Genomic DNA, 56,768 nt, shown 5'->3' on the forward strand with positions numbered 1-56,768 from the left:
GCCTTTCCTGTGGGGGACGGTGCACAGACATCATCGGAGGAAGGAAAGGCACCTAAAGGGGCGAATTAATGGATCATTTGTTGAAATGGGCGCGAATGGCATGTTCGGGCCGACCTGGCCGTTGGGTGCCATGCCTTGGCCCGACTGACGTCATCGTCCTCCTGGCTGGACATTGCCGTAACACACAGGAGTGATCGGTACGCCAGGTGGTTGACGCGGCGTGGAGTCGATCCGGTGACGGGTCCCAGGCGGCGTGAACGCCGTGAGTCACAGGCCGAGCTGCTCGGCGGCCGTACGGGTTCCCCTGACGTGTGCTTCGGTCTTGGTGAAGGCGATCTCGCGGGAGGTGGGGCGTCGTCGGCGTACGGCGAGTACCTGGCGGCGTCGCAGGTACCGAGTCGCTCGACAGGAAGCTGAGGACCTCAGGTGAACCTTCCCGGTCAGAGCACTGGCCGGACACGCGGCCGGTCGAGATGGTCGCACTGAACAAGTGCGGCGAGCTTCGGCGCTACACCGGACGCGGGAGAACGGCCGTCGAGTTCTTCTTCGGCCTGGCCGGCCGGGAGGGTCGGTCCGCGGGGCCCGGCGCTGCTGGGATTCGACCACTGTCGTCCGGGCGCCGGGGCGCCAACTGCCAGCCACACCCGGGGAGATGGTGATACAAGAGACGGGTGATCAGGTCGGTGGCCGCGGGAGCACGGTGGAGTGGCCTGCCCAGATGGACTTGGGGGAATTCGTGACGTTCGAGCAGGAATGGGCCGAACTGCGCGCGGCGGCGGCCGAGCGGACTGCCATGCGGATCAACAGCATCCCGGCCGAAGGCGGCGGAGGCGGTGGTGGGAGGGACCTGGTGGTCAACCGGGACGACCTCGGCGCTATCGGCAATGACGCGTACGACCTGCTGGGTCGGCTGGGGAAGGAGGGCGACATCGCCCGTGCCTCCACGTTCGACGCGGCGACGGCGCTGACCAACGGGAACTTCGTGAGCGGTTCGGCCGTGCTGAAGGTGCACGACTTCTGGCAGACCCATCTGAAGACGCTGCTGGACGCCTGCGCGCAGATTTCGAATCACCTCGATTACAGCAAGGCCCGGCACGCCAAGGACGAGGCGAAGGTCGAGGGAGATCTGACCCGGATCTCCGTGCTCACGGAATACATGAAATAGGGCTCGGGGGAGCGCGCAGCATGCTGACGTACGAGGACATCATCGACGCCCCGGTGGCGAAGCTGAAGGCCGCCGCCGACGACTGGTCGAAAATGGCGGGGAAGCTGGACGAGCTCGCCACCGACGCCGCCGACGGGATGAAGGCCAAGGCGGGCAAGGCGGCCTGGGAGGGCGTCAACGCAGGGGTCACCAAGGCGTTCGTCGGTAAGACGGTCAAGGAGTTCACGGACGCCGCGGCCGAGGCCGAGGGTGTGAAGCGGATCCTGGAAGAGGGCTACGCGGCCATCAAGAAGGCCAAGGACGACCTGGTCAACATCCGGGACCACGAGGGGCCCGCGGCCGGCATCCGCGTGGACGGCAAGGGCAAGGTCTCGGCGCGGAAGCCGTTGTCGGAGATCCCCGCGGCGCGGCACGACCCCGATTACAGCGACCTCCTCCAGGAGGAGAAGAAGAACATCGAGTCGTGGCAGAAGAGGATCGACCTCATCGTCGACAACTGCAACGACACCGACGTCGCCCTCAAGAACACCCTTGAGGCCAACGTCACCGACCGCAAGGACTTCGGCGCTCCCACGTACACGAAGCTGGACCAGGAGGAGGCCGCCCGTGCCGCCGCCCTGGCGGCCAGGGGCGGGGACCTCACGCACAAGGAACTTCAGCAGCTCAACGAACTGCTGAAGGACAACGGTTCGTCAAAGGAGTTCGCCAAGAACTTCTACGAGAAGCTCGGCCCCGAGAAGTCGCTCGCGTTCTTCGGCCAGCTCGCCATGGACACGCAGGAGTACGGCAAGGTCGACTCCGAGCGCCTCAAGGACGTCCAGGAGCTTCAGAAGAACCTCGGCCTCAACCTGGCCACCGCCTCCCACGACAAGGAGTTCACCGACAAGTGGGGCCCAGAGCTCCGCAAGTTGGGTGCGGAGCACATTGCGCTGTCCAAGCACGATGCCGGCGGGCCGTTCGGATACCAGCTGCTCGGCGGGATCATGCGGTACGGGAACTACGACGCGAAGTTCCTCAACCCGATCGCCGAACACGTGGCGCAACTGCACCAGAAGGACCCAGGCCTGTTCGCCGAGACCAAGATGGTGAACAGTTGGCTCAAGAACCCCTACAACCCCTCGGGAGTGAACGGCGCCGGGTACGACCCGGCCACCGCCATGCTGGAGGCGCTCGGCAACAGTCCGGAAGCGGCGAAGAAGTTCTTCGCCGACCCCCCGACCGCGTACAACGAGGACGGTACGGTCAACCACGACGCCACGGCCGACCTCGGCAAGGACAAGGGCGGCGAGGTGATCGACAACTACCTCGACTTCTTCACCCACGAGAAGTGGGAGTCCTTCGCCGACGTCAACTCGCTCGACCCGAAGGAGCTCGAGGCGTCGCTCGACCACATGCCCGATGCCCTCGGCCACGCCCTGGAGGCCGCGACCCTCGGTTATCCGGCGGGGCACCCGGACGCCGGCGTGGTGCGGGACGAGGACAACGCCGCGGTCATGCAGAAGGTCATGGAGAAGTACGCCGATGACCCGGGTCTCCTCAAGGAGCGCCACGAGGCGATGGCCGACAGCCTGGGCGTCATGGGCGCCGGCTACATCGACGACATCAACTGGGCGCTGGCCAAGAACGATCCGAACAGCGTGTTCGCGCCGGGCAGGAACCCGGACGGGCACCTCGACTTCGCGGACACGGTGGACGGGAACGGGCGGAGCGTCGTCCGGGGCTTCCTCAGCACCCTCGGCCAGCACCCGGACGCCTACGCGACGGTCTCGACCGCGGAACAGGTCTACACCCGCAGCGCGCTGGAAGGGGCAGTGGGCCCGGACGGCAGGATCACCGAGGAGGTCGAGGCCAGGGCCAGGGCGACCGTGCGCGTAGGCGCCGAGGTGCAGGGCATGCTCGACCAGTCCCGGGCCGACCAGGTGGAGGCGACGAACCTGAAGACCCACGAGGACTACGAGAAGGCGGTCGCCGAGCGGGCGGGCTGGGTCGAGTTCGGGGCCGCGGCTGGCATCGCGGCGGGCGTCGCCTTCCTGCCCGCGACCGCGGCCGTGGGCGCGGCCGCGGTGCTCGTCCCGCTGGCGACCGATACCGCCGGTGGTGCCGCGGAGCAGTTCATCGGCCAGATGGTCGGCGACATCTCCGGCCAATCGGTGGACGAGCACAAGGAGAAGGTGGAGGAGCTCTCCGACGAGGAGAGACTGGCGGTCTTCTCCGCCGGTGAGGTCCTGGCCGAGGCACCGATGGAGGAGTTTCTGCAGCGGCACGTCCCGGATCCCCGGAACAGTACGTTCGCGCAGGACCTTCGCGAATCGATGTTGATCGGCTACGGGGTCGGCAACGACCGGGAGAACCAGCAGGGCAACCGCCCGGAGACCGGCTGAGGCCGGCGGCCGAGGACACGTAAGGATGCGGATAGTGATCAATCGTAGGCCGGTGCGCGTTGGGCTCCTCGCCACGACGGTGGCCGGGGTGTTGTGTCTCGGGGCCACCGGTTGTGGTGGGGACGGAGACGAGGAGGCGGCCGACAAGGCTGTGGTGGGGACGCAACTGTGCGGTGGCGACGCCGTGTCCGCCCAGGCGTCCAAGGCGTTGAAGGTGATCACAGGGACGTCGCGGTTCGGGACGACGGCGGAGAAGTCCACCGTCGCGCGGGCCGCGACGGACCTCGTCGAGGCGTTTCCGGCCCCCACCGGGGGGCGCGACGACGTCTGCCGCATCTACACGGCCGACGGTACGCCGGATTTCGCGGTCCGAGTCACCTGGGGGCTGGATGACGGCGACACGACGGGAACTCCGGCCTCGGCTTTCACCGTGCTGCCGATGGGGGAGGAGACTCTGGCGGCGGCGAACAGGGCGTCGGTCCTGTTCGCGTGCCGGAGCGACAGGTTTCCCAACTCGACGAACGCGGCTCACGTCGCCATCGGCGTGGAGCGCTGGGGTATGCCGGCGGAGCCCGAGGGCGACGTTGAGGCGTTGAAGGACGCCTACGCGACCGTGGCCCACTCCTTCTCCCTGGCCATGGCCAAGGAACTGCGCTGCGAGAAGAACGGCGGGCTCCCCGCGAGGCCCGTGCTGGATCCCGCGTAGTCCCACACGCATTGCCACGTGACGTGATGCCCAGGGTCTCGGGGGCCCTGTGGGTTTCGTCAACCCATGGGGGCGAGGTGGGCGGCTGCGTCCGTGCCGGGGACGACTACGGTCTGCTCGTCGATCGCGGTGAAGATGTCCTCGACCAGCCGCTCGGCCGTCAGCCGAGCCTTCGGGCGTATCAGGCTGATCAGCCGGCGGCGTCCGGCCTTGCGGATCAGGGCCGGCGAGCCGGATGTCGCGCAGCGCTCGTGGAGCGGCTTGGCATGCCTTCTCGCCCGCCGAACCGGCGAAGGCGCCCCCTGAGGAGGAGGCGCCTTCGGGCTGCGCGTCGGCCTTGTGGTGGGGGCCGGTGGGCGCGCGGGAATCGGGTCCGGGTGGGTCAGTCGGCCGGGCCGTCACCGGCGGCGGCAACGCGCAGCAGCCGGGCCGTGCGCTCCTCCACCCCGGCCGCGGAGGACGCGAACTCGGGGGTGTCGAAGACCTCGCCCTCGATCGGATCACCGGGCATCGCCGTCTCGTCCCATTCGACGGCACCCGTGGCGGTGTCCACGGTGGTGGCGTAGGCGGGGACGTCCAGGACGGTGAGGACACGGACCGGACGGTCGGGGGAGGCGTCGACGGCGGCCGGCGCGGCGGGAGGGGCGAAGGCCCCCGCGGACTGGTCCAGGACGGCCGTGGGCGTCGGGGCCGGCGATGGTGTCCCGTCCGGGGCGGCGACGGGCCGTCGCCGGGTGGCCGCTCCTTCCGACCCACCGGTTCGTCCCGCTCCTCCGGTCTCTCCCGCTGTTCCCGCTCCTTCGCCGTCGTGCCAGGCACGCAGCAGCGCGCGCAGGTCACGCTCCAGGTCCTCCTCGCCAGGGGAGTCCTCGCTTCGAGTGTCCTCGCTTCGGGCGTCCTCGCCCCGGACCTTCTCGCGGGCGGCCGAGACGAGCGCTGTGGGGCTGGCCTTTGGGTGGACGCGGACGAAGCGCGGCATGATCGCGATCTCGTGGCGGAACATCCGGACCATCGAGACGACGGCGAGGGCGTAGACGACCGAGAGGGGAGCGGCGCTGGCGATGGAGCTGACCTGGAGCACGGTCAGGGCCGCTTCGCCGCCCGCGAGGAGCAGCAGCGCGCCGGCGACACCGATCATCACGGCCCAGAACACACGTGTCGTTCGCGGGGTCTCGGTGCTGCCGCCGTGTGAGAGGACGTCGATGACCAGCGCGCACGAGTCGGAGGAGGTGACGAAGAAGAGGGTGATCACCAGGAGTGCGACCACGGAGAGGACGACGGCCATGCCGGACCCGCCGGTCAGCTGCTCGAACAGGGTGAAGAGAGTGGTGTTGGTGTCGACCGAGCCGCCCTCGCCGACCATCGAGCCGTTCTTGAGCTGTTCCAGGATGCCGGTGCTGCCGAAGACCGTGAACCAGACGACGGCGATCAGGGTGGGGGCCAGCATGACCCCGAAGATGAACTCGCGGATGGTGCGGCCGCGCGAGATGCGGGCGATGAACATGCCGACGAACGGTGCCCAGCTCAGGAACCACGCCTGATTGAACAGGGTCCAGCCGAGGGTCCAGCCGTCGTCCGCGCCCGCGCCGGTGACCAGGGCGAGCTTCGGCAGGGTCTGCAGGTATTCGCCGGAGTTCTGTACGAAGGACTGGAAGAGGAAGGCCGTCGGGCCGATCAGCAGGACGGCGATAGCCAGCAGGGCGGCGAGGCTCATGTTGGCGTTGGACAGCCGGCGCACGCCCTTGTCGAGACCGGTGACGACGGAGATGGTGCCGGCCACGGTGACGATCACGACGAGGACCAGCAGCAGTCCCTTGGAGGGCTGGAACCAGCCCAGGTGGGCGAGGCCGGCCTGCATCTGCAGCACGCCCTGGCCGAGCGAGGTGGCGACGCCGAAGACGGTGCCGACGATGGCGAAGACGTCGATGGCGTGGCCGACCCAGGACTCGATCAGCTTGCGGCCGAAGACCGGCTCCAGCAGCCAGCGGATCGACAGCGGGCGACCACGACGGAAGGACATGTAGGCGAGGCCCAGGCCGACGACGGCGTAGATGGCCCAGGCGTGCAGGCCCCAGTGGAACAGGGCGGCGCCGATCGCGAAACGGCCGGCCTCGGCGGAGCCCGGTTCCACACCGGCGATCTCCGGCGGCGACATCATGTGGGTCAGCGGCTCGGCCACCCCCCAGAAGACGAGCCCGATGCCCATGCCCGCCGAGAACAGCATGGCGAACCAGGCGAACCGGGAGAACACGGGGCGCTCGTCGTCCCGGCCGAGGCGGATGGCGCCCGCCCGTGAGCACGCCACCCAGAAGGCGAACACCACGAACACGGTGACCAGTAGGACGTACCACCAGCCGATGGTCCGGCCGATACCGTCCCGCAGCTCGGTGAAGGCGCTCTGCGCGTCCGCTCCGTATGCGGACCCGTACCACGTGGCGAAGGCCAGCGCGGCGACGATGATCGCCAGAGCCGGCAGGAACACCGGCTTGCTCAGGCTTCGCCAGGCTGCGGTGACGGGATTCGCTCCCGGCTTCGTTGCGGACTGGGCGGCCACACGTATTCCCTTCGCTCGGCAGCCGTGCGGGCCCGGCCGTACCCCGCCCCCGAGCACTCGGCCTCGCACTGTCGGTGGCGGAGCGCACTCGACGCCACCTGGCTACACTGGTCTGTGTAATTCGCCTGGCAGGCTAGGTATACGGATCAGTGGAAGTCAAAACGGCGGAGTGCGGAGGCAGGGCGTGGAGCAGCACCGAAGCCGGTCGGCGGACCGCCGTGACGCCTCCCGTGCCACCGGGGCCCCGCACTTCGTGGAGGCCCCGGGGCTCACCCCGCGCGCCCGTCTCGTCCTCGCGACGGCGTCCCGGCTGTTCTACGAGCACGGCATCCACGCCGTCGGCGTCGACATGATCGCCGCCGAGTCCGGCGTGACCAAACGCACCCTCTACAACAACTTCGGTTCCAAGGACGCCCTGGTCGTCGCCTACCTCCGGCGACGTCACACGGACTGGTGGCAGCGTCTCGAAGAACGCCTGGCCGGCGCCCCGGCGCCTCGCGCCCTGACTCTCTTCGACGTCTACACCGAGGACGCCCTGACCAGCACCCGCGGCTGCGCCTTCCTCAACGCGGCCGCCGAACTGCCCGTGGAGCACCCAGCCTTCGCCGTGATCCGTGCGCACAAGGGCGCTGTCGAACGGCGCCTGGGTGAGTTGATCGCCGAGGACCGTCCCGCCGCCGACGGCCCCCACCGTCTCGCCCGCCACCTCTTCCTCCTCCTCGAGGGCGCCTTCGCCCACCACGGGGTCCATGGCCGGAGCCTGCTCACGGAAGCCCGGGCCATCGCACGGGAGCTGCTGGCCTGATCCGGGCCCGCGCCCGATCTCCTGCCAATACCGCCGCCGCGATGGGTGAGCCCTGGGCCGGGCGGCCGGGCCGTCCCGCTTCGAAAGAGCCGGTGCGCAGCTCTTCTCCTGCCTTCGGTGCGCTGTTAGATTCCGGAAAACAAGAATTCATTTCAGTCTGTGACTGGAGGCTCCCATGACGGTTGTCGATGGCCTTCCCACCGCGCACGCGCCGGCCCGTCGAGAGTTGCCGCCATCGATGGTCGAGCGGGTGACGCTCATCATGGATCTGTTCGAGGGCCGTACTGCCCGGCTGTCCCTCGAGGAAGTGGCCCGGTGCACTCGGCTGCCCAGGTCGACCGCACACCGGATACTGGATCAACTGGTGCGGCTGCGCTGGCTCGAACACACCGGCATGGGCTACGGACTCGGGCGCCGCGCTCTCGGGTTCGGTGGGGGGGACGGGGCGCACAGCAGGATCCGCGAGGTCGCCGCCGCCCGGCTGCACCAACTGCAGATCCGGACCGGCCTCGTCGTTCACCTGGCCGTCCTGGACGGGGCGGAGGTCTACTACCTCGACAAGGTCGGAGGCCGGTTCGCCGCGACCGTCCCGTCCCGCGTCGGAGGCCGGGCACCGGCGCACTCGACGGCGCTCGGCAAAGCCATGCTCGCCTGGCTCGAACCGGAGGACGTCGAGGCCAGGGCGGGCGAGTCCATCGGCCGACTGACCCAGCACACGATCTGCGACCTCGGCACACTGCACCAGGAACTCAACCGCATCAGGCGCCGGCACGGGCTCGCCTTCGAGCGCGGCGAGTGTTTCCCCGACATCGCGTGCGCCGCCACGGCGGTCCGGGGCCCCGACGGGCCGGTCGCCGCGATCTCCCTGGCGGGGGACGCCTGGTCACCGCTGGAGAAGGCGGCCCCGCTGGTGGTGGACGCGGCACGGCAGGTTTCCCAGGAGTTGTTTCCCCGTAGGGAGATGCCGGTCAGGGTGGAGCGTCGCACCGCGGCCGTGCCGGAGGAGACGTGGTCCCCGCAGGCCATGGACCGCCTGCTCGCCACGGGGCAGTACGGCGACTGGCAGTAGCGGTGCCGGCGGACGCCCGGAGCGGTTCTCGTGGCCCGGACGGGACCGAAGCCGGCGCCCACCCGGCTGCCGGGACGGCCCCGACCACCGGGCCGCCGGGACGGTGCCGGCCACCGGGTCGCCGGGACGGTGTCGGCCACCGGGTCGCCGGCACGGTCCGGTCATCCCCAGTGGTCGCCCCACCCCCACACGTCGGGAGCCGAGACCGCCGCCGCCGGACTCTCGACGCCGAAGCCGCCGCGGAAGAAGAGCATCGGCTCCCGGTCGGCGACGGTCTCCAGGGCGAGGACCCGGCCGACCACCACATCGTGATCGCCCGCACCGTGCACGTCGTACACGTCGGCGTGCACCCGGGTCAGGACGCCGGGCAGCGACGGCGTCCCCCACCGGGACAGCTCCCAGTGCAGGCCCTCGTACTTGCGGCCCCTGCTCGACCCGAACCGGCCGCACAGATCCGCCTGTTCGGCGGCCAGGATGTTCACGGTGAACCGCCCCGACTCCCTGATCCTCGGCCACGCGCGTCCCCGGTGATCGGCGCAGAACAGGACCAGGGCCGGTTCCAGGGAGACGGACGCGAACGACTGGCAGGCGAAACCGACCGGAGCACCGTCGCGGCCGAGTCCCGTCACCACGGTCACCCCGGACGCGAACGACCCCATGACACTCCGCATCCGCAGGGGCGTCGGCTCGGTCTCCTCGGCTGCCTCGGGCGGGGACAGGGACTCTGCGGTCATCGGATTCACCTCGAGGGGGACGGTGCGGTGATGTGCCCGGGAGCGGGCAGGGGGCCGAAGCTAGGACACCGGCCGATCGCACCGGGTGCCCGTTCCCGATGAGTGGAACCGCCCGCGGGCCCGAACCCGCCGACCGCGCCGGCATTGCCGTCCTGGCGTGCGTCCCGCTGACCGAGACGCCCACCGCGTGGCCCCGCACGCCGTGACTACCGTCCAGGAACCGATCACACGGCACCCGTGGCCGCCCGCAGCCGGCGGCCACCCGAAGCCGCCGGTCACCAGGACCACCGACCACCGAGGTCAACCGAGGGCAGGGATGATGACGGAGCTGAGCCACGACTCCACACTGCGTGAACTCGCGACCGACCAGGGCGTCTTGCGCTATCACGAGGCGGGCGACGGTCCGCCCCTGCTGCTGTTGCACGGCTCGGGGCCCGGGGTCACCGGCTGGCGCAACTACCGCGACAACCTGGCCACGTTCGCCGAGCACTTCCGCTGTCTCGTGCTGGAGTTCCCCGGGTTCGGGGTCAGTGACCCCGCCGAGGGGCACCCCATGGCGACCGCGGCCTCGTCCGTGACCCGGTTCCTGGACGGGCTCGGCCTCCAGCAGGTCGACGTCATCGGCAACTCGATGGGCGGCATCGTCGCCACCCGGTTCGCGCTCCACCACCCCGACCGGGCGCGCCGCCTGGTGACGATCGGAGGCATCGGCCGGAACCTGTTCAGCCCCGGGCCCGGCGAAGGCATCAACCTTCTCACCGAGTTCACCGACGCACCCTCCCGCGAGGGCCTCGTGCGCTGGCTCGACTCCATGGTGTACGACCGGTCACTGGTGACCGAGGAGCTCATCGAGGAGCGCTGGGCGCACGCCACCGACCCGGAGACCCTCGCCAGTGCCCGCATGATGTACGGCAGCGAGGCCTTCGCGGCCCGGGCCGCCGCCGCGGCCGCCTCCGACGAGGCGCCGTACTGGGCGATGCTGCACCGGCTGCGGGCGAAGACCCTGCTCACCTGGGGCCGCGACGACCGGGTCAGCCCGGTCGACATGGCGATCCTGCCGATGCGCACCATCCCGGACGCGGAGCTGCACGTCTTCCCCGACTGCGGGCACTGGGTGATGATCGAGCAGAAGGCCGCCTGGGAGAGCGCGGTCCTCGCCTTCCTCACCCGCAAGGACGCGGCATGAGCGCCGGCGCCCGGCAGGGCGGGAACGGGCAGAGGGACGGGTCGGCCTGGGACGAGGAGTTCGACTTCGTCGTGGTGGGCAGCGGCGGTGGCGGCATGGCCGCCGCACTGACCGCGGCCGACGGAGGCCTGTCCGCCGTCGTGGTCGAGAAGGGCGCGATGTACGGCGGCACGACCGGCATCTCCGGCGGCGGCATTTGGATCCCCAACAACCCCACCCTGCGCGCCAGGGGCCACGACGACAGCCGCGACTCCGTCCGCCGCTACCTCGACCGGCTCACCGAGGGCCGGGTACCGGACGCCCGGCTCGACGCGTACGTCGACCGGGGACCGGCCGCCATGGAACTGCTCGGCAAAAACCGCTGGATGCGCTTCTTCTGGGTCAGGGGATACGCCGACTACCACCCCGAGTACGAGGGCGGACGCCCGCTCGGCCGGTCCGTCGAGGCGCTGCCCTTCGACACCCGCAAGCTCGGCGCGGACGAGAAGTACCAGCGGCCCAACAGCCTCAAGGGCCCCCTCGGCCTGTGGATCACCGCCAAGGACTACCGGGACCTCGCCATGGTCAAGCGGACCTGGCGCGGACGCTGGGCCTCGGTCGTCGCCGCCTGGCGGGTCTCGTCCAACGTGGTCCGCCGCCGCCACATGGCCACCGGCGGCCGGGCCCTGGTGGCCCGCATGCGCATGGCGCTGAAGGACGCGGGCGTACCGGTCTGGCTGCGCAGCCCGATGACCGGACTCGTCGTGGACGACGACGGCAGGGTCACCGGCGTCGTCGTCACCCGAGACGGCCGCACCGTACGCGTCGGCGCCCGGCACGGCGTGCTCCTCGCCACCGGCGGCTTCGACCACAACACGAAGATGCGCGAGAAGTACCTGCCCGAGGGCGGCCGGGACAACCACAGCGCCGGCGCGGTCGAGAACGTCGGCGACGGCATCACGGCCGGCCAGGCGCTCGGAGCCGCCGTCGACTTCATGGACGACGCCTGGTGGATGCCGTCCGTGCACCACCCGTCCGGGGCGACGATCCCCCTGGTCTCCGAGCGGTGCATCCCGCCGTCGGTGATCGTCTCCGGGGACGGCAGGCGCTTCACCAACGAGTCCTCGCCGTACGTCAACTTCGTCCACGACCAGCTCGCCGGCGGACACGTCCCCGCCTGGTTCGTGATGGACGCCAAGGCCCGCGCCCGCTACCCCTTCGCCCAGGTCCTGCCCGGTCTGCCGTTCCCGAAGGCGTTCTACGACAACGGCATCGTGCACCGGGCGGACAGCATCGAGGAACTCGCGGGCAGGATCGGAGTGCCTCGCGACACGCTGGCCGACACCGTGGCCCGCTTCAACCGCTTCGCCAGGGCCGGCGAGGACGCCGACTTCGGCCGCGGCGACAGCGCCTACGACCGCTACTACGGCGACCCCACCCTGAAGAACCCCAACCTCGACGAGATCGACAAGGCCCCCTACTACGCCATCCGCATCGAGGTCGGCGACCTCGGCACCAAGGGCGGCCTCGTCTGCGACGAGCACAGCCGCGTCCTGCGCGAGGACGGCTCGGCCATCGACGGGCTGTACGCCACGGGCAACACCTCGGCGTCCGTGATGGCGAACGAGTACGCGGGCCCCGGCGCCACCATCGGCCCGTCCATCGTGTTCGGCTACATCGCCGCCCGGCACGCGGCCGCCGCCCGCACCGAGTCCGTCGTCGCCGGGGACGCGCCATGACCCCCGGGCCGCTGACCGTACGAGTCGTCAAGGTGATCAGAGAGACGGACGACGCGCACTCGCTGGTCCTGGAGCCCGCCGAGGAGGACCGGGAGCGGTTCACCTACCGTCCGGGCCAGTTCCTCACCGTCCGGGTGCCCTCCGAGCGCCCCGGCGGGGCCGCACGCTGCTACTCGCTGTGCAGCTCCCCGATGCGCGACGAACTGCCGAAGGTCACCGTCAAGCGCACCGCCGGTGGCTACGCCTCCCACTGGATCTGCGACCACGTCACCGAGGGAGACACCCTCCAGGTGCTGCGTCCCGCGGGCACCTTCACCCCAGACTCCCTCGACGGCGACTTCCTGCTGTTCGCCGCCGGCAGCGGCGTCACCCCGGTGATGTCGATCCTCACCTCCGCGCTGCACGCCGGGACCGGCTCGGTCACCCTCGTCTACGCCAACCGTGACGAGCGGTCCGTGATCTTCCGCGACGAACTGGCCGCGCTGGCCAGGGAGTACGGTGACCGGCTGACCGTGCTGCACTGGCTGGAGTCCGTCCAGGGCCGGCCCACGGCATCCGGTCTGCGCGCCCTCGCCGGGCCGTACGCCGGTCGACCCGCCTTCGTCTGCGGGCCCGGCCCGTTCATGGACCTCGCCACGGGCGCTCTCACCGACCTGGGTGTGCCCTCGCACCGCGTCACGGTCGAGCGGTTCACCTCGCTGACCGGCGACCCGTTCGCGCCGCCGGAGAGCGGGCCCGAGAGCGGGTCGGAGAGCGGGCCCGCGAGCGAGACCGGGTCCGAACCGCACACCGCCGGTCCCGTCAGCACGGCCGAGGTGGAGCTGGACGGCGTCCGCCGCACCGTCGACTGGCCCCGGGGCAGACCACTCCTCGACGTGCTCCTGGAAGCCGGGCTCGACGCGCCCTACTCCTGCCGGGAGGGCGCCTGCAGCGCCTGTGCCTGCGTCCTCGTGGAGGGCGAGGTGGCCATGGAACGCAACGAGGTCCTCGACGCCCAGGACCTCGCCGACGGACTCGTCCTCGCCTGCCAGGCGCGCCCGGTCAGCGACCGGCTGAGGGTCACCTACGACGGCTGACCGCCCTCCCTCCCCGCCCTCCCTTCCCGCCCCCTCCCTCGATTCGGATGAGGTTCGAGAACAGTGACCAAGGCGACCGCCGCGATCGTCGGCTCCGGCAACATCGGCACCGACCTGATGTACAAGCTCCTGCGCTCGGAGGTCATCGAGCCGCGCTGGATGACCGGCATCGACGAGCAGAGCCCCGGCCTCAAGCGCGCCGCCGACCAGGGCCTGCACACCAGTGCCGACGGAGTGGACGCCCTGCTGGCCGGCGCCGAGCGGCCGGACCTCGTCTTCGAGGCCACCTCCGCCTACGTGCACAGGGCCAACGCACCCAAGTACGCGGAACTCGGCATCCAGGCCATCGACCTGACCCCGGCCGCCATCGGCCCCGCCGTCGTACCCGCCGTCAACCTCGGCGACCACCTGGACGCGCCGAACGTCTCCCTCATCACCTGCGGCGGACAGGCCACCATCCCGATGGTGCACGCCGTCTCGCGGGTCACCGACGTCTCCTACGCGGAAATCGTCGCCAGTGTCGCCTCACCGTCCGCCGGGCCCGGCACCCGCGCCAACATCGACGAGTTCACCCTCACCACCGGCCGGGGCATCGAGACCATCGGCGGAGCCGCCAGGGGCAAGGCCATCATCATCCTCAACCCGGCCGAGCCGCCGATGCTCATGCAGGACACCGTCTTCTGCGCGATCCCCGCCGACGCCGACCGCGTCGCCGTCACCGCGTCGATCCACGACACCGTCGCCCGGGTCGCCTCCTACGTGCCCGGCTACCGGCTGCGCACCGAGCCGCAGTTCGACGAGCCGACCGCGGTCAGCGGCGGACTCGCGCGCGTGGCGGTGTTCGTCGAGGTGGAGGGCGCGGGCGACTTCCTGCCGCCGTACTCCGGAAACCTCGACATCATGACCGCCGCCGCCACCAAGGTCGGCGAGGGCTTCGCCCAGCGGATCACCGCCCGCCGCGCCGGCGCCTGAGACCCGCTCACCGAGGAGTACACGAGCCATGCCCTACAGCACCGACCTGGACATCCGCGTCACCGACTCGTCCCTCAGGGACGGATCGCACGCCAAGCAGCACCAGTTCACCGTCGACCACGTCACCTCGATCGTGGCCGCCCTCGACGACGCGGGCGTGCCGGTCATCGAGGTCACGCACGGCGACGGCCTCGGCGGGTCCTCCTTCAACTACGGCTTCAGCCACACCCCCGAGCAGGAACTCATCAAGGCCGCCGTGAAGACCGCCCGGCGGGCGAGGATCGCCTTCCTGATGCTGCCCGGCCTCGGCCTCCAGGACGACATCCGCGAGGCCGCCGACAACGGAGCCTCGATCTGCCGTATCGCCACCCACTGCACCGAGGCCGACATCGCCGTCCAGCACTTCGGACTCGCCCGAGAACTGGGCCTGGAGACCGTCGGGTTCCTGATGATGTCGCACAGCAGCCCGCCCGGGGAGCTGGCCCGGCAGGCGCGGATCATGGCCGACGCCGGCTGCCAGTGCGTCTACGTCGTCGACTCCGCCGGCGCCCTCGTCATGGAGGAGGCCGGCGATCGCGTCGCCGCCCTGGTCGCCGAACTCGGCGACGACGCCCAGGTCGGTTTCCACGGCCACGAGAACCTGGGCCTCGGCGTCGCCAACTCGGTCCTCGCCGTGCGCGCCGGCGCCACCCAGATCGACGGATCGACCCGCCGGTTCGGCGCGGGCGCGGGCAACACCCCCGTCGAGGGGTTCGCCGCGGTCGCCGAACGCCTGGGCATCCGTACCGGCATCGACGTACTGAAGATCATCGACGCGGCGGAGGACGTGGTACGGCCCGTCATGGACGGCGAGTGCCTGCTCGACCGCATGTCGCTGACCATGGGCTACGCCGGTGTCTACTCCAGCTTCCTGAAGCACGCCGCCCGCCAGGCCGGCAAGTACCGGGTCTCCGGCGCCGAGATCCTGCTCGAGGCGGGCCGTCGCAAGCTCGTCGGCGGCCAGGAGGACCAGCTCATCGAGATCGCGGTCGCTCTGGCGGCCAAGGGCCGCACCACCGCACAGACCTCCCCGGGGAAGTGAGAAGAGCCATGTCCAATCCCGTACTCGAGGCCGTCGAGGCGCGCGCAGACGAGATCAGCGCGCTCGGCCCCGCCAACGAAGCGCTCGGCAGGCTCGACGACCAGGCCGTCAAGATCATGCGGGACGTCGGCGCGATCCGCATGCTCCAGCCGAAGACCTACGGCGGTCTCGAACTGCACCCGCGCGAGTTCGCCGAGACCGTGATGCGGATCGCCGCCTGCGACGGCGCCACCGGCTGGGTCGCGGGCGTCGTCGGTGTCCACCCGTGGGAGATGGCGATGGCCGACCCCCGGGTCCAGGAGGAGGTCTGGGGCGAGGACCCCGACACCTGGATCGCCTCGCCGTACGCGCCGATGGGCCTGCTGCGGCCCGTCGACGGCGGCTACCTCTTCAACGGCCGCTGGCAGTTCTCCTCCGGCACCGACCACTGCGAGTGGATCTTCCTCGGCGGTTTCCTCACCGACCCCGACGGCAACCGGCTCAGCCCTCCCCAGTCGGTGCACGTCATCCTCCCGCGCGCCGACTACACGATCGTCGAGGACTCCTGGGACGTCGTCGGACTGCGCGGCACCGGCAGCAAGGACGTCGTCGTCGAGGACGCCTTCGTGCCCGCCCACCGGGTCATCGAGTACGCGAAGGTCGTGGACGGCTCCCTGGCCACCGAGTCCGGGCTGACCAACCCCGCCTACCGGCTGCCGTTCTCCGCCGCCTTCCCGCTGGGCATCACCTCCGCCGTGATCGGCATGTGCGAGGGCGCCCTCGCCCACCACCTCGCCTACCAGCGCGACCGCGTCCAGATCACCGGCCAGGCCGTGCGGGACGACCCGTACGTCCTCTACGCCGTCGGTGACGCGGCGGCCGAGATCGCGGCCTCCCGCTCCGCGCTGCTGGACAACGTCTGCCAGATGTACGACACGGTCGCCGCCGGACAGGAGATCACCTTCGAGCGGCGGGCGGTCGGCCGGCGCACCCAGGCCGCCGCCGCCTGGCGGGCGGTCCGCGCGGTCGACGAGATCGTCGCCCGCTCCGGCGGCAACGCGATGCGCCTGGACAACCCGATCCAGCGCTTCTGGCGCGACGTGCACACGGGCCTCGCGCACGCCATCCACGTGCCGGGATCCGTCTTCCACGCCTCGGCCCTGACGGAGATCGGCGTCGAGCCGCCGCAGGGACCGATGCGTTCGATGATCTGAGGCCCGCTCCGAGGAAGTCCCGACGACGAGGAAGCCCCGAGGACGAGGAAGTGGAACACATGACGCAGATCCGAGGGCTCGGTTACCTCCGGGTCCAGACCCGTGACATCGACCGCTGGCGCGAACTCACCGTGGACGCCCTCGGGTTCGCCGAGGGCACGGGACCGGACCCCGACGGCCTGTACCTGCGGATGGACGAGCGCCGCGCCCGGCTCGTCGTCCTGCCCGGCGACGGCGACCGGGTACTGTCGGTCGGCTGGGAGGTACGGGACCAGTTCGCGCTGGCCGCGGTCGGCCGCGCCGTCGAGGCGTCCGGTACGGCCGTGAAGATGCTCAGCCAGGAGGAGGCCGACGACCGGGGCGTGGAGCAGGCCATCTCCTTCGAGGACCCGGCCGGCGTGCCCGTCGAGGTGTTCTTCGCCCCGATCCTCGACCACAGTCCCGTACTGACCGGCCTCGGGCAGCGGTTCGTCACCGGTGGTCAGGGCATGGGGCACGTCGTGCTGCCCACCACCGCCATGGACGACACGGTTGCCTTCTACACCGAGGTGCTCGGCTTCCTGCCGCGCGGCGGCATCCGGCTCGGCGGCCAGTCACCCGACGCACCGCCCCGCCGGGTGCGCTTCATGGGCGTCAACGAGCGCCACCACAGCCTCGCCGTCTGCCCCGCCCCGCACAGCGGAGAGCCCGGACTCGTCCACCTGATGGTCGAGGTGGACACCCTGGACGCGGTCGGCCGCGCCCTCGACAACGTGGGCAGACGGGGCTTCTCCCTCTCCTCCACGCTGGGCCGGCACACCAACGACAAGATGGTGTCCTTCTACGTGCGCGCCCCCGGCGGCTGGGACATCGAGTACGGCTGCGAGGGCATGCGCGTCGACGAGCGGCACTACACCGCCGAGGAGATCACCGCCGACAGCTACTGGGGCCACGACTGGTCCGGCTCCGAGCCGCTGGCCGCCTTCGCCCCGCAGTCCGGGTCGGACACGTGAGCGGATCCCGGCCGGTGACACCCGTCCGCGCCCGGGACGTCACCCACTACGCCGCCGAGACCGACGTGCTGGTCGTCGGCTTCGGCTGTGCGGGCGCCGCCGCCGCGTTCGAGGCCGCGTCGGCCGGCGCCGACGTCCTGGTCCTGGAGCGGGCGGGCGGCCCCGGCGGGTCGTCGGCGCTCTCCGGCGGCGAGCTGTACCTGGGCGGCGGGACCGAGGTGCAGAAGGCGTGCGGTTTCGAGGACAGCCCGGACGACATGTTCGGCTATCTCCGCGCGGCCCTCGGCCCGCACGCCGACGAGGAGAAGCTACGTCTGTACTGCGACGGGAGCGCCGCCCACTTCCAGTGGTTCGTGGACCGCGGCCTCACCTTCGAGCCCGCCCTGTGGGACGCGCCCACCTGGATGCCGACCACCCGCGAAGGCCTGATGTGGCTGGGTGAGAACGCCTGGCCGTACAACGAGATCGCCCGGCCCGCACCGCGCGGACACCGCTGCGCCACCGAGGCCTACGGCGGCTGGCTGGTGATGGAGAAGCTGGTCGCCGCCGCCGAGGGCGCGGGGGCCGTGGCGCACGCCGACACCCTGGCCACGTCGCTGATCGTGGACGACACGGGCCGGGTCGTCGGCGTCACCGCCCGCCGGCACGGCGAGCACCTGGCGTACCGGGCGCGCGGGGGAGTGGTGGTGACCACCGGCGGCTTCGCCGACAACGAGGAGATGCTCGCCGACCACGCCCCGCACCTGATCGCCCACGGCAGGGTCAGCGACGGACTCGACGACGGCAGCGGCATCAGGATGGCCGCCGCGCTCGGCGCCGCCACCCGCCGCATGGGCACGGTCGAACTGGCCCTGACCGCGCTGCCCGCCCTGGCCGTGCGGGGCATGCTGGTCAACGGCCACGGGCAGCGCTTCATCAACGAGGACGTGTATCCGGGCCTGTTCAGCGTCGCCGCCGTGCTGACCCAGCCCGCCCCCTACTGGGTGATCGTCGACGAGGAGGGCTACGAGTCGGTCCCCGAGCGTGAACGCTGGGGCGTCGTCCCCCGGTTCGTGTCGGAGACCCTGGACGAGCTGGAGGCCGAACTCGGCATGCCGCCGGGCGCCCTGGAGTCGGCCGTCGCCACCTACAACACTTACGCGGGGCGCGGGCAGGACCCGTACTTCCACAAGGACCCGCGCTGGCTCCGTCCGTTGAAGGGGCCGTTCGCGGCCGTCGACCCGAGGGCCGGCTTCCACCAGGGCGGGCGCCCCGGCGCCGGGGCCGGGACGGGCGTCGCCGGCTTCACCCTGGGCGGGCTGCGCACCACCGTGGACGGCGCCGTGCTCGACGTGTCCGGCGCCGTCCTGCCCGGCCTGTTCGCCGCGGGCCGGGCGGCCTCCGGCATCCACGGCGAGGGATACGTGAGCGGTACGTCGCTCGGCGACGGCACGTTCTTCGGCCGCCGGGCGGGGGTCGTGGCGGCGCGCGGCTAGCGGGCGGCGGAGCGGGGGAGTGGCACACGGAAGGAGGCCGGGTACACGCGATGGGCGCGTACCCGGCCTCCTTTCCGTCGCGTCCGCCGGGCCCGGGGGATGTGTCCCGGCGGACAGCTGTGGGGCCGCACCCGGTGCTACGGGATCCGGTCGGCGACAGCGGTGGGCTGCTCACCGCCGTCCACGACCTCGATCGTGCCGCGCAGCGCGGCCTCGCGGATCGTGTCCCGCAGGGACCGGCAGCCCTCGAAGGCCCCGCCGGCCGGGTCGCGTTCCGCGCAGGCCGCCGTGGCCCGCGCGTTCCACTGCACGCTCGTCTGCTGCCAGCTGCTCTTGCGCACCAGGACTTCGGCGGCACACCGCTCGCAGGCCAGCGGCCGCATCGGCGCCCCGTCGGTGAGCCGGTGGTCGGGCCGGTGGGCGAGCCGGCTGGCGGGCCGGTTGCCGAGCCACATCAGACCGGCCGGCTCTCGACGGCGGCGGCCCTGCGGGCGAGGTTCGCCTCGACCTCCTTCTGCCACGCCTCGACGGGCCGCGTGGTGTCCAGTTCGAACTCGAAGCGGTCGGTCATCTCCGGCGTCACGTCGGCGGCATCGACGTAGAACTGCTCGTACCAGCGGCGGAGCTGGTAGACGGGGCCGTCCTCCTCGCACAGCAGCGGGTTGTCGATGCGGGTCTTGTTCTTCCAGATCTCGATGTCCTGCTCGAAACCGAGCTTGATGAACTGCGCCATTCCCGCGGCGAGTTCGTCGGCGGCATCGGCCGACAGGGACTCCGAGCGCCTGACGACGATGCCGTACTGGAGCACGAAGCGGTTCGCGTCCACCGGGTAGTGGCAGTTGATCAGCACCGACTGCACGTCACCGGTGTCGTAGTGGTAGGTGAGGTCGTCGATCATGAAGGACGGACCGTGGTACGAGGCCACCGAGTCGCTGCCGGTCGTCTTCGGTTTGCCGTCCTGCTCCTGGGGGCGAGCATCGGGCCGGCCGGTGCCGTGCATGTACTGGGTGGCGGTGTGACTCTCGAAGACGTTCTTGAAGTACGTCGGGAAGGAGTAGTGGACGTAGAAGAAGTGGGCCATGTCCACGACGTTGTCGACGACCTCGCGGCAGTTGGCGTCCACCACGGTCTCGTACCAGAGCCAGTCGGTCCACTCGTCGCTGGTGGCGCCCTCGATGCGGGGGACGGTCACGTCCGGGGGCGGGGGATTGCCCTCCGGGTCGTTCCAGACGAAGAGCATGCCGTCCTGGTCCAGGGTCGGCCAGGCCGCCGTACGGGCGCGCAGTGGGACCCGCTTGGAGTACGGGATCTGCTTGCAGCGGCCGTCGCCGCCCCAGCGCCAGTCGTGGAAGGGACAGGCGACCTGGTCGCCCTTGACCGTGCCCTGGGAGAGGTCGCCGCCCATGTGCCGGCAGTACGCGTCCAGGACGTTGAGGGTGCCGTCGCCCGCCTGGAACACCACGAGCTTCTGGCCGAAGGCCCGCACCGAGTGCGGCTTGCCGTCCTTGTACTTCTCCGCGAGGCCCAGGCAGTGCCAGCCGCGTGCGAAGCGGGTGGGTGCCGCGGCCGCCTCGATGGCCCTGACGTCGTCGTGTGCTGACTCGACTGCGCTCACGTTGCTCTCATCCCCTCAGGACGCGTGGTCTCCACGGTCCGGACGGTAGGCGCGGACACCGGTGGCCATCCGAGGGTGTCCCACTGACCGGAACCGGGTGGTCGCGGGCGTTCGAGGGCCCGTCCCGGTCGATGGGACCGGGCCTGCGGCGTCCGCCCCGGCGGCGTACAGTCCGCCGCCCTGTCCGTCGGTACGCGTAACCGCGAGGAGTCGTCATGAACCGTTTCGAGGGCACGAAGGTCCTGCTCACCGGGGCGGGATCCGGCATCGGGCGGGCCACCGCGCTGCGGCTGGTGTCCGAGGGCGCGGCCGTGTTCGCCGTCGACCTGTCCGGCGAGGGGCTGGCCGAGACCGTCGCCGCCGCCTCCGGTCCCGGGCGGATCGCGGCCCACGTCGCCGATGTCGCCGACGAGGACGCGGTGGTGGCCGGCGTGCGGGCGGCCGCCGGTGAACTCGGCGCGATCGACGTACTGGTGAACGTGGCCGGCATCCACCGCACGACGCCCATCGACCGGCTGACCGTCGCCGACCTGCAACGGCTCTTCACGGTCAACGCGGTCGGCGCCGCCCTGTTCTGCCGGGAGGCACTGCCCCTCCTTCCGGACCGCACCGGCGTCATCGTCAACGTCGCCTCGTCGGCCGCGTCGCACGGGAACCCGTACATGACCGCCTACGCCGCCTCCAAGGGCGCCGTGCTCGGCTTCTCGCTGTCCCTGGCCGCCGAGGTCGCGCACCGCGGGATCCGCGTCGTGCCCGTCTCGCCCGGCTCGGTCGCCACACCGCTGGCGGGGCCGCACGTGCTGCCGCCGGAGCTGGACGCCTCGTACTACGGGCGGATCCGTTCCCCCTTCGGTGCCGCCGAACCGGAGCAGATCGCGGGGGTGATCGCCTTCGCGGCGTCGCGGGACGCGGGGTACCTCACGGGGGCCGAGTTGCGGGTGGACGGCGGGTCGCACATCTGAGGGGGCGCAAGGGCGCGTGTGCCTCCGGGCGGCCACTGAGCGGGACTGGGTCTTGCCTGTTTCGAGAACGAATTCTAGTTTTTCCGGCGTCAGCAAGTCCCGGGCCCCACGGCCCCTCACCCCCTACGGAGAGCCATGACCGAGGCCGTCATCGTCGAAGCCGCGCGGACACCGGTCGGCCGGCGCCGCGGTGTCCTGTCCGGACTGCACCCGGCGGAACTCCTCGGACTCGCCCAGAAGGGCCTCGTGGAGCGCGCCGGGATCACCCCCGACACCGTGGAGCAGGTCATCGGGGGCTGTGTCACCCAGGCCGGTGAGCAGTCCAACAACGTCACCCGCACCGCCTGGCTGCACACCGGACTCCCGCACACCACCGCCTGCACCACCATCGACTGCGCCTGCGGATCGTCCCAGCAGGCCGTGCACCTGGTCGCCGGTCTGATCGCCTCGGGAGCCATCGAGACCGGCATCGGCTGCGGCGTCGAGTCGATGAGCCGGGTCTTCCTCGGCAAGGCCCTCACGCCCGACACCGGCGTGCCCGTGCCGGAGAGCTGGTCCGTGGACATGCCGGACCAGTTCACCGCCGCCGAGCGCATCGCACGGCACCGGGGCATCACCCGGGCCGACGCGGACGCCCTCGGCCTCGCCTCCCAGCGCAACGCCGCCCGGGCCTGGGCGGAAGGCCGCTTCGAGAAGCAGATCATCGGCATCGAGGCCCCCGTGATCGGCTCCGAGGGGCCCACCGGCGAGACCGCTCTCGTCACCCGCGACCAAGGACTGCGCGACACCACCCCCGAGGCACTGGCCGCACTCAAGCCGGTCCTGCCCGACGGCATCCACACGGCGGGCAACAGCTCCCAGATCAGCGACGGCGCCGCAGCCGTCCTGCTCATGAGCCGGGAGCGCGCCGCCCGCGAAGGACTGCGCCCGCGCGCCCGGATCGTCGCCTCCACCATGGTCGGCTCCGACCCCTACTACCACCTGGACGGGCCCGTCGCCGCGACCGAACGGGTACTGCGCACCGCCGGCATGACCCTTGCCGACATCGACCTCGTCGAGATCAACGAGGCCTTCGCCTCCGTCGTCCTGTCCTGGGTCCAGGTCCACAAAGCGGACCTGGACAAGGTCAACGTCAACGGCGGCGCCATCGCCCTCGGCCACGCCGTCGGCTCCACCGGGGCCAGGCTCATCACCCAGGCCCTGCACGAACTGGAGCGCACCGGCAAGTCCACCGCGCTGGTCACCATGTGCGCCGGCGGGGCGCACTCGACCGCCACCGTCATCGAACGCGTCTGAGGAGCCGTCATGACCATCGGGCTCACCCAGGAGCACCGCGACTTGCGAGACGCCGTACGCGCCTTCGCCACCCGGCACATCACCGAGACCACCCTCCACTCGGCGGCCGACGCCGAGAAGGAGACCCTCCCCGACCACTGGAGCGGCCTCGCCGAGCAGGGGCTGCTCGGACTGCACCTGCCCGAGGAGGCGGGCGGCTCCGGGTACGGCCTCGTCGAACTCGCCGTCGTCACCGAGGAGCTGGGGCGTGCCATGGCCCCCGGTCCCTTCCTTCCCACGACGCTGGCCTCGGCCGTCCTGCACACCGCCGGACACCGCGCCCACCTCGCCGCGCTCGCCGCCGGTACCGCCGTCGGTGCGGTCGGGCTCGCCGCCGGCACCCTCACGCTGACCCGCGCCGCCGACGGCACGGCCACCCTCACCGGCACCTCCGAGCTCGTCGTCGGCGGCCACCTCGCCGACGTGTTCGTGCTTCCGGCCGCCGACGGGGGCCGCGTCACCTGGCTCGTGCTGCCCCGCGCCGCCGTGGACACCGGCGACGTCCGCAGCCACGACCTCACCCGCCGCTCCTCCCGAGTGACCGCCCGCTCGGTGCCGGTCCCGGCCGCAGACCTTCTCGATCTCGACCCGCAGCACCCCCGGGACCTCGCCGCGACCCTGTTCGCCGCCGAGGCCTCCGGCCTCGCCGACCGCTGCGTGACCGCCGCCGCCGACTACGCCCGGGTACGCGAGCAGTTCGGTCGGCCCATCGGCCAGTTCCAGGGTGTCAAGCACCTCTGCGCCCGTATGCTCGCGCACGCCGAACAGGCCCGCGCCTGCGCCTGGGACGCCGCCCGCGCGGGCGACCCCGGAGGCGTCGGCGACGACCCCCGGGAGGCCGCACTGGCCGCCGCCCTCGCCGGAGCGGTCGCCGTCGAGGCCGCGTTCGTCACCGCGAAGGACTGCGTACAGGTACTCGGCGGCATCGGCTTCACCTGGGAACACGACGCGCACCTCGCGCTGCGCCGGGCCCAGACCCTGCGCATCACCCTCGGTCCGGCCGCCGACTGGCGCCGTCGCGTCGCGCGCCTCGCCCTGGACGGCACCCGCCGCAGGCTGGGCGTCGAACTGCCGCCGGAGGCCGAGGCCCTGCGCGAGGGCATCCGCACCGAGCTGCGGACAGCCGCAGCCCTGGACGGCACGGAGCGCCTCACCCACCTCGCCGACCACGGGTACACCGCGCCGCACCTGCCCGCACCCTGGGGCAAGGGCGCCGACCCGGTGACCCAGCTCGTCATCGCCGAGGAACTCCGGGCCGTCGGCCTCACGCCCGTCGACATGATCATCGGCGGCTGGGTGGTGCCCACCCTCATCGCGCACGGCGACCCGTCCCAGCAGGAGCGGTTCCTCGCCCCGAGCCTGCGCGGCGACATCGCCTGGTGCCAGCTGTTCAGCGAACCGGGCGCGGGCTCGGATCTCGCCGGTCTCGGCACGCGCGCGGAGAAGGTGGAGGGCGGCTGGCGGATCACCGGGCAGAAGGTGTGGACGTCCATGGCCCGCGACGCCCACTGGGGCGTCCTGCTCGCCCGCACCGACACCACCGTGCCCAAGCACAAGGGCATCTCGTACTTCCTCCTCGACATGACCAGCCCGGGCCTCGACATCCGGCCGCTGCGCCAGATCACCGGCGAGTCCGAGTTCAACGAGGTGTTCCTGGACGACGTGTTCGTCCCCGACGGCCTGCTCGTCGGCGCCCCCGGTGACGGCTGGAAACTGGCCCGCACCACCCTCGCCAACGAGCGCGTCGCGCTCTCCCACGACTCGGTCGGCTCCGGCGCCGAGACCCTGCTGGAGATCGCCGCCACCTCGGACGGCCTGGACGACGAACGCCTCACCACCCTCGGCGGCCACCTCTGCGACGCCCAGTCCGGCGCCCTCCTCGCCCTGCGCACCACCCTGCGCACCGTCTCCGGACAGCAGCCCGGAGCGGAGGCGTCCATCGCCAAACTGCTCGGCGTCGAACACCAGCAGCGGGTCTGGGAGACCTGCGTGGACTGGCAGGGCAGCGCGGCGCTGACGGGGGAGGGCGAGCGCCACGACGCCATGTGGATGTTCCTCAACTCCCGTTGCCTGTCCATCGCCGGCGGCACGACGGAGGTCCAGCTGAACATCATCGGCGAGCGCCTCCTCGGCCTGCCCCGCGACCCCGAGCCCATCCGGAAAGGCTGACCATGCCCATCGACCGCGACAAGGCGCTGCGCGCGGACCCGTCCGTCCGCGAGATCCGCTGGAGCACGCGTGACGTCCTCCTGTACCACCTGAGCCTGGGCGCCGGTGCCGCCGCGGCCACCGACCCCGAGCCGCACCTGACCTACGAGAAGGGCCTCACCGTACTGCCCACCTTCGCCCTGGTGGCCGGCACCGGGATCTCCGCCGGCGAGGCACCTGCGCCGGGCATGGAGATGCCCGGCATCGACGTCGACCTGCGTGCCGTACTCCACGCGGGCCAGGGACTGGAGGTGCACCGGCCGCTGCCGGCGTCCGGCACCGCGACGCTCCGCTCCCGTGTCGCCGAGGTGTGGGACAAGGGCAAGGCCGCGCTCATCGTGCTGGAATCCGCGGCCACGGGCCCCGACGGCGCATCCCTGTGGACCACCACCACCCGCATCTGGGCCCGCGGCGAGGGCGGCTTCGGCCAGGACACCGGCCACGGCTCCGGGCCCGGCCCCGGCCCCGAGGAGCGGTGGACGGCACCCGACCGCCCCGCCGACACCGTAATCACCACCGCGACCACACCCCAGCAGGCGCTGTGGTACCGGCTCAACGGCGACCTCAACCCCTTGCACGCCGACCCCGCGTTCGCCCGGGCGGCCGGCTTCGAGCGGCCCATCCTGCACGGACTCGCCTCCTACGGACTGGTCGCCAAGGCCCTGGTCGACGGGGTCCTCGACGGCGACGTCACCCGCCTGACCGGCCTCGCCGTGCGCTTCGCGGGCCCGCTCGTCCCCGGCGAGTCGATCGCGACGTCCGTCTGGCGCGACGGACCACCGGCGGACGACGGCACCGAGCGGCTCCTGCTGCACGCCGCCTGCCCGGAACGCGACGGCGCGCCCGTGCTCACTCACGCGACGGCGACGGTGCGGTCATGAACGTCCCCGCCGCGCACGAGACCGGCGAGCGAGCCACCGCGCGAGCCACCGGACGAGCCACCGAACGAGCCACGACACCGGCTGTCGAGCAGACCGTCGAACCGGCCACCGGCCCCCGCCTGGTCGCCGAACCGCGGCCGGACGGCGTGGACGCCGCGGTCGCCGCGGCCCGCCGCCTGCTCACCGCACTGCTGCGCGCCGGCGACGGCACCGGCGCCGACATGACCGCGATCGCCGCGCGACTCGACGCCGTCACCGGCCGGCTCACCGAGAAGGAGCCCACCGTCGAGGAACGCCTCGCCGAGATGTGGCGCGGCGAGGGCGTCACCCGGCACGACCCCGTCACCGGCCCGGAGAACGCCCTCGCACCGCCGCTGTCCCTGCACGGCAAGGAGGACCGCTCCGTCGAGGGCACCGTCACGCTCGACCTCCCCTACCAGGGGCCGCCCGGGCACGTCCACGGCGGCGTCTCCGCCCTGCTCCTCGACCACACCCTGGGCGTGGCCAACCACTGGGCCGGCCCCTCCGGGATGACCGCCGAACTGACCCTGCGCTACCTGCGGCCCACCCCGCTGTTCGAGCCCCTCACCGTCACCGGACGGCAGGTCTCGGTGGACGGTTCCCGGATCCGTACGGCCGGCGAGATCACGGCCGGTGGCCGGGTCTGTGTCACCGCGGAGGGCCTGTTCATCAACAAGCGGCTCCCGCGACCGAGTTGAGAGGAGGGTTGCGATGAGGCAGCCGGTACGGAATCTCGACGGCAAGGTCGTGGTCATCAGCGGCGCCGGACAGGGCGTGGGGCAGGGCATCGCTCTCGCGCTGGCCTCCGAAGGCGCCTCGGTCGCCGTCCTCGGGCGGACGGCGGCCAAGCTGGAGACCACCTGCGAGATGCTGCGCGCCAGGGGAGCGAAGGCGGAGCCGTTCGTCCTCGACGTGCTCGACACGGACCGCATACCCGGTGTCGTCGAGGCCGTCGCCGAGCGCTTCGGCGGCATCGACATCCTGGTCAACAACGCCTACACAGGCTGCTACGGCCCGCTTCTGTCGCTGAACGACGGGCAGTTCCGCAAGGGATTCGAGAGCGGGCCGTTCGCGGCGTTCACCTTCATGAAGGCCGCGCACCCGTACCTGAAACGGAACGGTGGGGTGATCGTCAACCTGGTCACCTCGGCCATGGTCCGCTGGGACCTGAGCACCTACGGCGCCTACGCGGCGGCCAAGTCCGCGCTGCGCACCTTGACCCGGGCCGCCGCCAACGAGTGGGGCCGCGACGGAATCCGGGTCAACGCGATCGCCCCGCACGCCGTGTCGCCCGCCTACGCCAAGTGGCAGGCCACCCATCCCGACGAGGCCGCGGAGTTCTGCGCGTCCATCCCGCTGGGGTACGTCGGCGACTGCGAGCAGGACATCGGGCGCGCCGTGGTGATGCTGTGCGGCCCGGACGCCCGCTACCTGACCGGTGCCACGGTGCCGCTCGACGGCGGCCAGGCCAACTTCGACTGACCTTCGCCGTCGCCGCCTTCGCCTTCGCCTTCGCCGCCGCCTTCGTCGCCGCCGACGGCGCACGCGCCTGCCCCTCCCGGTCAGCGGGATCACCCCGGTCCGGGGCACCGCACCCGCGGCTAGCGTCGCCGATGGCAGGAGGGACCGGGCGCCGCCCGAAGGGCGCCTCACGACCACCACGGAACGCCGGGCGCACCAGCGCCCCGTCACCGTACCGACATCGGGAAACCCGTCCACCGGGTGAGAGGGACCGACGTTGCCACACCAGACGATTGCCGACCTGCTGCTCGCCCGCACCGGAGACGACCACCCGGGCCTGCTGACCCGCGAACGGGCCTGGTCCTGGGACGAGGTGGTCACGCAGAGCGCCGCCCGCGCCGCCTGGGCCGGGGAACTGCGCACCGAGGGGCCGTTCCACATCGGCGTACTCCTGGACAACGTGCCCGAGTACGTCTTCTGGCTCGGCGCCGCCGCCCTCGCCGGCGCGGCCGTGGTCGGTATCAACCCGACCCGCCGAGGGGCCGAACTCGAACGGGAAGTGCGTCACACCGACTGCCAGCTGATCGTCACCGACCGGGCGGGCCTGGACCTGCTGGACGGCCTGGACATCGGCGTGAAGCGCGACCGCTTTCTCGTCGTCGACGATCCGGACCACGCGAGCCACCTCGCCGACCACGTCGGTCGGGTGCCCGTGCGCGCCGCACCGGACGTGACCGCCGCCACCCGGATGCTGCTCCTGCTGACCTCGGGCACGACCGGCACGTCGAAGGCGGCCATCTGCTCGCAGGGCAGGCTCGCCGCGCTCGGCGCCGCCAACAGCGCCAAGTACGACATCACCCGCGACGACACCTGCTACTGCCCGATGCCGCTGTTCCACGGCAACGCGCTGATGGCGCTGTGGGCGCCGGCCCTCGCCGCGGGCGCCACCGTCGCCCTCACCCGCAAGTTCTCCGCCTCCGGGTTCCTCCCCGACGTCCGCCACTTCGGCGCCACCTACTTCACGTACGTCGGAAAGGCGATCGGCTACGTCCTGGCCCGCCCCGAGACGCCGGACGACGCCGACAACAGGCTCACCCACGCCTTCGGGACCGAGGCCTCACCCGAGGACGCGGACCGCTTCCTCGACCGGTTCGGCTGCCGTCTCGTCGAGGGGTACGGCTCCAGCGAGGGCGCCGGCATGCTCAGGCGCGTACCCGACGGGCCGGTCGGCGCGCTCGGCGTGCCCGCCCGGGACGGTGTCCGCATCGTGCACCCCACGACCCGCCGGACCTGCCCGCCCGCGGTGCTCGACACCTACGGCCGGGTGCGCAACCCGGAGGAGGCCATCGGTGAGATCGTCGACACGGAGGGCGCGGCCCGTTTCGAGGGCTACTACAACAACGAGGCCGCGAACGCCGAACGCTTGAGGCACGGCTGGTACTGGACCGGCGACCTCGGCTACGTGGACGAGGCCGGCTACTTCTACTTCGCGGGCCGCTCCGGCGACTGGATCCGCGTCGACGGCGAGAACATCTCCGCCCTGCTCACCGAACGCGTCCTGCGCAGGCACCCGGGCGTGGTCGCCGCCGGCGTCTTCGGCGTACCCGACCCGCGCTCCGGCGACCAGGTCATGGCCGCCGTCGAGATCCCCGACGGCACTCGCTTCGAGGACCTCGACCTGCCCGGATTCCTCGCCCGCCAGGAGGACCTGGGCACCAAGGGCGTCCCCCGCTTCGTCCGCGTCTCGCACGCGCTTCCCACGACCGGCTCCAACAAGCTGCGCAAGAAGGAGATGCAGCTCGACGGCTGGCGCACGGACGACCCGGTGCACCGCTGGGCGGGCCGGGGCGGGCCCGTGTACGTGCCGATGACCGACGACGACAAGGCCGCCCTGCGCGCCGAGTTCCTCGCCAACGGGCGCGGTCGCTTCCTGCCCTGAACGCCCACGCCCGTCGGCCAAGGCCCGGCGCGCCCGCCGGTGACAACCAAGGAGAACGACACATGCAACTGCGCGAGAGCGCCGCGCACCGAGAGCTGCGGCGGGAACTGCGGGCGTACTTCGCGGGCCTGATGCCCGAGGACGAACGCCGTCGCGTCGGCGAGGAGGGCGTCGGCGGGGACCGCTTCCGCGAGGTCGTCAAACGGCTCGGCTCGGACGGCTGGCTGGGCATCGGCTGGCCCACCGAGTACGGCGGCCAGGGCCGGCCGGTGGAGGACCAGTACGTGTTCTTCGACGAGGTCCAGCGGGCCGGCCTGCCCTTCCCGTTCGTCACCGTCAACACCGTCGGCCCGACCCTCATGGCCCACGGGTCCGAGGAACACCGGAGGCGGTTCCTGCCCGGCATCCTCTCCGGCGACATCGTCTTCGCGATCGGCTACACCGAACCCGAGGCCGGCACCGACCTCGCCTCGCTGAGTACCCGGGCGGTCCGGGACGGCGACGCGTACGTCGTGGACGGCAGCAAGATCTTCACCAGCGGCGCCAACACGGCCGACTACGTGTGGCTCGCCGCCCGCACGAACCCGGACGCCCCGAAGCACAAGGGCATCTCCATCCTCATCGTGCCCACCACCGACGACGGCTTCTCCTGGAGCCCCATCCGCACGGTGGGCGGCATGGTCGTCACCGCCACGTACTACAGCGGGGTACGTGTCCCGGCCGGGGACGTGGTGGGCGAGGTGGACGGCGGCTGGCGGCTGATCACCGCCCAGCTGAACCACGAACGCATCGGCCTCGCCGCCCTCGGCGGTCGCATGATCCAGCTGTGGGAACGGGTCCTCGACTGGGCCAAGGAGAACGGCACGGCCGACCTCCCCTGGGTGCGGCAGGAGTTCGCCCGGACCCACGCCCGGCTGGAGGCGATGCGGCTGATGAACTGGAAGATGACCGCGGCCGTCGCCGCCGGCGCGCTTACCGGCGCCGACGCGGGCGCCGCCAAGGCCTACGGCACCGAGACCCACATCGACGTCCAGCGCGGACTGACACAGATCCTCGGCGCCGCCGGGCGCATCCGACCCGAGTCACCGGGCGCGGTCCTCGCCGGGCAGGTCGAGCAGCTCTCCCGGCAGGGCATCGTGAACACCTTCGGCGGCGGCGTCAACGAGATCCTGCGGGACATGGTCGCCACCCAGGGGCTCGGGCTGCCCCGCAAGGGGCGTGGCGCATGACCCGGCAACAGCAGGACAACCCGCCCGGTCGTGCGTACGAGGAACGGCTGCGGGCCTTCACCGGGCGCGAACTGCGCGCCCTCGCCCCGGCGCAGGACCCCGTCAACCAGCCGATGATCCGGCACTGGACGGAGGCGATGGGCGACACCAACCCCGCCTACACCGATGCCGAGGCGGCCCGTGCCACCGGACGGGCGGGGGTGGTGGCACCGGCGTCGATGGTCCAGGCATGGACGATGCGCGGCTACGCGGCCACCGTCGCCCCGACGGCCGGGCGGGACGGCTTCGACGAGCTGGTCGACCTGCTCGACGAGGGCGGCTACACCTCCGTGGTGGCGACCGACTCGGAGTTCACCTTCCTGCGGGAGCTGGAGCCCGGGGACCACGTCGCCGTCCGCGAGACCGTGGAGTCGATCTCACCGGAGAAACGGACCGGCCTGGGCACGGGGCGATTCGTCACCACCCTCAAGACGTACACCGACCAGCACGGCGAGACCGTCGCCACGCAGCGCTGGCGGACCCTCCGTTTCCGCCCGGCCACCGAGCCGGCCGCGAGGCCGGACCCCGAGCCGCCCGGCAGGCCGGACCCCGAGCCGCCCGGCAGGCCGGCCTCCGAGCCGGCCGGCAAGCCGGCCTCCGAGCCGGCCGCGGAGCCGGACCCCGCCTCGGCTCCGGTCCTGCGTCCGCGTCCCGCGGTCAACCGCGACAACGCCTTCTTCTTCGACGGCGCGCAGCGGCACCGGCTGCTCGTCCAGCGCTGCGCCGCCTGCTCCGCACTGCGCCACCCACCGGGCCCCTGTTGCCCGGAGTGCAACTCGCTGGAATGGGACACCGTCGAGGCCTCCGGCCACGGCCACGTCTACAGCTACGTCGTGAACCACCTCCCCCGGCACCCGGCCTTCGACTACCCACTCGTCGTCGCGGTCGTCGAACTCGCCGAGGGCACCCGCCTCATCACCAACCTGACCGGGGTCGCGCCCGAGGACGTCGCGATCGGCATGCCCGTGGTCCTCGACTGGCTCGACGCCGACCCCGATCTGACCCTGCCGGTGTTCCGGCCCGCCCCGACGGAGGCGCCCTGATGGATTTCTCCCTGGGAGAAGAGCTCGAAGCCGTCCGTGACCTGGCGCGGGAGATCTTCACCGACCGTGCGACGCCCGAGCGGCTGCGCGAGGTGGAGACCTCCGCGTCCCGGGTCGACGCGTCCCTGTGGGGCGATCTGGCCGCCGCGGGCCTGCTCGCCGCCGTACTGCCCGAGGAGGACGGCGGCGCCGGGCTCGGCATGGCGGGAGTGGCCGTGCTGCTGGAGGAGCAGGGCCGGCGGGTGGCGCCGGTGCCGCTGTGGCCGGCGCTGGCCGGCGCGCTCGCCGTCGCCGCTCACGGCACCGCACGACAACGGGCGGAGCTGCTGCCCGACCTCGCGGAGGGGAACGGCCGGGTGACCCTGGCCCTGGAGGAGTTCGGCCCCGCCGACCCGCTCACGCCACGGACGACGGCGGTGCAGGACGGCCCGGCGGAGGGTCTGTACGACGGCCCGGACGACGCCGCGCTCTGGCGGCTGACCGGCACCAAGGCCGTGGTGCCGGCACCGGCCGGTGCCCGGCACGTCCTCGTCACGGCCGCCACGGCGACGGGCTCCGGCCTGTTCCTGGTCGCGTCGGACGCACCCGGAGTGACCTGGGAGCACGCCGAGACCACCAGCCACGACCTGAGTGCCCACGTCACCCTCGACGGCGCACCCGGCGAACCCGTCGGCACACCCGGCGACGGCACCGTCGCGGCACTGGTCCGAGACTCCTTCGTGGCGCTCGCCGCCGTCCAGGTGGGAGTGACCGCCGGCGCGTTGCTACACGCCGCCGACCACCTGCGCGAACGCCACCAGTTCGGCCGACCGCTCGCCACCTTTCAGGCCGTCCAGCACCAGCTCGCCGACTGCTACGTCGACATCGAGGCGATGCGGGTCACGCTGTGGCAGGCGGTCGACGCCCAGAAGGAGCCGTTCGATGCCGAGGACGCCGACCGCGCCGCGCTGGTCGCCAAGTGGTGGGCCACCGAGGGCGGTCTGAACACCGTCCACCGCGTCCAGCACGTGCACGGCGGCATCGGCGTCGACACCGACTACCCGGTGCACCGCCACTTCCTGTGGGGCAAGCAGATCTCCACCACCCTGGGCGGCGCGGGCGCGGACCTGGAGCGCCTCGGTGCCCTGCTGACGAGCGGGGCGGTGGCCCCATGACGCGGCCGGACACTTCCGGGCCGCTCCCCGCCCCCCGTACCTACGGCGAGGTGGCCGTCGGCGACGTACTCCCCGACCTGCCCATCCCGGTGACGCGCACCCTGATCGTCGCCACGGCGCTGGCGAGCCGCGACTACCAGGACGTGCACCACGACCCCGAACTCGCCCGCGAGCGGGGCTCCAAGGACATCTTCATGAACATCCTGACCAGCAACGGCCTGGTGGACCGCTACGTGACCGGCTGGGCCGGCCCGGCCGCCGTCGTCAAGGCCATTCGCATCCGGCTCGGCGCCCCCAACCACCCCGGTGACACCATGGTGCTCACGGGCACGGTCACGGCGAAGCACGACGAGAACCGCCACGTCGACATCGCAGTCAAGGGCACCAACGGCCTGGGCGCCCACGTCACCGGCACCGTGACCGTACGACTGCCCGGGGAGGCCCGATGAGTCCCGGTCGGTTCACCCGGACCGCGGCCGTGGCCGGCATCGGCGCCACCGAGTTCTCCAAGAACTCCGGCCGCAGCGAGCTCCAGCTCGCCTGCGAGGCCGTGCTGGCCGCCCTCGCCGACGCCGGGCTGACACCCGCCGACGTGGACGGCCTGGTCACGTTCACCGCCGAGACCAACTCCGAGATCCACGTCGCCCGCAACACCGGCATGGGCGACCTGACGTTCTTCTCCCGCATCGGATACGGCGGCGGGGCCGGCTGTGGCACCGTCCAGCAGGCGGCCATGGCCGTCGCCACGGGAGTCGCCGACGTGGTCGTCTGCTACCGGGCGTTCAACGAACGCTCCGGCGAGCGCTACGGACTCGGCCAGGCCGCCCGCCCCATGGACACCACCGCCGACCGGGCCGCCTACGCCTGGATGACGCCCTTCGGGCTGAGCACCCCGGCCCAGTGGGTGGCCATGTTCGCCCGCCGCTACCTCCACGAGTACGGTGCCACCACCGACGACTTCGGCCGGGTGGCCGTCGTCGACCGCAAGCACGCCGCGAACAATCCGGCCGCCTGGTTCCACGGCCGCCCCATCACTCTGCAGGACCACCGCGACTCCCGCTGGATCGCCGAGCCGCTGCGGCTGCTCGACTGCTGCCAGGAGACCGACGGCGGCCAGGCCCTGGTGATCGTCTCCGCCGAACGCGCCCGCGACCTGCCCCACCCGCCCGCGGTCGTCGACGCGGCCGCCCAGGGGCTCGGTGCCGACCAGCACATGATGACCAGCTACTACCGGCCGGCCATCACGGGCATCCCCGAGATGGGCCTCGTGGGAAGGCAGTTGTACGGGCAGAGCGGCCTCGGCCCCGACGACATCGACGCGGCGGTCCTCTACGACCACTTCACCCCGCTGGTCCTTCCCCAACTGGAGGAACTCGGCTTCTGTGAGCCGGGCGAGGCGAAGGACTTCATCGCCGACGGCCATCTGGAAGTCGGCGGCAGGCTGCCCCTCAACACCCACGGCGGACAGCTGGGCGAGGCCTACCTGCACGGTATGAACGGCATCGCCGAGGGCGTCCGGCTGATCCGCGGCACCTCCGTGAACCAGCCGGACGGCGTCGGCCACGTCCTGGTCACCGCCGGTACCGGAGTCCCCACCAGCGGCCTGATCCTGGGAGCCGACCGGTGACCGCCTCCCCGTGGCGGGGCCGCGACCTCGGCACCCGCACCGTCTCCTACACCGCGCGCGACGCGATCCTGTACGCCCTCGCGGTCGGCGCCCCCGCCGACCGGCTGGACCTCGTCTACGAGGAACGCCTGCGCGTGCTGCCCACCTTCGCGCTGACCCTGGCCCAGTGGGCGCCCGACGCACTGGGCGCACTCGGCGCCTTCGATGTCACCACCGCCGTACACGGCGGTCAACGTCTCGAGGTGAAAGGCCCCTTGGAGCGGGCCGGCGAGCTGACGATGTCCGCGCGGGTCGCCGAGGTGTGGGACAAGGGCTCCGCCGCCGTCTTCGACGTCGAGGTGTCCTGCGAGCGCTTCACGGCGACCTGGTCCCTCTTCGCGCCCGGTAGCGGCGGCTTCGGCGGCGACCGCGGCCCGTCCGCCCCGCGTAGACCGGACCGGCCGGCCGAGCACCGGCCGACCGTGGCCACGCACTCCCGGCAGGCGGCCCTCTACCGGCTGCTCGGTGACCGGCACGCCATGCACATCGACCCCGAGGCCGCGAAAGCGGCGGGCATGCCCCGGCCGTTCCTGCACGGACTGTGCACCCTCGCCGCCACGCTGCTGCCCCTGGCCGGCGTCCTCGGCGCGCACCCCGCCGAACTGCTGGAGCTGGAGGCCCGGTTCGCCGCGCCCGTCTTCCCGGGCGACCGGCTCGCCCTGCGCGGCTGGAACGACGACCGCTCCGGCGTCCGCTTCGAGGCGTCCGCCGGCGACGACCGCACGGTGCTCTCCGGCGGCCGTGCCCGCTTCACTGCCGCCGACGTCGCACACAACCGTGAGGAGACCCCCGATGCTTGACGCCGCGCAGCGCGCCGAGGCCGCCGAACTGCTCCGTACCGCACAGCGCGACCGGACCCCGATCGACCCGCTGACCAGTACATACGCGAGGATCGACACCACCGACGCGTACGAGATCCAGCTCCTCAACATCCGCCGGCAGCTGAAGGAGGGGAAGGTCACCGTCCACGGGCACAAGGTCGGACTGTCCTCCGAGGTCATGCAGCGGATGATGGGCGTGGACGAACCCGACTACGGCCACCTGCTCTCGGACATGGTGCTGCCCGAGGGGACGCCCGTCGACACGGGCCGCTACTGCTACCCGCGGATAGAGGTCGAGATCGGGTACGTACTGGGCCGGAGCCTGCCCGGCGAGGGCTGCACCACGGCGGACGTCCTGGCCGCCACCGAGTACGTCGTCCCGAGCATCGAACTCATCGACAGCCGGATCCGGGACTGGAAGATCGGACTCGCCGACACCATCGCCGACAACGCGTCGTCCGCCGGGGTGGTCCTGGGCTCCGCCCGGGTGCGCCCGGCCGACCTGGATCCCGCCGACATCGCCGCCGTGCTGAACCGGGGCGGCGAGGAGATCGCCCGGGGCAACACCAGCGCGGTGCTGGGGGACCCGACCGAGGCCGTCGCCTGGCTGGCCCGCAAGGTGGCGTCCTACGGGGTGCGTCTGGAGGCCGGTCACGTGGTGCTGCCGGGCTCGTGCACCCGGGCGGTGGACGTGCGGCCGGGGGACGAGTTCCGGGCTCAGTTCGAGGGACTGGGCTCCGTGTCGGTCGGCTTCGTCTGAGCGGCCCCGCTTCTCGTGCTGCTCCTGCGAGCGTGACTCTTCCCGGCGTTCCTGCTCCGAGCGTCCACTCAACGGGACACCGCCGAATCGGAAACTAGAATTGGTACTAGTTTCGCGACGAAGCGCATCGCGTCGGCAGAGACGGGGTGCGTGGGCGTACCCATCTGCTCGACGGAACACGGAAAGAGGCAGCATGAGCTCGACGAACACCCTGGAGGGACGTACCGCCGTCGTCACCGGTGCCGGGGCGGGACTCGGCCGTGCCGAGGCGCTCGCGCTCGCGGGCCTCGGCGCCAACGTGGTGGTCAACGACGTCGGCCCGGCGGCCGACGACGTGGCCGCCGAGATCAAGGCCCTCGGCTCGCAGGCGGTCGCGGTGACCGGCGACATCGGGGACTGGGCCATGGGCGACCGCCTCGTGGGGGCCGCCGTGGAGTCCTTCGGCGGCCTCGACGTCGTCGTCAACAACGCGGGCGTGCTGCGCGACCGGATGCTGTTCAACCTCTCCGAGTCCGACTGGGACGACGTCATCCGCGTCCACCTCAAGGGCCACGCCGGGCTCTCCCGCGCCGCCGCCGTGCACTGGCGCGCGGCCTCCAAGGCCTTGGGCGGTCCCGTCTACGGCAGGATCGTCAACACCTCCTCCGAAGCATTCCTCTTCGGCGCCCCCGGCCAGCCGAACTACTCGGCGGCCAAGGCCGGCATCACCGCGCTCACCCTGGCCACCGCCCAGGGCATGGCCCGCTACGGGGTGCGCGCCAACGCCATCTGCCCCCGTGCCCGCACCGCCATGACCGCCGACTCCTTCGGCGAGGGCGTGAACGCACCGGGCGGCTTCGACATCATGGCCCCCGAGCGGGTCGCCACCCTCGTGGCCCACCTGGCCTCACCGGCCGCCGACGAGATCAACGGGCAGGTCTTCGTCGTCTACGGCGACATGGTCGCCCTGCTCGCACCGCCCACCGTGGAACAGAAGTTCACCGCCGCCGACGGCACCTTCACACCGGAGGAGCTCGACGCCCAGCTGACGCCGTACTTCAGCGGCCGCGACCCGTACCGCACCTACGCGGCGTACAGCGTCGCCGGACTCGACACGACGGGCACCCAGCAGACCCCGACGAGCTGACCGTTTGCCTGACCGCCCGCCCGACACCGGCCCGACCGCCGTGCGGGCAGGGTCAGCTTGTGTCCGCCTCGGGCGCGAGCAGCAGTCGGCAGGCCATCCGCAGGTCGGCGTCGGCCTCCTCCGGCGTGATCCGCTCGTTGAGCCGGGACTGCAGCACGCCGTACCAGAGCAGGGTCAGCAGCCGCAGCCGGGCGACATGGTGCTCCGTGGGCCGCTCGACGTCCCAGGCCCGCAGCAGCAGGTCGAGGAACCCCGTGTCGACCCGGGCGAGATCCGGGACGGTCGAGGCGCGGGCGGCGTTCGCCGACTGGATCATCGCGGTGGCGAGCGCCGGCCGGCGCAGCAGCTTGCGGGTGGCGCCGGCCAGTGTCTCGAACACGGCGTCCTCGGGCGAGGTGTCCGCCGCCCGGTCGGGCATCTTCGCCCCGAAGCCCTGGATCTGGTCGGCCATCACCGCGGTGAACAGGTGCGTCTTCGACGGGAAGTACCGGTACAGGGTGCCGATCGCCACCCCCGCGGACCGGGCCACCTCGTGCATCTGCACCCGCTCGAGCCCCGTCTGTGCGGCGATCTCCGCCGCCGCCTTCAGGATGCTCTGCCGGCGTGCGTGCTGCCGGGGCGAACTGGGCTCGGCCCCCGCCCTGGCCTCGGCGATTCTGGGCACGCTCTCCCCTCCAGGTGCTCTGTTCGCGTCAACGGCCTCCGACAATACGCGCGGCGCGCCGCCACGTCAGGTGGCGACCGGAACGGCGTACCGGTCAGTGGGACCGCTCCCGCCCCGGCCGCCCCGCGCACGGTCTGCTGAGGCTCCACACCACCGAGCGGCAGGAGGAGCACCCATGCGGGACGGCCGACGAGAAGGGGACGCCATCCACGACGTGATCGTCGTGGGGTCCGGCGCGGGAGCGCTGACCGGGGCCCTGACGGCAGCCGCCGACGGCCTCGACACGGTCGTACTGGAGCGGACCGCGCTGCTCGGCGGCACCTCCGCGTACTCCGGGGCCGCCTGCTGGCTGCCCGGCACCCAGGTGCAGCAACGGGCGGACCTCGGCGACTCCACCGAGGCGGCCCGCGCCTATCTGCGGGCCCTCGTCGGCGACGCCGGGGCGAAACGCCGGGAGGCCTTCCTGCGGCACGCGCCCGAGCTGGTCGCCCGGCTCGAGGGCGACCCGGCCGTGGAGTTCGAGTGGCGCGCCTTCCCCGACTACGTCGCCGCGCCCGGCCGGATGGACGCCGGGCGCTCTGTGGTCCCGCTCGACCTGCCGACGGACCGCCTGGGCGACCTGCTGCACCTGGTCCGCCCGGCGGTCGACCGGGACCGGTCCGGCCAAGGGCACCCCGACGCGCCGCTCACCGCGGGCCGTGCCCTGATCGGGCGCCTCCTGCTCGCCGCCACCCGTACCGGGAACGCGACGGTACGCACCGAGCACCGCGTCACCGGACTGCTCACCGAGGACGGCCGGGTGACCGGGGTCGAGGCGCGGACCCCGCACGGCACGGTCACGCTGCGGGCCCGGTTCGGCGTACTGCTGGCCGCCGGCGGCTTCGAGGGCGACGACGCGCTGCGCGCCGAGCACGGGGTGCCGGGTGGCGCGGCGTGGACCATGGCGCCCCGCGCCACCAACACCGGCGACCTGCTCCGCGCCGCCGTCCGGATCGGCGCCGCCACCGAGCTCATGGACGAGGCCTGGTGGTGCCCCGGCACCCAGCGGCCGGACGGGACGGCCGCGTTCACCCTCGGCCTGCGCGGGGGCCTCGTCGTCGACGGCTCCGGGCGGCGCTTCGCCAACGAGTCACTGCCGTACGACCGTATGGGCCGGGCCCTCGCCGCCGCCGACGCGCCCGCTCACCTCGTCTTCGACTCCCGCGAGGGCGGCGCCCTCCCCGCCATCACCGTGCCGCCCGCCGACGCCGCGGAACACCTCGCGGCCGGCACCTGGGTACGGGCCGACTCGCTGCCGGAACTCGCCCGGCACATCGGCGTCCCGGCCGACGCGCTGGCCGACACCGTGGCCCGCTTCAACGGCTTCGCCGCCACCGGCACCGACGCGGACCACCACCGCGGCGAGGACCCCTACGACCGGTTCTTCGCCGACACCCGCGACGCCCCGGGTCCCAACCCCTGCCTGGTTCCGCTCGACCGGCCGCCCTACTACGCCGCCCGCCTCGTCCTCGCCGACCTCGGCACCAAGGGCGGGCTGCGCACCGACGCCCACGCCCGGGTCCTGGGCACCGACGGCGGCCCCGTACCGGGTCTGTACGCCGCGGGCAACACCAGCGCCTCCTTCACCGGCCGCGTCTATCCGGGACCCGGCGTCCCCATCGGCACCGCGATGGTCTTCGCCTCGCTGGCCGTGCGGCACATGGCGCTCCCGGCCAGTGGGATCTCCGGCGGCGCCGCCGGCGGGGCGCGTTCTACGGTCACGGCACCGCCGGGCAGGACTGAGAGAGGTGCTTGATGACCGACAAGAGCGTGTACGGACCGTGGGCGGTCATCGCGGGCGGCTCCGAGGGGGTCGGCGCCTCCTTCGCCGAACTGCTCGCGGACGCCGGGATCAACCTGGTCCTGATCGCCCGCAAGCCCGGCCCTCTGCACGAGACGGCCGACCGGGCGCGAGCCAGGGGCGTCGAGGTGCGCACCCTCACCCTCGACCTGCTCGACCCCGGCGCCCTGCCGGCCATCCGCACGGTCACCGACGGCCTGGAGGTCGGCCTGCTGGTCTTCAACGCGGGAGCCAACTCCTACGGCCACGAGTTCGTCACCGGTGACCTCGATCGCGTCCAGGGCGTCCTGGACCTGAACATCACCGCGCAGCTCGCCCTCACCCACCACTTCGGTGCCCTGATGAGGGAACGGCGCCGCGGCGGCATCCTGCTGGTCGGCTCGCTCTCCGGCTTCATGGGCCAGGCGCAGATCAGTGTCTACTCCGCGGCCAAGGCCTTCGGCCGCGTCTTCGCCGAGGGCCTCTGGCTGGAGCTCGGGCAGTACGACGTACACGTCCTGGAGCTGGTCCTGGGAGTGACTCGGACCCCCGCGATGGAACGCGCCGGACTGCGCATGGACCTGCCCGGCCTCCGGGTCGCGGAGCCGGAGGACGTCGCCAGGGAGGGCCTGGAACACCTCGCCGACGGGCCGGTGTGGGTCGCCGGGGAGAACGCCGGGACGGCCGAGAAGCGCAGCGGCTTCCCCCGCGCCGAGCTGGTCCTGGCCGCGCACGAGGCGTCGCGGAGACTGCTGCTCCCCGCCGCGTCGCCCGCCCCGTCCGCCTCGTCTTCCTGACGGCGTGCAGCGCACCGTATCTACCGCGCGCCGCCGGCCCGCACCCCCGTACCGACCGCGTACACCGTCCCCTCCCGGAGAGCAGATGAGCGAGACCGAGCCCCCACTGACGATCCCCGACGCCCTCGACCTCGCCGCGGTCCGATCCGCCGACCGGGAGGCCGTTGTGGACGGAGATGTGCGACTGACCTGGGCGCGGTTGCGCGACGAGGTGCGGGCGGCCGTGAAGTCGCTGCTCGCGCTCGGTACCCGGCGCGGCGACCGCATCGCCGTGTGGGCACCGAACAGCCACCGTTGGGTGGTGGCCGCGCTCGCCACCGTGTCGGCGGGCGCGGTGCTGGTCCCGGTGAACACCCGCTACAAGGGCGCCGAGGCACGCTGGCTCCTGGAACGCGGGGGAGCACGGCTGCTGTTCGTCGAGAACGGCTTCCTCGGCAAGGACTACCTGGCCATGCTGGGCGATGGCGATGGCGATGGCGAGAGGTCCGGCGACGGCACACGGCCGGTGCCTGCCCTGCCCGGCCTGTCCCGGGTGGTCACGCTCGACGGCACCGAACGCCCCGGCACTCTGCCCTGGGACGACTTCCTCACCTACGGCGCCCACCTGCCCGACACGGAAGTCACCGTCCGTACCGCGTCCGTCCGTCCCGACGACCCGTCCGACCTGCTCTTCACGTCGGGTACGACCGGCCGGCCCAAGGGCGCCCTGACCACCCACCGGCAGAACCTCACCACCTACCGGGCCTGGTCCGGCCGGACCGGACTCACCGGCGAGGACCGCTACCTGATCATCAACCCGCTCTTCCACTGCTTCGGCTACAAGGCCGGCATCCTGGCCTGCCTGCTGAGGGGCGCCACGATGGTGCTGCAACCCGTCTTCGACGTCCAGCGGGCCCTGACCGCCGTCGAGACCGAGCGGATCAGCGTTCTGCCCGGTCCGCCCACGATCTACACCGAGCTCCTGGACGCGCCCGGCAGAGAGCTCTTCGACCTGTCGTCGCTGCGCCTCGCGGTGACCGGGGCCGCCGTCGTACCGGTCGCGCTGGTCCGGCGCATGCGTGCCGAACTCTTCCCCGAGGTGCTCACCGCCTACGGCCTCACCGAGTCCTGCGGCACGGTCACCGTCTGCTCCGCCGACGACGACGCGGAGACCGTGGCGCTGACCGCCGGCCGCCCCATCGACGGAGTCGAGGTGCGGATCAACGACGGTGACCGGCGCCCGCTGCCCGTCGGCCGGGACGGCGAAATCATGGTCCGCGGCTACAACGTGATGCTCGGCTACCTGGACGACCCGGCGGCGAGCGCCGCGGCCGTCGACGCGGACGGCTGGCTGGCCACCGGCGACGTCGGCCACTTCGACGAGCGCGGCAACCTGGTCGTCACGGGGCGTTCGAAGGACATGTTCGTGGTCGGCGGGTTCAACGTGTACCCGGCGGAGGTCGAGCAGGTACTCGCCGGCCACGACGCCGTGGCGGAGGCCGCCGTGGTCGGCGTACCCGACGCGCGGCTCGGTGAGGTCGGACGGGCGTACGTGACGGCCCGCCCGGGTGCCGGTGCCGACCCCGACACCCTCCTCGGCCACTGCCGTGAACGGCTCGCCAACTTCAAGGTCCCCCGCGAGGTCGTCGTCCTCGGGACCTTCCCGCGCAACGCCTCCGGCAAGATCGACAAGGTCGCGCTGCGGACGGATTGAGGCCCACCGCGCACGGAACACGGACTGCGGAACACCGTGCCGACGGACGCCGCACGGACTGCGGAACACGGCGCCGCCGAACGCCGCACGGATTCGGACACGGCTCGCGAAACCATGGAGGACGGACGATGGGCAATCAGGTTCTGGAGTCGGTGCGTGCCCTGCTGCCGGCCATCGGGAAACGGGCCGTGGCCGCGGACGAGGCGCGGCGCATACCCGAGTCCTCGGTCCGCGAGCTGACCGAGGCCGGCGTCTTCCGGATGCTGCAGCCCGCCCGGTACGGCGGCCTCGAAGGCGACCCGGTCGACTTCTACCAGGTGGTGCGGGCCATCTCCGCGGTCTGCTGCTCCACGGGCTGGGTGGCGTCCGTACTCGGCGTGCACCCCTGGCAGCTGGGCCTGTTCCCGCGCCGGGCGCAGGAGGACGTCTGGGGCGACGACCCCGACGCCCGCGTCTCCTCGTCGTACGCACCGGTCGGCCGGCTCACCCCCGTCGACGGCGGCTACCGACTCACCGGCCGCTGGAGCTTCTCCTCGGGCTGCGAGCACGCCACGTGGGCACTGCTCGGCGCCCTGGTCGTCGGCGCGCAGGGAAGGCCGGTGGACTTCCTCACCGTTCTGGTGCCCCGGTCCGACTACACCATCGAGGACGCGTGGGACGTCGTCGGACTGCGCGGCACGGCGAGCAACGACATCCTCGTCGACTCCGCCTTCGTGCCCGACCACCGGGTCCTTCGCAACTACGAGCAGGCCCAGCTGAAGGTGCCGGGGCAGCAGGTCAACAAGGGGCCGCTGTACCGGCTGCCGTTCGGGGCGATCTTCACCAGTGCCATCACGGCGCCGGTGATCGGGGCCGTGTCCGGCGGCTACGAGTCGTACGCGTCGCTGATGAAGGAACGGGTGCGGCTCAGCCTGGGCGGCGGCAGGTTCACCGAGGACCCGTTCGCGCAGGTCGCCATCGCGCGTGCCGCCTCCGACATCGACGCGACCGTCCTGCAGATGGACCGCAACCTGCGCGAACTGTCCGAACTGGCCGCCGCCTGCCAGGAGATCCCGATGGAGCTGAGGCTGCGCACCCGCCGTGACCAGGTCCGGGGCACCGAGCGGGCGGTCGCCGCGATCGACCTGCTCTTCAAGACCGCCGGCGGCAACGCGCTGCGCCGCGGCAACCCCATCGAGCGCGCCTGGCGCGACGCCCACGCGGGCAGCGTCCACGTGGCCAACGACGTGGAACGGGCCCTGGCCATGTACGGCCGCGGGGTGTTCGGCCTGACGGTCGAGGACAACCTGGTCTGACGAAGCCGCCCCGGCGTCCGGAGTCCCGCCGGCCGTCCGTCTCATCGGAGCGCGCGAGGAGAGAAGACATGCAGCTCGAAGGACGTGTCGCGATCGTCACCGGAGCCGGGGACGGAATCGGCGCGGCGGTGGCCCGGCGGTTCGCCGAGGAGGGGGCCAGGGTGCTGGTCGCGGAGGTGGACGAGGAGACCGGCCGTGCCACGGCCGACCGGATCGGCGGCCGCTTCCTGCGTACCGATGTCGGCGAGAAGGCGCAGGTACTGGCGATGGTCGACACCGCCGTACGCGAGTGGGGCGGCGTCGACATCCTGGTCAACAACGCCTGGGCGGTCGGCGACCTCGGACGGGTGGAGAACAAGAGCGACGAGATGCTGGCCCGCGGTCTGGGCATCGGGTTCTACGGACCGTTCTGGGCGATGCGGGCGGCCTTCCCGCACATGAGGGAACGGGGATGGGGGCGGGTCGTCAACATGTGCAGCCTCAACGGCGTGAACGCCCACATGGGGACACTGGAGTACAACGCCGCCAAGGAGGCCCTGCGCACCCTCACCCGGACCGCCGCCCGGGAGTGGGCTCCCACGGGCGTCGTGGTCAACGCCCTGTGCCCCGGCGCGAAGAGCGCGGCCTTCCGAAGGAGGATGCGCGAGAACCCGGAGCTGGAGAAGCAGGCGGGTGGCATGAACCCCATGGGGCGGATCGGTGATCCCGACCGGGACATCGCCCCGGCGGCGCTGTTCCTCGCGGGCGAGGGGGCGCGCTACGTCACCGGAAACACGCTCTTCGTCGACGGCGGTTCGCACATCAACGGAGTCGCCTGGGCCCCCGAACTGCCGTGACCTCGCCCGTACGAAGCCCACCACCGGAAGCCCCCGGTGAGCCACCCGCGAGAGCCGCGCCGTGAGTGATCGACGCGGGAGCCCGGGAGAAGTCGCGACGTTCTCCCGGGCTCCGGCATGTCCTGTCACTCCGCCCCGTTCGCGGCCTTCGCGGCGAGGTAGCGCGCCGGGTACTCCCCGCCGCCGTGCACCGCGAGGTCCGCCCCGTTGACGTAGTCCGACAGGCCGCTCGCGAGGAACAGACAGGCGCGGGCGACGTCCCCGGGGACGGCCATCCGCCGCATCGGGATGACGCCGGCCACCGAGGCCCCGCCGTCCGCGCCGTAGACGGACGCCGCGCTCTCGGTGCGGATCAGCCCCGTGGTGATGTGGTTGACCCGCACCTCGGGCGCCCACTCCAGGGCGAGCGCCTTGGTGAGGGCCAGCAGTCCCGCCTTGGCCGCCGTGTACGCGGCGGTGCCCGGCTGCGGGTCGTGGGCGGAGACGCTGCCGATGTTGACGACCGAACCGCCGCCGCCCTGGGTCCGCATGACGCGGTGCGCCGCCTGCGCCACGTAGAACGGCGCGAGCAGGTTGAGCGCGACGATCTTCTCGACGAACCGCGGTGAGACGGTGGCGGCGTCGGCGTCCGGGGAGCCGCCCGCGTTGTTGACGAGGACGTCGAGGCGGCCGAATCGCTCCACCGCGCCGTCGACGAGCCCGGCCGCCGACCCGGGGTCGCGCACGTCGGCGGCGACGAACACCGCCTCCCGGTCCTGTGCCGAGGGCAGGCTGTCCGGCGCGTTGCGTCCGCAGACGACGACATCGGCCCCGGCAGCGAGGAACGCCTGCGCGATGGCGGCGCCGATGCCCTTGGTGCCGCCGGTGACGAGCACCACGCGCCCCGTGAAGTCCAACGGATTGCCGATGTCCATGTTTCCGGCCTCTCTGCGTGTCGAGTCTGCTCAGTCCGTCATCAGCCCGAGACCGGCGGCGAGCCGGGCCCGGTGACGTGCGGGCGCGCCGAACAGCTCGCCCGCCCCGTGCGCCCGCTTGAGATAGCGGTGCGCGTCGTGCTCCCAGGTGATGCCGATCCCGCCGTGCAGCTGGATCGTCTCGCCGGCCACCACGGAGAAGGCCTCGGAGCAGACCGACTTCGCGACGGCGGCGGCGCGCGGCAGCGCGGCCGGGTCCTGGTCGGCGGCGAAGGCCGCGCCGAGCGCCGCCGAACGCGCCGACTCCACCAGCACGTAGGCGTCCGCCAGCCGGTGCTTGACCGCCTGGAACGAGCCGAGGGGACGGCCGAACTGCACCCGGTTGCGGGCGTGGGCGACGGTGAGTTCCAGGCAGCGCTCGGCGGCGCCCACCTGCTCCGCGGCGAGCGCCGCGCAGCCCAGGTCCCGTACGTGCGCGAGGGTCCGCTCCCCGTCGCCGTCCACACCGATCAGGCGCCCCTCGGCGCCGTCCAGGACCCACCGCGCCTGGCTCCGCGTGCCGTCCATGGTGACGGCGGGTGTGCGGTGCGCCCCGGGCGCGTCCACCGCCACCTCGAAGAGCGAGACGCCGGTCGCCGTCCGGGCCGCGACGAGCAGCAGGCCGACGCCGGGCCAGTCCAGTACGTACTCCTTGGTCCCGGTGACCCGCCACGCGCCGTCCGGTCCGGGCAGGGCCTCGGCACGCACGGCCGCCGGGTCCCAGGAGCCCCGCTCGGCCCAGGCCAGGGCGCCCACCGAGCGGCCCTCGGCGAGCGGCGGCAGCAGGCGCCCGCAGGCCTCCTTGTCACCGGAGGCCAGCAGCGCACCCGCCGTGAGTACCGCCGAGCCGAGCAGCGGCAGCGGGCTCAGGCCGCGGCCCAGCTCCTCCATCAGCACGTGGACGTCGCGGGCGCCGCCGCCCGCGCCCCCGTAGTCCTCGGGCACGGCCAGCCCGGCGGCGCCCATCTGCTCGGCCAGCGGCTCCCAGGCCGCGGCCCCTTCGTGCCGGGTCAGCAACGACCGTACGGCCGAACGCAGCTCTTCCTGCTCCTCCGTCAGCCTCATCGGACTGCTCCCCTCGGTGTGGCGCGCGCTGCGGCGCGCGTCAGGCGGCCAGTACGCGGGCCCGGCAGGCGGCCGGGGTACCCCAGGCGTCGCGCAGCGGGCGGGTCTTGCGAATCCACAGGGACAGGTCCAGTTCGTCGGTGTAGCCGACCGCTCCGTGCAACTGCAGGGCCGTGCGCGCGGCCCGGTGGGCGGCCTCGCCCGCCGTGACCTTGGCGGCGGCTACCTCCCGGCCGGCCTGCGGGGAGCCGGCGGCGAGCGCGAGCGCGGCGCCGTGCACCAGGGGCTCGGCGAACTCCAGGGCGACGAGGGTGTCCGCGAGCCGGTGCTTGACGGCCTGGAAGGAGCCGATGGCCACGCCGAACTGGGTGCGCTGCTTGACGTATTCGACGGTACGGGTGAGTAGCGCGCGGCCGACGCCCAGTGCCTGGGCCGCGGTGGCGAGTGCCGCCACGTCGGCCGCGTACGCGGCGGCGGCGGTCACGGTGGGACCCTGGGCGAGGACCGTCCCGCCGGACGCCCGGGACAGGCGCCGTCCCGGGTCGGCCGAGGCCTGTACGGGACCCGTCTCCCCGGTGACGCGCAGCACGTCGCCGTCGACGACGAACACCACGTCGGCCGCGTCGGCGTCCAGGGCGTACGGGCCGAGACCGGTCAGGCAGAGGGAGGCGACGGTCTTGCCGGCGGCGATGCCGGGCAGGTGCGCGTCGGCCGCGTGCCCCTCGCCCCGGCCGTTCAGCCCGCCCGGCCCGCCCGGCCCGCCCAGACCGCCAAGCCCGCTCAGCCGGTCCAGCAGGGCAGCGGCCGCGACCGTCTCTACCAGGGGGCCGGGGACCGCGTGGCGGCCCAGTTCGGTGAAGGCGACGCTGAGTTCGAGGGGTAGGAAGCCGAAGCCGTCGTACCGCTCCGGCACGGCGAGCGCGAACACCCCCGCCCCCGCCAGCCGCGTCCAGACCGCCCGACCGGGAGCGTGATCACCGGCAGTCCAGGACCGGATCGCGGCCGGCGTGTCGCAGGAGGTGAGCAGTCCGTCGAGGGAACGGGCGAACTCCCGCTGCTCGGCGTCGAGGAGGAACCGCATCACCGGCGTCCCTTCGGCAGGCCGAGCAGGCGCTCGGCGATGATGTCGCGCTGGATCTCGTTGGTGCCGGCGTAGATGGGCCCGGCGAGGGCGAAGGTGTACCCCTCGGCCCAGGCGCCGTGGGCGGGTGACTCCTCCGCGTGGTCGGCGAGTTCGCCGGACGGGCCGAGCAGGTCCAGTGCCGTCTCGTGCAGGGCGATGTCCAGTTCGGACCAGTAGACCTTGTTGAGGCTGGAGGCGGCGCCGGCCGGTCCGTCCTCGTCGTGCAGGACGCGGGAGGCACCCGCGTAGGAGAACAGCCGGTAGGCGCGGGCGCCGATCACCGCGTCGGCGACCCGGTCGCGCAGCGCCGTGTCCGCGGGGTCGGCCCGCTCGTGCCACAGCGCGGTCAGCCGGTCGGCGGCGGCCGTGAAGCGCCCCGGGCTGCGCAGGGTGAGCCCGCGCTCGTTGCCGGTGGTGCTCATCGCGACCCGCCAGCCCTGGCCGGGTTCCCCGATCACGTCCTCGTCCGGCACGAACACGTCGTCCAGGAAGAGTTCCGCGAAGGCCGGCCGGCCGTCGAGGCGCCCGATCGGCCGCACGGTGACACCCTCGGCGTCCAGCGGGAACATCAGGTACGTCAGCCCGTGGTGCGGCTTCCCGGCGTCCGGGTCGCTGCGGAAGAGGCCGAAGGCCCGGTCGGCGAAGGCGGCCCGGGACGACCAGGTCTTCTGGCCGCTCAGCAGCCAGCCGCCGTCGGTGCGCCGGGCCGTCGACTTCAACGAGGCAAGATCGGAACCGGACTCCGGTTCCGACCAGGCCTGCGCCCAGATGACCTCACCGCGTGCCATGGCCGGCAGGATCCGAGCCCGCTGCTCGGCGGTGCCGTGCTCGAAGAGGGTGGGGGCGAGCAGGTTGATGCCGTTCTGGCTGACCCGTCCCGGGGCACCGGCGGCGAAGTACTCCTCCTCGAAGAGGAGCCAGCGCAGGATCGAGGCGCCCCGTCCGCCGTACTCCTCGGGCCAGGACACCACCGACCAGCGGTCGGCGGACAGTTCGGCCTCCCAGTCCCGGTGGGCGGCGAAGCCCTCGGCGCTCTCCAGGGACGGCAGGGGAGTGGTCGGCACATGAGCCGTCAGCCAGTCGCGGACCTCGGCCCGGAACGCGCCGTCCGCCTCGCTGAAGTCGAGGTCCATCAGCCGCCCGCCTTCTTCATCGCCCGGATGTCCATGCCGCCGAGCGCGTCCGGCGCGGTCTCGGCGTTGTGGGCGTGCGCCAGGTGGTGCAGGCCGAACACCGAGTCCATGCCGGTGTGCAGGCCCTGGAGGTCCTCGGCCTGGTTGACGGCGCGCTTGGTCAGGGCGAGCCCGAGGCGCGGCATCTCGGCGACGCGCAGTGCCAGCTCCTGTGTCCGCTCCGTCAGTTCCTCACGGGGGACGACCCGGTTGACCATGCCGACCTCGTAGGCGCGCCGGGCACTCATGCGGTCGCCGGTGAAGAGGAACTCCTTGGCGATGCGTGGCGGCATCACCCACGGGTGGGCGAAGTACTCGACACCCGGGATGCCCATCCGCACCACCGGGTCGGCGAAGAACGCGTCCTCGGAGGCCACGATCAGGTCGCACACCCAGGCGAGCATCAGCCCGCCCGCCACACACGCGCCCTGCACGGACGCGACGACCGGCTTGGGCAGCTCACGCCAGCGGCGGCACATGCCCAGGTAGACCTCGGACTCGCGGGCGTAGCGGCTCTCCGCGCCCTCCTTGTCGGAGTGGTCCCACCACAGGCCCGCCCTGCGCTCGAACGGCAGGTGGGCGTCCCGCTCGGGGGTGCCTATGTCGTGGCCGGCGGAGAAGTGCTTGCCCGCTCCGGCCAGGACGACGGTCTTCACCTCGTTGTCGTCGGCCGCGCGGTAGAACGCCCGGTCCAGGGCGTAGGTCATCGCGGAGTTCTGGGCGTTGCGGTAGTCGGGCCGGTTCATGGTGACCGTCGCGACCGGGCCCCGCTTCTCGTAGCGCACGGGTGCTTCGGGTGCTTCGAGCGCGTCGGGGGCACTGCGGCCACCGGGGGTGTCGGGGGCGTCGGGTCCGTCGTGGGCAGCAGGCATCTGCCCTCCTTCCCTAACAAGTGTTTGGTAGATTAACGTAACGGCATGAGCAGCGTCGAGGAGTTCCGCGCCGAGATCCGCGGCTGGCTGGCCGCCAACCTCACCGGCGCCTTCGCGAGCCTGCGCGGCCGCGGCGGACCCGGTCGTGAGCACGAGGCCTTCGCCGAACGGCTGGAGTGGGAGCGGCACATGGCCGCCGCCGGCTGGACGTGCGTCGGCTGGCCCGAGGAGTCCGGCGGACGGGGTGCGACCATCGAGCAGCAGGTCGCCTTCCACGAGGAGTACGCCCTGGCCGACGCGCCCGCCCGGGTCAACCACATAGGCGAGCAGTTGCTCGGCCCGACCCTGGTCGCCTTCGGCACCCCCGAACAGCGGGCCCGCTTCCTGCCGCCGATCGTCGCGGCCGAGGAACTGTGGTGCCAGGGCTACAGCGAGCCCGACGCGGGCTCCGATCTGGCGAACGTACGGACCCGGGCCGTGCGGGAGGGCGACGACTGGGTCGTCGCCGGGCAGAAGACCTGGACGTCACTCGCCCACGAGTCGCAGTGGTGCTTCGTTCTCGCCCGCACGGAGCCCGGATCGTCCCGCCACAAGGGCCTGTCCTACCTCCTGGTCCCGCTCGATCAGCCGGGCGTCGAGATCCGGCCCATCACCCAGCTGACCGGCACGTCCGAGTTCAACGAGGTCTTCTTCGACGGTGCCCGCACCCGCGCCGAGCACATCGTCGGAGCCCCCGGCGACGGCTGGCGCGTGGCCATGGCCACCCTCGGTTTCGAGCGCGGCGTCTCCACCCTCGGCCAGCAGGTCGGCTTCCGGCGCGAACTGGAGACCCTGATCGAACTGGCCAAGCGCAACGGAGCCGCGGACGACCCGCTGATCCGTGACCGGCTCGCCCGCGCCTGGACCGGCCTGGAGACCATCCGCTGCAACGCCCTGCGCATGCTCGACGGCGTCGCCGCCGGCGCGCCCGGACCGGAGGCGTCCATCGGCAAGATCTTCTGGGCCACCTGGCACCGCGAACTGGGCGAACTCGCCATGGACGTCCGCGGCGCGGACGGCATGCTCGCGGCGGGAAAGCCCTACGATCTCGACGACCGGCAGCGGCTGTTCCTCTTCTCCCGCTCCGACACCATCTACGCCGGGTCCAACGAGATCCAGCGCAACATCATCGCCGAGCGCGTCCTCGGCCTGCCCAAGGAGAGCCGCCCGTGACCCCCCAGTCCCCGCCCTACGTACCGGGGCACTCCCTCCTGGCCGGACGCACCGCCGTGATCACCGCCGCCGCCGGCGCCGGGATCGGCGGAGCCACCGCCCGCCGATTCCTTCAGGAGGGCGCCCGCGTCGTCGTCGGTGACGCCCACGAACGCCGCCTCAAGGAGAGCGCCGCCGCGCTCGCCGAGGAGTTCGGCGCCGACAACGTCGCCGGGATGCCCTGCGACGTCACCGACGAACAGCAGGTCGACGCCCTCTTCGCGCTCGCCGTCGAGCGCCACGGCGGCCTCGACGTCGTCGTCAACAACGCCGGCCTCGGTGGCACGGCCGACCTCGTCGACATGACCGACGACCAGTGGTCCAAGGTCCTCGACGTCACCCTCACCGGCACCTTCCGCTGCACCCGCGCAGCCCTGCGCCGCCTCCAGGAACAGGACGGCGGGGGTGTCGTGGTCAACAACGCCTCCGTCATCGGGTGGCGGGCCCAGCGCGGCCAGGCCCACTACGCCGCGGCCAAGGCCGGGGTCATGGCCCTCACCCGGTGCGCCGCCCTGGAGGCCGCGGACTTCGGCGTACGGGTCAACGCCGTCGCCCCGAGCCTCGCCATGCACCCGCACCTGGTGAAGGTGACCACGCCCGAACTCCTCACCGAGCTCACCGAACGCGAGGCCTTCGGCCGCTACGCCGAGCCGTGGGAGATCGCCAACGTCATCGTCTTCCTGGCCAGCGGATACTCCTCCTACATGACCGGCGAGACCGTCTCCGTCAGCAGTCAGAGAGCATGACCGGATGAACAGCGACTCCTCCGCCTCCGCACCGTCCACGTCCTCCGCCGCGCGCCGCGCCGAGATCCTGGCCACCGCCGCCCAGGTCTTCGCCGACCAGGGCTACAACGCCACCACCGTCCGCCGCATCGCGGACGCCGCCGGGATGCTCGCGGGCAGCCTCTACTACCACTTCGACTCCAAGGAGTCGATGCTGGACGAGATCCTCTCCGCCTTCCTGGACGAGCTGTGGGCGGGCTACGACACCGTCCTCGCCGCCGGACTCGGGCCCCGCGAGACCATCGAGGCCCTCGTCACCGAGTCCTTCCGGCAGATCGACCGGCACGGTCCCGCGGTCGCCATCTACCAGAAGGAGTCCAGGCACCTCTCCGTCCAGCCGCGCTTCGGCTACCTCGCCGACTCCCAGGCCAGGTTCGAGAACGCCTGGCTGCGCACCCTGGAACGCGGCGTCACCGAGAAGGTCTTCCGCGGCGACCTGGACGTCCGGCTCGTCTACCGGTTCGTGCGCGACACCGTGTGGGTGGCCGCCTCCTGGTACCGCCCCGACGGCACCCACAGCCCGGAGGAGATCGCCCGGCAGTACCTGTCCATGGTCCTGGAAGGCATCACCCCGCGTACCTGACACCGTCGTCCCGACACCCGTCGTCCTGACACCCGTCGTCCTGACACCCGTCGTCCCGTTCACGGACATACCGTTCACGAAGGAGCAGTCATGGCCGAGGCCTACATAGTCGAAGCGGTCCGCACCCCCGTCGGCCGGCGCAAGGGCGGCCTCAGCGCCGTCCACCCCGCCGACCTCGGCGCCCATGTCATCAAGGCGCTCGTCGAACGCGTCGGCGTCGACCCGGCCGCCGTGGACGACGTCGTCTTCGGCTGCCTGGACACCGTCGGACCGCAGGCCGGGGACATCGCCCGCACCGCCTGGCTCGCGGCGGGCCTGCCCGAGGAGGTGCCCGGCACCACCGTCGACCGGCAGTGCGGCTCCTCCCAGCAGGCCGTCCACTTCGCCGCGCAGGGCGTGCTCTCCGGCACCCAGGACCTGGTCGTCGCGGGCGGCACGCAGAACATGTCGATGATCCCGATCGCCTTCGCCAGCCGCCAGGCCGCCGAACCCCTCGGCCTCACCGACGGCCCCTACGCGGGCTCGGCGGGCTGGCGCGCCCGCTACGGCGACGCGCCCGTGAACCAGTTCCACGGCGCCGAACTCATCGCCGAGAAGTGGGACATCTCCCGCGAGGACATGGAGCACTTCGCGCTCCGCTCGCACCAGTGGGCCCTGCGCGCCATCGACGAGGGCCGCTTCGACCGCGAGACCGTCGCGTACGGTGACGTCACCACCGACGAGGGCCCGCGCCGCGACACCTCGCTGGAGAAGATGGCCGGCCTCAAGCCGGTCGTGGAGGGCGGCCGGCTCACCGCCGGTGTCTCCTCCCAGGTCTCCGACGGCGCCTCCGCGATCCTCATCGCCTCGGAGCGTGCCGTCGCCGAACACGGCCTCACCCCCCGGGCCCGCGTCCACCACCTGTCGGTGCGCGGCGAGGACCCGATCCGGATGCTGTCCGCGCCGATCCCGGCGACGGCGTACGCCCTGAAGAAGGCCGGGATGTCCATCGACGACATGGACCTGGTCGAGATCAACGAGGCGTTCGCCCCGGTCGTCCTGGCCTGGTTGAAGGAGACCGGCGCCGACCCGGACCGGGTCAACGTCAACGGCGGCGCCATCGCGCTCGGCCACCCGCTCGGCGCGACCGGCACCAAGCTGATGACGACCCTGCTGCACGAGCTGGAGCGCACCGGCGGCCGCTACGGTCTCCAGACCATGTGCGAAGGCGGCGGCCAGGCCAACGTCACCATCATCGAACGCCTCTGACCGGAGGCGGGTGCCGGGGGATCCCGTACGGGCTCCGCTTGACCTTGACACGGTGACAAGGCCTTGACTGGGTCGAGGAGGTGGTCCCGATGACCCTGCCGGAACAGGACATGAACACGCCGCGAGCCCTGTGGGGGCTGGAGGACGGCCGCGCGACGGTGCGACTGCGCACGGCGATGGCGGTCGGTACGGCCCCCGACCCGCGGTACGTCGGCAGGCTCGTCGAACGCTGCGCGACCGAACCCGACTTCCAGGTACGGGAGATGCTGACATGGGCGCTCACCCGGCATCCGGCGTACACGACGGTCCCGAGGCTGGTCGACGAAGTGAGGTCGGAGCGTGCGCAGGCACGCGGCCAGGCCCTGCACACACTGTCCAAGATCGGTGACCGCCGGGCGTGGCCGGCCCTCACCCGGGCGCTGCTCGCCGACACCGACGACGAGGTGGCCCGGAGCGCCTGGCGGGCGGCGGTCGTGCTCGTGCCCGACGGTGAGGAGGGAGAGCTGGCCGACGCGCTGGCGACACAGCTCGGACGCGGCGGGCGCGAGACGCGGCTGAGTCTCAGCCGGGCACTGATCGCACTCGGTGAGGTGATCCTGCCGACGCTGCGCGCGGCGAGGACGGACGTCGATCCGGACGTGCGCGCGCACGCGATCGCCACGGAACGGCTGCTGCGCGACCCCGATGCCGGGTTCGGGTTCGCGATCGACGAGGCGAAACGCGTCGTCGCCCTCGGCCCGTACGGCCAGGAGGGATGACGGGCGGTGCTGATCGGTGAGGTGGCACGGAAGTCGGGGGTCAGCGCCCGCATGCTCAGGCACTACGAGTCGCTCGGCCTGGTGCGCCCCACGGGCCGGACCGGGGCCGGCTACCGGGAGTACTCCGGCGACGACTGCCGGCGCGTCTTCCAGATCGAGAGCCTGCGGTCACTGGGGCTGTCCCTGCGCGAGGTCGGGCGCGCGCTCGACGACCCCGCTTTCGTGCCGTCCGACCTCGTCGAGGACCTGGTCCGGCGGACGCGGGCGCGCATCGCGGCCGAGACGGAGCTGCTCACCCGACTCCGTCGGATCGGTACCGCCGAACCCGAGGGCTGGGAGGACGTCCTCCAGACCGTCGCGCTCCTCCAGGCGCTGGGATCACGCAGCGCGGGCAAGCGGCAGAGCGCGGCCCTGGCCTCGGCCGAAGAGGTTCCGGTGCCCGCGGAGGCACTGGTCGAGGCGGTGCTCAACGAGACCGACCCGAACGTCGCCGGAGCCCTCCGTTGGGCTCTGGCGCGATCGGACGCCGGCGGACTGGCACTGCTGGCGGAGGGGCTCGGCTCACCCGCGGCCGAGGTGCGGGAGCGCGCGATCCGGTCCATCACCGAGTTCCCGGGCGACGCGGCCACCGCACTGCTGCGGGACGCGCTCGCCCACCCGGACCTCGAGGTCCGCCGGTACGCGGCCCTGGAGCTGGGGACGCGTGGGGAGGCCGACGCGGTCCCCACACTCGTCGACATGGTCGCCGAGGGCGCGAACGACGTCGACGCGGCGGCCGCCCTGAGCACGCTGGCCGGCCGCCCGGAGCCGGCGGACCGGATCGCCACCGGGCTCGTCGACCGCCTCACCCACGGCGCCGCGACACCGCCCGTGCGCCGACGGCTGGCACAGGCGCTCGCCGATGTCCCGGGAGCGACGACGTCACGCGCCCTCGCGGAACTGTCGCACGACGAGGACCGCGCCGTCGCGCTCACCGCCGCCTACCTCCTCGGCAGACGCGACGCGGAGTGACCGGACCTTCCAGCGACCGGACCTGCCCCTGCCGGGCCCCTGCCGGGCCCCTGCCGCCCGTGTGCGGGCGCTGTGGCGTCAGCTCGCCCCCGGCAGGGTCCTCAGTGCCGCCCGGGCCTCCCCGATGACGCGCTCGACCAGTTCCGAGCAGGACGGCAGGTCCTCGATCAGGCCGGCGACCTGGCCCGAGGCCATCACCCCGATGTCGGTGCGTCCCTCGACCAGTGAGGCCTTGAGCAGCATGGGCGTGTTGGCGGCCAGCAGCACCTGACTCCACGACAGCTCCTTGCCGTGCTTCATCGCCAGTCCGTCCCGCACGAGCCGGGGCCAGCTGGCACCGGACTCCTTGCGGAAGGCCGAGGCGTGCCGCGCCGCGCGCAGCAACGAGGTGACGCGGCCGGAACGCTCCAGCGAGTCGACCATGGCGGTACGCAGCATGCGGTGCGGCAGCCCGTCCACGCGGGTGGTGACCGTGACGTCCTTGACGGTGGCGGCCAGGTACTTCGCCTTCACCGCGTCGGGGACGGTGCTGTCGGAGGTGAGCAGGAAGCGTGTGCCCATCCCGATGCCGGCCGCCCCGAAGGCGAGCGCGGCGAGCAGGCCGCGGCCGTCGTGGAAGCCGCCGGCCGCGATCACCGGGATGTCGACCGCGTCCACGACCTGGGGAAGCAGCACCGTGGTGGCCACCTCGCCCGTGTGACCGCCGCCCTCGCCGCCCTGGACCATCACCGCGTCCGCGCCCCACGCGGCCACCTTCTCCGCGTGCCGGCGGGCGCCGATGGAAGGGATGACGACGACGCCGGCGTCCTTGAGGCGGGCGATCAGGTCCTTGGAGGGGGCGAGGGCGAAGGACGCCACCCGCACCCCCTCCTCGACGATGATCCGCACTCGGTCCGCGGCGTCCCCGGCGTCCGCCCGGAGGTTGACACCGAACGGCGCGTCCGTACGGGACTTGACCTCGCGGACCGCGGCTCGCAGCTGCTCCACGGTCATCGTGGCGGAGGCGAGGACGCCGAGGGCCCCGGCGTTCGCGGAGGCCGACACGAGCCGGGGGCCCGCCACCCAGCCCATCCCTGTCTGCACGATCGGGTACCGCACCCCGGTCAGTTCGGTGAGCGCGGTGGGGAACGCGGCCGGGGACGGGTCAGGCCCGCTCATGCCGGAACCTCCCGCTCCCGCAGCCCCTTCGGGTCGATGACCTCGCGGATCAGCCGCAGCTCCGCCTCGGTGGGCTCGCGGGTGAAGGGCACCTCGTCGGGGATGGTGAGGGCGAATCCGGTGGCCTCGGTGACCTGCTCGACGATGACTCCGGGGTGCAGGGAACGCAGCCGCATCGTGCGGTCGGGGGTCTCGAAGTCGAAGACGCCCAGATTGGTGATCACGCCGGGCAGGCGGTGGTAGCGTGTCGCCGAGGGGCCGGCCGCCGCGGCCCGGTCGTGACCGACGCCGCTGACCATGTCGACGCGCTCGACGAAG

The 56,768-nt window shown here is 72.4% G+C and carries 51 protein-coding genes and 1 pseudogene (1 of these 52 running past the window's edge); 39 read left to right on the plus strand and 13 right to left on the minus strand.

Annotation, left to right across the window (positions count from 1 at the left end):
• The first annotated feature begins 736 nt into the window (after window positions 1-736).
• From ABEA26_RS09225 to ABEA26_RS09235, 3 genes are read left to right on the plus strand one after another with little or no spacing between them, the layout of a single operon-like run.
• Window positions 737-1,165, plus strand: a complete 429-nt coding sequence (locus tag ABEA26_RS09225; protein WP_345590996.1) for a hypothetical protein — start codon at window positions 737-739, stop codon at window positions 1,163-1,165.
• Between the two features lie 20 nt (window positions 1,166-1,185).
• On the plus strand, window positions 1,186-3,546 hold the full coding sequence (locus ABEA26_RS09230) for a DUF6571 family protein (protein ID WP_345590915.1): 2,361 nt from the start codon (window positions 1,186-1,188) through the stop codon (window positions 3,544-3,546).
• Between the two features lie 25 nt (window positions 3,547-3,571).
• Window positions 3,572-4,252, plus strand: a complete 681-nt coding sequence (locus ABEA26_RS09235; RefSeq protein ID WP_345590917.1) for a hypothetical protein — start codon at window positions 3,572-3,574, stop codon at window positions 4,250-4,252.
• A gap of 68 nt (window positions 4,253-4,320) precedes the next feature.
• On the opposite strand, the pseudogene ABEA26_RS09240 reads toward ABEA26_RS09235, so the two are convergent.
• Window positions 4,321-4,485 (minus strand): annotated as a pseudogene (locus ABEA26_RS09240) (IS110 family transposase); the annotation flags it as partial.
• 149 nt (window positions 4,486-4,634) lie between these two features.
• Window positions 4,635-6,806, minus strand: coding sequence for a BCCT family transporter (locus ABEA26_RS09245; RefSeq protein WP_345590919.1), 2,172 nt, complete (start codon window positions 6,804-6,806; stop codon window positions 4,635-4,637).
• Between the two features lie 184 nt (window positions 6,807-6,990).
• Between ABEA26_RS09245 and ABEA26_RS09250 the strand changes: the two genes are divergently transcribed.
• Window positions 6,991-7,611, plus strand: a complete 621-nt coding sequence (locus ABEA26_RS09250; RefSeq protein WP_345590921.1) for a TetR/AcrR family transcriptional regulator — start codon at window positions 6,991-6,993, stop codon at window positions 7,609-7,611.
• A gap of 175 nt (window positions 7,612-7,786) precedes the next feature.
• A complete protein-coding gene (locus ABEA26_RS09255; protein WP_425587805.1) occupies window positions 7,787-8,680 on the plus strand; it encodes an IclR family transcriptional regulator in 894 nt (297 codons plus the stop codon).
• A gap of 161 nt (window positions 8,681-8,841) precedes the next feature.
• Here the strand turns inward: ABEA26_RS09255 and ABEA26_RS09260 are convergent, their stop codons facing one another.
• On the minus strand, window positions 8,842-9,414 hold the full coding sequence (locus ABEA26_RS09260; RefSeq protein ID WP_345590923.1) for a flavin reductase family protein: 573 nt from the start codon (window positions 9,412-9,414) through the stop codon (window positions 8,842-8,844).
• Window positions 9,415-9,733: 319 nt separating this feature from the next.
• On the opposite strand from ABEA26_RS09260, the gene ABEA26_RS09265 reads away from it, so the two are divergent.
• The 8 genes from ABEA26_RS09265 to ABEA26_RS09300 all read left to right on the plus strand — a co-directional run bounded on the left by ABEA26_RS09265 (window position 9,734) and on the right by ABEA26_RS09300 (window position 19,107).
• Window positions 9,734-10,600, plus strand: coding sequence for an alpha/beta fold hydrolase (locus tag ABEA26_RS09265; protein WP_345590924.1), 867 nt, complete (start codon window positions 9,734-9,736; stop codon window positions 10,598-10,600).
• The gene (locus ABEA26_RS09270; RefSeq protein WP_345590925.1) at window positions 10,597-12,318 is read left to right on the plus strand and encodes an FAD-binding protein; all 1,722 of its coding nucleotides are present in this window, start codon (window positions 10,597-10,599) and stop codon (window positions 12,316-12,318) included. Before ABEA26_RS09265 ends, ABEA26_RS09270 begins: the two co-directional genes overlap by 4 nt.
• Window positions 12,315-13,394: a 2Fe-2S iron-sulfur cluster-binding protein gene (locus ABEA26_RS09275; RefSeq protein ID WP_345590927.1), complete on the plus strand. Its 1,080-nt coding sequence runs from the start codon at window positions 12,315-12,317 to the stop codon at window positions 13,392-13,394. Before ABEA26_RS09270 ends, ABEA26_RS09275 begins: the two co-directional genes overlap by 4 nt.
• A 117-nt stretch (window positions 13,395-13,511) precedes the next feature.
• Complete coding sequence (locus ABEA26_RS09280) at window positions 13,512-14,366, plus strand: acetaldehyde dehydrogenase (acetylating) (protein WP_425587806.1); 855 nt, start codon at window positions 13,512-13,514, stop codon at window positions 14,364-14,366.
• A gap of 28 nt (window positions 14,367-14,394) precedes the next feature.
• Window positions 14,395-15,447, plus strand: a complete 1,053-nt coding sequence (dmpG, locus tag ABEA26_RS09285; RefSeq protein WP_345590931.1) for a 4-hydroxy-2-oxovalerate aldolase — start codon at window positions 14,395-14,397, stop codon at window positions 15,445-15,447.
• An 8-nt stretch (window positions 15,448-15,455) separates the two neighbouring features.
• Window positions 15,456-16,640, plus strand: a complete 1,185-nt coding sequence (locus tag ABEA26_RS09290; RefSeq protein ID WP_345590933.1) for an acyl-CoA dehydrogenase family protein — start codon at window positions 15,456-15,458, stop codon at window positions 16,638-16,640.
• 59 nt (window positions 16,641-16,699) lie between these two features.
• Window positions 16,700-17,632 carry a VOC family protein gene (locus ABEA26_RS09295; protein WP_345590935.1) on the plus strand — a complete coding sequence of 311 codons (933 nt, stop codon included), beginning with the start codon at window positions 16,700-16,702 and terminating at the stop codon, window positions 17,630-17,632.
• Between the two features lie 14 nt (window positions 17,633-17,646).
• Window positions 17,647-19,107, plus strand: coding sequence for an FAD-dependent oxidoreductase (locus ABEA26_RS09300; RefSeq protein ID WP_345590936.1), 1,461 nt, complete (start codon window positions 17,647-17,649; stop codon window positions 19,105-19,107).
• A gap of 137 nt (window positions 19,108-19,244) precedes the next feature.
• Here the strand turns inward: ABEA26_RS09300 and ABEA26_RS09305 are convergent, their stop codons facing one another.
• Complete coding sequence (locus tag ABEA26_RS09305) at window positions 19,245-19,562, minus strand: ferredoxin (RefSeq protein ID WP_345590937.1); 318 nt, start codon at window positions 19,560-19,562, stop codon at window positions 19,245-19,247.
• Window positions 19,562-20,722, minus strand: coding sequence for a 3-ketosteroid-9-alpha-monooxygenase, oxygenase component (locus tag ABEA26_RS09310; RefSeq protein WP_345590938.1), 1,161 nt, complete (start codon window positions 20,720-20,722; stop codon window positions 19,562-19,564). The genes ABEA26_RS09305 and ABEA26_RS09310 overlap by 1 nt, the downstream gene beginning before the upstream one ends.
• Window positions 20,723-20,937: 215 nt before the next feature.
• On the opposite strand from ABEA26_RS09310, the gene ABEA26_RS09315 reads away from it, so the two are divergent.
• The 15 genes from ABEA26_RS09315 (at window position 20,938) to ABEA26_RS09385 (ending at window position 37,367) form a co-directional block, all read left to right on the plus strand.
• Window positions 20,938-21,684 (plus strand): SDR family NAD(P)-dependent oxidoreductase, encoded by a 747-nt coding sequence (locus tag ABEA26_RS09315; RefSeq protein ID WP_345590939.1) that lies wholly within the window; start codon window positions 20,938-20,940, stop codon window positions 21,682-21,684.
• A 135-nt stretch (window positions 21,685-21,819) separates the two neighbouring features.
• The gene (locus tag ABEA26_RS09320; protein ID WP_345590940.1) at window positions 21,820-22,980 is read left to right on the plus strand and encodes a steroid 3-ketoacyl-CoA thiolase; all 1,161 of its coding nucleotides are present in this window, start codon (window positions 21,820-21,822) and stop codon (window positions 22,978-22,980) included.
• Window positions 22,981-22,989: 9 nt separating this feature from the next.
• Entirely contained in the window at window positions 22,990-25,188 is a 2,199-nt protein-coding gene (locus ABEA26_RS09325) for an acyl-CoA dehydrogenase family protein (protein WP_345590941.1), read from the plus strand.
• Window positions 25,189-25,190: 2 nt separating this feature from the next.
• On the plus strand, window positions 25,191-26,108 hold the full coding sequence (locus ABEA26_RS09330; RefSeq protein ID WP_345590942.1) for a MaoC/PaaZ C-terminal domain-containing protein: 918 nt from the start codon (window positions 25,191-25,193) through the stop codon (window positions 26,106-26,108).
• Entirely contained in the window at window positions 26,105-26,827 is a 723-nt protein-coding gene (locus ABEA26_RS09335) for a PaaI family thioesterase (RefSeq protein WP_345590943.1), read from the plus strand. The genes ABEA26_RS09330 and ABEA26_RS09335 overlap by 4 nt, the downstream gene beginning before the upstream one ends.
• A 13-nt stretch (window positions 26,828-26,840) precedes the next feature.
• Window positions 26,841-27,611, plus strand: coding sequence for an SDR family NAD(P)-dependent oxidoreductase (locus ABEA26_RS09340; RefSeq protein WP_345590944.1), 771 nt, complete (start codon window positions 26,841-26,843; stop codon window positions 27,609-27,611).
• A gap of 256 nt (window positions 27,612-27,867) precedes the next feature.
• A complete protein-coding gene (gene casI, locus ABEA26_RS09345; RefSeq protein WP_345590946.1) occupies window positions 27,868-29,529 on the plus strand; it encodes a steroid-22-oyl-CoA synthetase in 1,662 nt (553 codons plus the stop codon).
• Window positions 29,530-29,591: 62 nt separating this feature from the next.
• Window positions 29,592-30,758 carry an acyl-CoA dehydrogenase family protein gene (locus ABEA26_RS09350; RefSeq protein ID WP_345590949.1) on the plus strand — a complete coding sequence of 389 codons (1,167 nt, stop codon included), beginning with the start codon at window positions 29,592-29,594 and terminating at the stop codon, window positions 30,756-30,758.
• Complete coding sequence (locus ABEA26_RS09355; protein ID WP_345590951.1) at window positions 30,755-31,840, plus strand: bifunctional MaoC family dehydratase N-terminal/OB-fold nucleic acid binding domain-containing protein; 1,086 nt, start codon at window positions 30,755-30,757, stop codon at window positions 31,838-31,840. Before ABEA26_RS09350 ends, ABEA26_RS09355 begins: the two co-directional genes overlap by 4 nt.
• Window positions 31,840-32,994: an acyl-CoA dehydrogenase family protein gene (locus tag ABEA26_RS09360; RefSeq protein WP_345590952.1), complete on the plus strand. Its 1,155-nt coding sequence runs from the start codon at window positions 31,840-31,842 to the stop codon at window positions 32,992-32,994. Before ABEA26_RS09355 ends, ABEA26_RS09360 begins: the two co-directional genes overlap by 1 nt.
• Entirely contained in the window at window positions 32,991-33,443 is a 453-nt protein-coding gene (locus ABEA26_RS09365) for a MaoC family dehydratase (RefSeq protein WP_345590953.1), read from the plus strand. The genes ABEA26_RS09360 and ABEA26_RS09365 overlap by 4 nt, the downstream gene beginning before the upstream one ends.
• On the plus strand, window positions 33,440-34,621 hold the full coding sequence (locus ABEA26_RS09370; protein ID WP_345590955.1) for a lipid-transfer protein: 1,182 nt from the start codon (window positions 33,440-33,442) through the stop codon (window positions 34,619-34,621). Before ABEA26_RS09365 ends, ABEA26_RS09370 begins: the two co-directional genes overlap by 4 nt.
• Window positions 34,618-35,460: a MaoC/PaaZ C-terminal domain-containing protein gene (locus ABEA26_RS09375; RefSeq protein ID WP_345590956.1), complete on the plus strand. Its 843-nt coding sequence runs from the start codon at window positions 34,618-34,620 to the stop codon at window positions 35,458-35,460. Before ABEA26_RS09370 ends, ABEA26_RS09375 begins: the two co-directional genes overlap by 4 nt.
• Complete coding sequence (locus ABEA26_RS09380) at window positions 35,453-36,241, plus strand: 2-keto-4-pentenoate hydratase (protein ID WP_345590957.1); 789 nt, start codon at window positions 35,453-35,455, stop codon at window positions 36,239-36,241. The genes ABEA26_RS09375 and ABEA26_RS09380 overlap by 8 nt, the downstream gene beginning before the upstream one ends.
• A 193-nt stretch (window positions 36,242-36,434) precedes the next feature.
• Entirely contained in the window at window positions 36,435-37,367 is a 933-nt protein-coding gene (locus ABEA26_RS09385) for a 3-oxoacyl-ACP reductase (protein ID WP_345590959.1), read from the plus strand.
• Between the two features lie 52 nt (window positions 37,368-37,419).
• Here the strand turns inward: ABEA26_RS09385 and ABEA26_RS09390 are convergent, their stop codons facing one another.
• Window positions 37,420-38,031 carry a TetR/AcrR family transcriptional regulator gene (locus ABEA26_RS09390; RefSeq protein WP_345590961.1) on the minus strand — a complete coding sequence of 204 codons (612 nt, stop codon included), beginning with the start codon at window positions 38,029-38,031 and terminating at the stop codon, window positions 37,420-37,422.
• 175 nt (window positions 38,032-38,206) lie between these two features.
• Between ABEA26_RS09390 and ABEA26_RS09395 the strand changes: the two genes are divergently transcribed.
• The 5 genes from ABEA26_RS09395 (at window position 38,207) to ABEA26_RS09415 (ending at window position 44,471) form a co-directional block, all read left to right on the plus strand.
• A complete protein-coding gene (locus ABEA26_RS09395; RefSeq protein ID WP_345590963.1) occupies window positions 38,207-39,826 on the plus strand; it encodes an FAD-dependent oxidoreductase in 1,620 nt (539 codons plus the stop codon).
• Window positions 39,826-40,647: an SDR family NAD(P)-dependent oxidoreductase gene (locus ABEA26_RS09400; protein WP_345590965.1), complete on the plus strand. Its 822-nt coding sequence runs from the start codon at window positions 39,826-39,828 to the stop codon at window positions 40,645-40,647. Before ABEA26_RS09395 ends, ABEA26_RS09400 begins: the two co-directional genes overlap by 1 nt.
• Window positions 40,648-40,732: 85 nt before the next feature.
• Window positions 40,733-42,340, plus strand: coding sequence for a FadD3 family acyl-CoA ligase (locus tag ABEA26_RS09405; protein WP_345590967.1), 1,608 nt, complete (start codon window positions 40,733-40,735; stop codon window positions 42,338-42,340).
• A gap of 128 nt (window positions 42,341-42,468) precedes the next feature.
• A complete protein-coding gene (gene hsaA, locus ABEA26_RS09410; protein ID WP_345590969.1) occupies window positions 42,469-43,635 on the plus strand; it encodes a 3-hydroxy-9,10-secoandrosta-1,3,5(10)-triene-9,17-dione monooxygenase oxygenase subunit in 1,167 nt (388 codons plus the stop codon).
• Window positions 43,636-43,703: 68 nt separating this feature from the next.
• Window positions 43,704-44,471, plus strand: a complete 768-nt coding sequence (locus ABEA26_RS09415) for an SDR family NAD(P)-dependent oxidoreductase (RefSeq protein ID WP_345590970.1) — start codon at window positions 43,704-43,706, stop codon at window positions 44,469-44,471.
• 125 nt (window positions 44,472-44,596) lie between these two features.
• On the opposite strand, the gene ABEA26_RS09420 is transcribed toward ABEA26_RS09415, so the two are convergent.
• The 5 genes from ABEA26_RS09420 to ABEA26_RS09440 are packed head-to-tail and all read right to left on the minus strand — an operon-like array spanning window position 44,597 to window position 49,656.
• On the minus strand, window positions 44,597-45,385 hold the full coding sequence (locus ABEA26_RS09420; RefSeq protein WP_345590971.1) for an SDR family oxidoreductase: 789 nt from the start codon (window positions 45,383-45,385) through the stop codon (window positions 44,597-44,599).
• Between the two features lie 30 nt (window positions 45,386-45,415).
• The gene (locus ABEA26_RS09425) at window positions 45,416-46,489 is read right to left on the minus strand and encodes an acyl-CoA dehydrogenase family protein (RefSeq protein WP_345590973.1); all 1,074 of its coding nucleotides are present in this window, start codon (window positions 46,487-46,489) and stop codon (window positions 45,416-45,418) included.
• A gap of 40 nt (window positions 46,490-46,529) precedes the next feature.
• Window positions 46,530-47,570 (minus strand): acyl-CoA dehydrogenase family protein, encoded by a 1,041-nt coding sequence (locus tag ABEA26_RS09430; RefSeq protein WP_345590975.1) that lies wholly within the window; start codon window positions 47,568-47,570, stop codon window positions 46,530-46,532.
• Entirely contained in the window at window positions 47,570-48,745 is a 1,176-nt protein-coding gene (locus ABEA26_RS09435) for an acyl-CoA dehydrogenase family protein (protein ID WP_345590977.1), read from the minus strand. The genes ABEA26_RS09430 and ABEA26_RS09435 overlap by 1 nt, the downstream gene beginning before the upstream one ends.
• Entirely contained in the window at window positions 48,745-49,656 is a 912-nt protein-coding gene (locus ABEA26_RS09440) for an enoyl-CoA hydratase (protein WP_345590979.1), read from the minus strand. Before ABEA26_RS09440 ends, ABEA26_RS09435 begins: the two co-directional genes overlap by 1 nt.
• Before the next feature lie 45 nt (window positions 49,657-49,701).
• On the opposite strand from ABEA26_RS09440, the gene ABEA26_RS09445 reads away from it, so the two are divergent.
• The 6 genes from ABEA26_RS09445 to ABEA26_RS09470 all read left to right on the plus strand — a co-directional run bounded on the left by ABEA26_RS09445 (window position 49,702) and on the right by ABEA26_RS09470 (window position 55,292).
• A complete protein-coding gene (locus ABEA26_RS09445) occupies window positions 49,702-50,868 on the plus strand; it encodes an acyl-CoA dehydrogenase family protein (RefSeq protein ID WP_345590981.1) in 1,167 nt (388 codons plus the stop codon).
• Window positions 50,865-51,653 (plus strand): SDR family oxidoreductase, encoded by a 789-nt coding sequence (locus tag ABEA26_RS09450; RefSeq protein WP_345590982.1) that lies wholly within the window; start codon window positions 50,865-50,867, stop codon window positions 51,651-51,653. The genes ABEA26_RS09445 and ABEA26_RS09450 overlap by 4 nt, the downstream gene beginning before the upstream one ends.
• A gap of 4 nt (window positions 51,654-51,657) precedes the next feature.
• Window positions 51,658-52,275 carry a TetR/AcrR family transcriptional regulator gene (locus ABEA26_RS09455; protein ID WP_345590984.1) on the plus strand — a complete coding sequence of 206 codons (618 nt, stop codon included), beginning with the start codon at window positions 51,658-51,660 and terminating at the stop codon, window positions 52,273-52,275.
• A 90-nt stretch (window positions 52,276-52,365) separates the two neighbouring features.
• Complete coding sequence (locus ABEA26_RS09460) at window positions 52,366-53,523, plus strand: acetyl-CoA C-acetyltransferase (RefSeq protein ID WP_345590985.1); 1,158 nt, start codon at window positions 52,366-52,368, stop codon at window positions 53,521-53,523.
• Between the two features lie 89 nt (window positions 53,524-53,612).
• Window positions 53,613-54,281: a HEAT repeat domain-containing protein gene (locus tag ABEA26_RS09465; protein WP_345590986.1), complete on the plus strand. Its 669-nt coding sequence runs from the start codon at window positions 53,613-53,615 to the stop codon at window positions 54,279-54,281.
• A 6-nt stretch (window positions 54,282-54,287) separates the two neighbouring features.
• A complete protein-coding gene (locus ABEA26_RS09470; protein ID WP_345590988.1) occupies window positions 54,288-55,292 on the plus strand; it encodes a HEAT repeat domain-containing protein in 1,005 nt (334 codons plus the stop codon).
• Window positions 55,293-55,370: 78 nt separating this feature from the next.
• Here the strand turns inward: ABEA26_RS09470 and ABEA26_RS09475 are convergent, their stop codons facing one another.
• Window positions 55,371-56,450, minus strand: coding sequence for an NAD(P)H-dependent flavin oxidoreductase (locus tag ABEA26_RS09475; protein ID WP_345590990.1), 1,080 nt, complete (start codon window positions 56,448-56,450; stop codon window positions 55,371-55,373).
• On the minus strand, window positions 56,447-56,768 hold the end of the coding sequence (locus ABEA26_RS09480) for a CoA-transferase subunit beta (protein ID WP_345590992.1). 455 nt of this gene lie beyond the right edge of the window; only the last 322 of its 777 coding nucleotides appear in the window; the start codon falls outside the window, past its right edge; its stop codon occupies window positions 56,447-56,449. The genes ABEA26_RS09475 and ABEA26_RS09480 overlap by 4 nt, the downstream gene beginning before the upstream one ends.

This window comes from Streptomyces marokkonensis (genome assembly GCF_039539045.1).
Classification (GTDB): Bacteria; Actinomycetota; Actinomycetes; order Streptomycetales; family Streptomycetaceae; genus Streptomyces; species Streptomyces marokkonensis.

Bases quoted from the DNA above. Each gene is read 5' to 3' on its own strand.
- ABEA26_RS09460 (WP_345590985.1), top strand. From the start codon at position 52,366: ATGGCCGAGGCCTACATAGTCGAAGCGGTCCGCACCCCCGTCGGCCGG.
- ABEA26_RS09355 (WP_345590951.1), top strand. From the start codon at position 30,755: ATGACCCGGCAACAGCAGGACAACCCGCCCGGTCGTGCGTACGAGGAA.
- ABEA26_RS09265 (WP_345590924.1), top strand. From the start codon at position 9,734: ATGACGGAGCTGAGCCACGACTCCACACTGCGTGAACTCGCGACCGAC.
- ABEA26_RS09325 (WP_345590941.1), top strand. From the start codon at position 22,990: ATGACCATCGGGCTCACCCAGGAGCACCGCGACTTGCGAGACGCCGTA.
- ABEA26_RS09455 (WP_345590984.1), top strand. From the start codon at position 51,658: ATGAACAGCGACTCCTCCGCCTCCGCACCGTCCACGTCCTCCGCCGCG.
- ABEA26_RS09400 (WP_345590965.1), top strand. From the start codon at position 39,826: ATGACCGACAAGAGCGTGTACGGACCGTGGGCGGTCATCGCGGGCGGC.
- ABEA26_RS09330 (WP_345590942.1), top strand. From the start codon at position 25,191: ATGCCCATCGACCGCGACAAGGCGCTGCGCGCGGACCCGTCCGTCCGC.
- ABEA26_RS09315 (WP_345590939.1), top strand. From the start codon at position 20,938: ATGAACCGTTTCGAGGGCACGAAGGTCCTGCTCACCGGGGCGGGATCC.
- ABEA26_RS09465 (WP_345590986.1), top strand. From the start codon at position 53,613: ATGACCCTGCCGGAACAGGACATGAACACGCCGCGAGCCCTGTGGGGG.
- ABEA26_RS09320 (WP_345590940.1), top strand. From the start codon at position 21,820: ATGACCGAGGCCGTCATCGTCGAAGCCGCGCGGACACCGGTCGGCCGG.
- ABEA26_RS09395 (WP_345590963.1), top strand. From the start codon at position 38,207: ATGCGGGACGGCCGACGAGAAGGGGACGCCATCCACGACGTGATCGTC.
- ABEA26_RS09360 (WP_345590952.1), top strand. From the start codon at position 31,840: ATGGATTTCTCCCTGGGAGAAGAGCTCGAAGCCGTCCGTGACCTGGCG.
- ABEA26_RS09435 (WP_345590977.1), bottom strand. From the start codon at position 48,745: ATGGACCTCGACTTCAGCGAGGCGGACGGCGCGTTCCGGGCCGAGGTC.
- ABEA26_RS09290 (WP_345590933.1), top strand. From the start codon at position 15,456: ATGTCCAATCCCGTACTCGAGGCCGTCGAGGCGCGCGCAGACGAGATC.
- ABEA26_RS09405 (WP_345590967.1), top strand. From the start codon at position 40,733: ATGAGCGAGACCGAGCCCCCACTGACGATCCCCGACGCCCTCGACCTC.
- ABEA26_RS09380 (WP_345590957.1), top strand. From the start codon at position 35,453: ATGCTTGACGCCGCGCAGCGCGCCGAGGCCGCCGAACTGCTCCGTACC.
- ABEA26_RS09365 (WP_345590953.1), top strand. From the start codon at position 32,991: ATGACGCGGCCGGACACTTCCGGGCCGCTCCCCGCCCCCCGTACCTAC.
- ABEA26_RS09280 (WP_425587806.1), top strand. From the start codon at position 13,512: ATGTACAAGCTCCTGCGCTCGGAGGTCATCGAGCCGCGCTGGATGACC.
- ABEA26_RS09340 (WP_345590944.1), top strand. From the start codon at position 26,841: ATGAGGCAGCCGGTACGGAATCTCGACGGCAAGGTCGTGGTCATCAGC.
- ABEA26_RS09440 (WP_345590979.1), bottom strand. From the start codon at position 49,656: ATGCCTGCTGCCCACGACGGACCCGACGCCCCCGACACCCCCGGTGGC.
- ABEA26_RS09445 (WP_345590981.1), top strand. From the start codon at position 49,702: ATGAGCAGCGTCGAGGAGTTCCGCGCCGAGATCCGCGGCTGGCTGGCC.
- ABEA26_RS09370 (WP_345590955.1), top strand. From the start codon at position 33,440: ATGAGTCCCGGTCGGTTCACCCGGACCGCGGCCGTGGCCGGCATCGGC.
- ABEA26_RS09385 (WP_345590959.1), top strand. From the start codon at position 36,435: ATGAGCTCGACGAACACCCTGGAGGGACGTACCGCCGTCGTCACCGGT.
- ABEA26_RS09275 (WP_345590927.1), top strand. From the start codon at position 12,315: ATGACCCCCGGGCCGCTGACCGTACGAGTCGTCAAGGTGATCAGAGAG.
- ABEA26_RS09295 (WP_345590935.1), top strand. From the start codon at position 16,700: ATGACGCAGATCCGAGGGCTCGGTTACCTCCGGGTCCAGACCCGTGAC.
- ABEA26_RS09420 (WP_345590971.1), bottom strand. From the start codon at position 45,385: ATGGACATCGGCAATCCGTTGGACTTCACGGGGCGCGTGGTGCTCGTC.
- ABEA26_RS09335 (WP_345590943.1), top strand. From the start codon at position 26,105: ATGAACGTCCCCGCCGCGCACGAGACCGGCGAGCGAGCCACCGCGCGA.
- ABEA26_RS09475 (WP_345590990.1), bottom strand. From the start codon at position 56,450: ATGAGCGGGCCTGACCCGTCCCCGGCCGCGTTCCCCACCGCGCTCACC.
- ABEA26_RS09260 (WP_345590923.1), bottom strand. From the start codon at position 9,414: ATGACCGCAGAGTCCCTGTCCCCGCCCGAGGCAGCCGAGGAGACCGAG.
- ABEA26_RS09415 (WP_345590970.1), top strand. From the start codon at position 43,704: ATGCAGCTCGAAGGACGTGTCGCGATCGTCACCGGAGCCGGGGACGGA.
- ABEA26_RS09230 (WP_345590915.1), top strand. From the start codon at position 1,186: ATGCTGACGTACGAGGACATCATCGACGCCCCGGTGGCGAAGCTGAAG.
- ABEA26_RS09305 (WP_345590937.1), bottom strand. From the start codon at position 19,562: ATGTGGCTCGGCAACCGGCCCGCCAGCCGGCTCGCCCACCGGCCCGAC.
- ABEA26_RS09235 (WP_345590917.1), top strand. From the start codon at position 3,572: ATGCGGATAGTGATCAATCGTAGGCCGGTGCGCGTTGGGCTCCTCGCC.
- hsaA (WP_345590969.1), top strand. From the start codon at position 42,469: ATGGGCAATCAGGTTCTGGAGTCGGTGCGTGCCCTGCTGCCGGCCATC.
- ABEA26_RS09425 (WP_345590973.1), bottom strand. From the start codon at position 46,489: ATGAGGCTGACGGAGGAGCAGGAAGAGCTGCGTTCGGCCGTACGGTCG.
- ABEA26_RS09270 (WP_345590925.1), top strand. From the start codon at position 10,597: ATGAGCGCCGGCGCCCGGCAGGGCGGGAACGGGCAGAGGGACGGGTCG.
- ABEA26_RS09255 (WP_425587805.1), top strand. From the start codon at position 7,787: ATGACGGTTGTCGATGGCCTTCCCACCGCGCACGCGCCGGCCCGTCGA.
- dmpG (WP_345590931.1), top strand. From the start codon at position 14,395: ATGCCCTACAGCACCGACCTGGACATCCGCGTCACCGACTCGTCCCTC.
- ABEA26_RS09430 (WP_345590975.1), bottom strand. From the start codon at position 47,570: ATGCGGTTCCTCCTCGACGCCGAGCAGCGGGAGTTCGCCCGTTCCCTC.
- ABEA26_RS09350 (WP_345590949.1), top strand. From the start codon at position 29,592: ATGCAACTGCGCGAGAGCGCCGCGCACCGAGAGCTGCGGCGGGAACTG.